The following is a 57,671-nucleotide window of genomic DNA, read 5'->3' as shown; positions in this document are numbered from 1 at the left end:
GAAGAGCTGGTCACCATCGTCGAGAGCATGTGCGCGGCCCACCGCTACGTGCTCGATCCGCTGGCGCTCCAGGCCCTGGGGCTGCGCTTCTCGCGGATGAAGCGGGACGCGACCTTCGGCAACGGCCGTGCCGCGCGGCAGGTGTTCGAGGAGATGGTGGACCGGCAGTCGTTCCGGCTGGCGTCGGTGCCCGAGGCCGGGGAGAGCGACCTGCTGGAGATCCTGCCGGAGGACGTCGGCGAGGAGGAGGCGGCCGAGGTCCGGACGGGCGGCCGGAGCGAGCCGGGCGACTCCGACGTGCTGGCGCGGCTGCGCGGCATGATCGGCCTGGGGGCGGTCAAGCGGGAGGTCGGCGGCATCCTGGACCTGCTCGGCACGGCCCGGCAGCGGCAGGCCGTGGGGCTGCCCACGCCGAAGGTCAGCCACCACCTGGTCTTCTCCGGCCCGCCGGGCACCGGCAAGACGACCGTGGCCCGGTTGTACGCGGACCTGCTGCGGTCCTTCGGGGTCCTGCCGCGCGGCCAGCTCGTGGAGGTGGCCCGCGCCGACCTGGTCGGCCGCTACATCGGCCACACCGCACAGCTCACCACGGAGGCCTTCGAACGCGCCCTGGGCGGGGTGCTGTTCATCGACGAGGCCTACACGCTCACCCCGGAGAACGCGCCGCAGGACTTCGGCCAGGAGGCCGTCGACACCCTGCTGAAGCTGATGGAGGACCACCGCGACGAAGTGGTGGTGATCGCAGCCGGCTACACCGAGGAGATGGCCCGCTTCCTGGCCTCCAACCCCGGGCTGGCCAGCCGGTTCTCCCGGCAGGTGCGGTTCGAGGACTACACCACGGCCGAGCTCCTGGAGATCGTGCAGGAGATGGCCTCCGGCGCGGGCTACCGGTGCGCGCCGCAGACGGTGGAGTCGCTGCGCACCCACCTGGACGCCGTCCCGCGCACACGCTCCTTCGGCAACGCCCGCCTTGCCCGCCAGCTGGTGGAGGCGATGATGACCCGCCAGGCCGGCCGCCTGGGCTCGGTCACCGCCCCCGACCTGGAAGCACTGACCCTACTGCTCCCCCAGGACCTCCCCTACGCCGACGAGCCCGCCCACTGACCCCTCACCACCGCCCCTGACGGGCGCCACCCCGCATCAGCCTCCCGCGGTCCGGCCACGGACGCCGACCGGCCCCCTGAACCCGCTCGACGCCGAGGCCGCAGGTCAGACGTCGATCTTCGACCGGTCGAGCGTCGTGGCCGAGTTGGTGATGAACTCCTTGCGCGGGGCCACCTCGTTGCCCATCAGGAGGTCGAAGGCGCGTTCGGCGGCCTCGATGTCGCTGATGTTGATGCGGCGCAGGGTGCGGTGGCGGGGGTCCATCGTGGTTTCGGCCAGCTGGTTGGCGTCCATCTCGCCGAGGCCCTTGTAGCGCTGGATGCTGTCCTTGTAGCGGACGTTGCGGCGCTGGAGGTCGAGCAGGGTCTGGCGGAGTTCGTTGTCGGAGTAGGTGTAGAGGTACTTGTCCTGGCCCTTCTTGGGCTGGACGAGTTCGATGCGGTGCAGCGGCGGGACGGCGGAGAAGACGCGGCCCTCCTCGACCATGGGGCGCATGTAGCGCTGGAAGAGGGTCAGCAGCAGGCAGCGGATGTGGGCGCCGTCGACGTCGGCGTCGGCGAGGAAGATCACCTTGCCGTAGCGCGCCTGGTCGATGTCGAAGGTGCGGCCGGAGCCGGCTCCTATGACCTGGATGATCGCGCCGCACTCGGCGTTCTTGAGCATGTCGGAGACCGACGACTTCTGCGTGTTGAGGATCTTGCCGCGGATCGGCAGCAGCGCCTGGAACTCGGAGTTGCGCGCGAGCTTGGCCGTGCCGAGGGCCGAGTCGCCCTCGACGATGAACAGTTCGCTGCGGTCGACGTCGTCGCTGCGGCAGTCGGCGAGCTTGGCCGGCAGGGAGGACGTCTCCAGCGCCGTCTTCCTGCGCTGGGCCTCCTTGTGCTGGCGGGCCGCGATACGCGTCCTGGCGGCCGCCACGGCCTTCTCCAGGACGGCACGGGCCTGGGCCTTGGCGTCGCGCTTGGTGGAGGTCAGGAACTCCTTCAGCTCCTTCGCCACGACATTGGCCACGATCCGGTTGGCGGCGGAGGTGCCGAGCACCTCCTTGGTCTGGCCCTCGAACTGCGGCTCGGCGAGCCGGACGGTGACGACCGCCGTGAGGCCCTCCATGGCGTCGTCCTTGACGATGTCGTCCTCGGCGACGCGCAGCAGCTTGGTGGCGCGCAGCACTTCGTTCACCGTCTTGGCCACCGAGCGCTCGAAGCCGGTGACGTGGGTGCCGCCCTTGGGCGTGGCGATGATGTTGACGAAGGACCGGAGCGTGGTGTCGTATCCGGTGCCCCAGCGCAGCGCGATGTCGACGCCCAGTTCCCGGGTGACCTCGGTGGGTGTCATGTGGCCGCGGTCGTCGAGGACCGGGACGGTCTCCTTGAACGTGCCGCTGCCGGTGAGCCGCAGGACGTCGCAGATGGGCTTGTCGGGGGCCAGGAACTCGCAGAACTCGCTGATGCCGCCGTCGAAGTGGAAGATCTCCTCGACCGGCTTCTCCGACTCGATGCCGCGTTCGTCGCGGACCACGATCGTCAGGCCGGGCACCAGGAAGGCCGTCTGCCGGGCGCGCTGGTACAGCGTCTCCAGCGACAGCTTGGCGTCCTTGAGGAAGATCTGCCGGTCCGGCCAGTAGCGGACGCGGGTGCCGGTCCGGGTGCGCGGGATCTTCTTGGTCTTCGCCAGGCCGCTCGCGGGCTCGAACTTCGCGTCCGGCCCGGCGCCGGCGAAGGAGCCGGGGACGCCGCGCCGGAAGCTGATGGCGTGGGTGCTGCCGCTGCGGTCGACCTCGACATCGAGCCGGGCCGAGAGCGCGTTGACGACGGAGGCGCCGACGCCGTGCAGGCCGCCGGAGGCCGCGTAGGAGCCGCCGCCGAACTTTCCGCCCGCGTGCAGCTTGGTCATGACGACCTCGACGCCCGACAGGCCCGTCTTGGGCTCGACGTCGACGGGGATCCCGCGGCCGTTGTCGCGGACCTCGATGGAGCCGTCGGCCGCGAGGACGACCTCGATGCTGTCGCAGTGGCCGCCGAGGGCCTCGTCGACGGAGTTGTCGATGATCTCCCAGACGCAGTGCATCAGACCGCGGCTGTCGGTGGACCCGATGTACATGCCGGGACGCTTGCGTACCGCTTCGAGACCTTCGAGAACGAGCAGGTGCCGCGCTGTGTAGTTGGAGCCGTCGCGATCTGCGCCCGTCAGCAGCGCGGTGGACGGCACGGATGTTTCGGCGGTCACGCGGGCAACTCCTCGATCAGGTGTGGCCTGAATCTCTTCGGCCGTGTCGGTGAGAGGGTACCGAGGTCGGGGAGGGCAACTGCGCCGCGACCCGGGTATCCCGGCCTTCATCGTAGCCCTGCTCGCTCACGCGTTCGATAACCCGCACGAGTGATACACATGTCACGTTCCCAAAGAGGCATGAACCATTTAGGCTCCGGGCACGTCCTCACCAACACCCCGGCAAGCCGGTCGGGGCGAGTGTGGATCAGTACGACAAAAGCCCCATACGCGACATCCGACGCAACTGACTCCTATTCGCCGCCAATCGGTAACACCCAGTCACTCCGAGGCCCGTTTTCGAGGAAAAGCCGTCAGCGGGAACGTTTTCGGGCTGGTTGGATGTTGACCCTGGTACGACAGCTCGTCGAGCTAGAGAAGAGGCGACGTGACTACTGTTCTGACCCCCGCGAGTCCGCTGACTGCGGCAGACCGCTGCGACCGTTGCGGCGCTCAGGCCTACCTGCGTGTCGTTCTCACCAGCGGCGGAGAGCTGCTCTTCTGCGCACACCACGGACGCAAGTTCGAGCCGGAACTCAAGAAGATCGCTGCGGAAATACAGGACGAGACGGGGCGGCTCACCGACACCCCGGCCTCGGCGGGAGATGACGAGCGCTGACACATCGCACCACGCGACGAGCTCGGCCCCGCGGGCGGACGGACCCCTTCAGGGGGTGTCCGCCCGCGGGCTTTCCCCCGTCGGCGGGCCGACCTCACATGTGCTGGGCCACCAGCCCGGACACCGCCGAGACGCGGGTGTAGACACCCGGGTAGTCGGCCTCCGCACAGCCCGTCCCCCACGACACGAGCCCGATCAGCCGGCCCGCCGCCACGAGCGGCCCGCCGCTGTCGCCCTGGCACGCGTCCTTGCCCCCGCCGGACACCCCCGCGCACACCATGGAGTCGCGCAGGTACGTGCCGTCCTCGTCACCGGGGTAGGCCTTCTCGCACACCGAATCGGCCAGTACGTCCACCGTGGCCATCCGTAGCGCCTGCGGATACGTTCCCTGCCCCGTGGTGTCACCCCACCCGTAGACCTCGGCCTGCGTGCCCGGCGCGTACGGCGCGGTGTCCGACGGTTGGGCCATCGGGATCACGGCGCCGCCCGGCAGGGCCTGGGAGAGCGTGATCACCGCGACGTCCCCGGCATTGGTGGAGGCGTCGAAATCGGGATTGACCCATACGTCGGCCAGCGGCATCTCCTGCCCGTCCGACCCGCTCAGATCCGTCCGCCCGGCGATGACCCGAAGGTCCGGCAGCTTGCGCCAGTCCGTGACGCCGAGCGCCTCCTGCCCGAAGCAGTGAGCCGCGGTGACGACCGTGTGCGGCCCCACCGCCACGCCGCCGCAGAACTGCCCCGATCTGGCGGAGCCGAAACGCTCACGGCTGGCGAGCGCCACCACCCACGGCTCGTCGTCGGTCGATGTCGGCACACCGCCGACCACTACTCCGTTGGCGGCGGCCGGAGCCGTCGGCACCGCCAGGGGAAGGGCGAACGCCGGCAGCAGAGCCGCCGCGGCTATGGCCGTACGGCGGCGGCCACGGCGGCCGCGGTGACGCAGGCAGGTGGGAACGGGGAGATGCATACGGCCTCCTGACCCTATGAACCACTCTGAGCACCCAGAGTCATCGATAGGGCCGGAGGCCGCATCCGCAGACCGACGACGCGCGCAGTGCCGCGCGCCCCGGCCGGGCCGTCCGGGAGGACGGCCGCGGGAGGATCAGTCGAGGTAGTCCCGCAGCACCTGGGAGCGCGACGGGTGGCGCAGCTTGGACATCGTCTTCGACTCGATCTGCCGGATCCGCTCGCGCGTGACGCCGTAGACCTTGCCGATCTCGTCCAGCGTCTTCGGCTGGCCGTCGGTCAGGCCGAAGCGCATGGAGACCACGCCCGCCTCCCGCTCGGACAGCGTGTCGAGGACCGAGTGCAGCTGCTCCTGCAGAAGCGTGAAGCTGACCGCGTCGGCGGGGACGACCGCCTCGGAGTCCTCGATGAGGTCACCGAACTCGCTGTCGCCGTCCTCGCCGAGCGGGGTGTGCAGCGAGATGGGCTCGCGGCCGTACTTCTGGACCTCGATGACCTTCTCGGGGGTCATGTCGAGTTCCTTGGCCAGCTCCTCCGGGGTGGGCTCGCGGCCCAGGTCCTGGAGCATCTGGCGCTGCACCCGGGCGAGCTTGTTGATGACCTCGACCATGTGCACCGGGATACGGATGGTGCGGGCCTGGTCGGCCATCGCGCGGGTGATCGCCTGGCGGATCCACCAGGTGGCGTACGTGGAGAACTTGAAGCCCTTGGTGTAGTCGAACTTCTCGACCGCACGGATCAGGCCCAGGTTGCCCTCCTGGATCAGGTCCAGGAAGAGCATGCCGCGGCCGGTGTAGCGCTTGGCCAGCGAGACGACGAGCCGGAGGTTGGCCTCCAGCAGGTGGTTCTTGGCCCAGCGCCCGTCCTCGGCGATGATCTCCAGCTCGCGCTTGAGCTTGGGGGCGAGCTTGTCGGCCGCCGCCAGCTTGTCCTCGGCGAACAGACCCGCCTCGATGCGCTTGGCCAGCTCCACCTCCTGCTCGGCGTTGAGCAGCGGGACCTTGCCGATCTGCTTGAGGTAGTCCTTGACCGGGTCGGCGGTGGCGCCAGCCACCGCGACCTGCTGCGCGGGCGCGTCGTCCTCGTCGTCGTCGGAGAGCACGAAGCTCTCGGACTCCGTCTTCTCCGCCTCCTCGTCGCCCTTGCCGGGCGCGACGTCCTCCAGCGGCTCGTCCACCTCGACGACGTCGTCCTCGCCCGGACCGGCGGCGGACTTCTTGGCTGCCGCCGTCTTCTTCGCGGGCGCCTTCTTGGCCGCCGTCTTCTTCACGGCGGCCTTCTTCGCCGGCGCCTTCCTGGCTGCTGAGTTCTCCGCCTCCACCGATGGCTCCACCGTGGTCTCGGCCTCGGCGACCGGCTCGGGAGCCGGCGCCTTGGGCGCTACGGTCTTCTTGGCAGGGGCCGCCTTGGCGGCGACCGTCTTGGTGGCAGTACGTTTCGCCGGGCTCTTGGCTGCGACGCTCTTGCGGGTGCGCTTGGGCGCCTCGGCGGCACTCACCATCAGCGTCACACCCTCCTCGTCGAGGACCTGGTTGAGGCTGCGCAGAACGTTCTTCCACTGGGTTGCCGGAATCTGGTCCGCTTCGAACGCCCGACGCACGTCGTCGCCTGCGATCTGCCCCTGGGCCTTACCCTGCTCGATGAGCGCCATCAGAGACTCGGACTCGGCGATCTCGGACGGGAGCGTACGGGATGTGCTGGCCGACACGAACAACCTCTCGGAACGATGGGAACGACTCGGTGGAACCGTACGGCGACTCAGCGTCGGATTCGATGCCGAATATTCCTCGTACGGCCGCCACCTCTTAAGTCATCGCACTGCCTCGCCTGGCGTTACGCCCAGCTTACGTGGCCCGAGTCACACCCCAAATTGTGCAGATCAGCGGCAAAGTCGGACATGTGACGCGCACGAACCGCCGCCGGCCCCGGTCACACGGGGCCCGCGGCGGCCGGCCGGGCGGTCAGTGCTCTCGGGGGGCCGGGACGACGTGGTCGGCGGCGGCCGAGGACTGCTCCGTGGAACCGGAGAGCAGCTGGCGCATCGCCGCCTCGGCGGTACCGCCGTCGCCCTCCGCGAGCGCCTCGACGATCCGGTGGTGCAGCCCCACCGAGGCGTCGCCCGGACGCTCACAGCCGGTGACCGGGCCGCCGGAGACCTGGAGGGCCGCCAGGACGATCCCGGACAGGTGCTCCAGCATGCGGTTGCCGGCGACGGTCAGCAGCAGCCCGTGGAACTCCACGTCCGCGCGCGTGAAGGTGAGCGCGTCTCCCTGGGCCGCCGCGTGGGCCATGATCTCGGCCATGTCGGCGAGCCGCTGCTGGACGTCCTCGCGCCCGTGCCCGGCGGCGAGCCGGGCGGCGAGCGGTTCGATCGTCGAGCGCAGGTCGAGCAGCTCGCGGCGCTGCTCCTCACGGTGCGGGCCGAAGGCGCGCCATTCGATGATGTCGGGGTCGAGCAGATTCCAGTCGCTGACGGGGCGGACCCGGGTGCCGACGTTCGGCCGGGCGCTGACCAGGCCCTTGGCCTCCAGCACCCGCAGCGATTCACGGACCACGGTGCGGGAGACCTCGAAGCGCTGGCCGATCTCCTCGGGCACCAGCGGGCGGTCGGCACCGAGGTCGCCGGACACGATCATCTGTCCGAGCTGCTGGACGAGTTGGCCGTGCAGCCCGCGGCCGCGGCTGCCGCCGGTGCGGCGGCCCACCCGGCCCACGTCCGGATCCATGCCCTCCCAGGATGTGATCCCGCCTCCTGGGCGGTCGCCGGCGGGAGAATCGGCATACGAGTAGCGGTCCAGCTCGCCCGAGCCGGCGATGCCGGAGTCAGCGGAACGAGCCGCGGTCATCATGGTGTGCGCAAGGGTACTCACGCATCCTTTGTCGGCGATGCCGCAGCAGGCCTTGAGGGCTTTGCTGAAAAGCACACGAAAGGGTGAGCGCTCATCACCTGATAATTGACGCTTTATCGGGACGAATCAGGCCTCCTCGCGGTCGACGCGCACAGCCGCGGTGGAGCGCACGGGAGTTGACCCGCGCCCGCGCCGGCGCACCCGCAACGCCCCTGCCAGATAGGCGATGACCAGGCACGACAGTGACAACACCAGTGCCACGGCGAGCGGTTGGGCCGCCGAGCGCAACGCCGCGAGTGCCGCCCGGTCGTCGGTACGCGGCGCCCCCGTGGCCACCGACCACAGCGCCGCGGCCGCGTCACGGAACTGCGCTCCCGTCCGCCCGCCGAGTACGTACCGGAGTCCGGGCGCCACCAGCAGCGGTACGGAGAGCACCGCTGAGAGCCCGAGCGCCGTGGTGCGGAACGCGCACGCCGCCAGCACCCCCGTCCACGCGCAGGCCGTGCACAGCGCGGCCCAGCCCGCCGTGGTGGCCGACAGCGCCAGCGGATCGGGCACCGCGGCGGGCCCGAGTGCCAGACGCAGCACGGCGGTGTCCGCGAGCGCCGCCAGCAGGGCGAGCAGCAGCGCGAGGACCCCGCTGACCGCGAGCTTGGCGGCGAGCAGCCGGGGCGCGCGGGGCTCCGGGCCGAAGCCGGGCGTCAGCGCCGGGAAGGCGAACTCCTGCCCGTACGACAGCGCCCCCAGCGCCGCCGCCCCCAGCGCCGCGGCGGGCAGCGGCAGATCCGCGGGCCATCCCGACAGCAGCCGCAGCGCCGGGGTGTGCGCCGCTCCCCCGCGCGCGACGACCAGCGCCCCGAGCACGGACCCGGCGACCGCGACCGCCGCCACCGGCCAGGAGGTGCGCAGCCCGAAGCACCGGCGCAGCTCGTACCGCAACGGCTGCAGCGGACCGTGCGGCGTGCGCAGGGGCGCGGGGCGTGACCGGGGAACGGACCTGCGGCGCACGGGGCGTTCACCCGCGGCCGGGTCCGGGAGCGGTTCCCGGCCGTCCGTCTCGCCGCCGGCCGGGCGGTCGGCGAGCTGGTGCAGCAGGATGCCGTGCCGGTGGGCGGTCTCGCCGACGGCGGCGGACGTCGCGCCGTAGACGGCGATACGGCTGCCGCCCGCGGCGACCACCTCGGCGCCGTCCTCGGCGAGCAGGCCGGCCAGCCGCTGGGCGTAGGGCGAGCGCACGGCGACGTGCGGGCGCAGCCGGGTGCCGGCGAAGCTGTCCGCCGGCTCGTCGGCGGTGATCCGGCCGCCGTCCAGCACGACGATCCGGTCCGCCGTCCTGGCGAGCGCTCCGGGGTCGCGGCCGGTGAGCAGCACCGCCCCGCCCGCGGCGGCGTGGCGGCGCACCAGTGCGTGCACCCAGGCCGCCTCGCGCGGCGGCAAGTCCCGCGCCGGGTCGTCGACGACGAGGGCGTGCGGGTCGGGCAGCAGCGCGACGGCGAAGGCGAGGCGGCGGTCCATGCCGAGCGAGTACGTGCCGAGCTTCCGGTCCGCCATGGCGCCGAGTCCGACGGTTTCCAGCAGGTCGTCGGCGCGGGAGACGGGCAGGCCGTGGGCGGCGCAGAGCATCCGCAGGTGTCCGCGGGCGGTGCGGCGGGGGTGTCCGGGCACGTCTCCGAGGACGGCGCCGACGGCCCGTTCGGGACGGGCCAGGTCGCGCAGCGGGCAGCCGTCGACGAGCGTGGCGCCCTTGCCGGACTGCACACCGAGCAGCAGGCGGACGGCGGTGGTCTTCCCGGACCGGGCCGGGCCGAGCAGGCCGGTGACCTCGCCGGGCCGGATGTCGAAGGTGAGGTCGGCGACGGCGGGCGGGGTGTTGCGCCTTGGTGTGCTGGTCAGTCCGATGGCCTGGATCACCCCAGCACCATAACGCCAGAATTGGTGCAATATGCCCGATATGTGACCGACGTCCGCGGGGGAATTACACCTCGGGCCGGAGCATCGGCGGATTGAGCAGGGTGGCTCCGCCCGCCCGGAACAGCTGTGCGGGGCGGCCGCCCTGACGCGTCGTCGTCCCGCCCGTCGGCACCAGGAAGCCCACCGTCCCGGTCACCTTGCGGTGGAAGTTGCGCGGGTCGAGCGCCACCCCCCACACCGCCTCGTACACCCGGCGCAGCTCTCCGACCGTGAACTCCGCCGGGCAGAAAGCCGTGGCCAGCGAGGAGTACTCGATCTTCGACCTCGCCCGCTCCACCCCGTCGGCCAGGATCCGCGCATGGTCGAAGGCCAGCGGCGGCGCTTCGGCGGCGTGCTCCTGGCCGTCCTCGCCGAGCAGCGTGCCGACCGGCGCCCAGCGGGCACTGCGCGCGTCACCGCCCGCCCGCGGCGCGGGCAGGTCGGGTGCGAGCACCAGATGGGCGACGCTGACCACCCGCATCCGCGGGTCGCGCTGCGGATCGCCGTAGGTGGCGAGTTGCTCCAGGTGCGCGCCGCTCTGTGCCCGAAGGCCCGTCTCCTCGGCCAGTTCCCTGGCCGCGGCCTGGGACAGGTCCTCGTCCTGCCGGACGAAGCCGCCGGGCAGCGCCCACCTCCCCTGGAAGGGAGGCTCGCCGCGGCGCACCGACAGCGCGCACAGGGCATGGTGCCGCACCGTGAGCACGACCAGATCGACGGTCACGGCGAAGGGCGGGAAGGCCGACGGGTCGTAGGGCGACATGGTGGTGATCTTAGTCGTCTGCCTGACGATAATCAGCCGGATCGACACCTTGCGCGATCACGTCGTGAGCCGCGTCGGCCCCGTCACGCACCGAGTCGCAGCCCTGGCGCCGCCTCCTCGACCATCGCCGTCCCCTGCCTGCCGATCCGCACCGCGAAGGGCGCCCCGGCGACCTGCATCCCGCCCACCCTGACCGCACCGGCGGGCGTGCGGGCCAGCGGCCGCAGCGCGACGGAGCCCCCCGGCACATCGGGCCGTACGCCCGCCAGTGCGGCCAGCAGGTGCACCGCGCCGCCCGCCGCGAGCGCCGCGGGCCTGCACGCCATGGGGTGCGGGCACGGCGCCCGGCCGCCCGCGCGCTGCTCCCCGGCGTACATCTCGGGCAGCCGCATCCCGAACGCCGCGGCCGCGTCGAGCACCCCGGTGAGCAGCGCGGCCGCCGCGTCGTCGTACCCGGCGGCCGCCAGCCCGGCCACGGCGACCGCGGTCTCATGCACGCGCACGGCGCCGCCGCGGTGTCCGAACGGGCTGAACCCCGGGGCCCCGGCTGCCAGCGTGCGCAGCCCCCAGCCGCTGTCCAGGCCCGGCGCGGCCAGCACCCGTGCGAGCCGGGCGGTGGCCTCCGCGTCCAGCAGTCCGGGCGCCGCGGACCCGCCTGGGCCCAGCCCCGTGTCCAGCAGGTGCGCCAGCGCCGAGGAAGGCACGTCCAGCACGCCGCCCTCCGCCGTGCACGCCACCGCGATACGGCCGCCCGCGGACTCCGCCGCCCGGAACCGCCGCCGGAACTCCGTCCGCAACCGCGCGGCCCGCTCCCGCCATCTGTCTCCGCCCGGTCTTCCGAAGGCCTCCAGCAGGTCGGCGCCGTGCAGAGCGGCCCGGTGCACGTACGCCTGGACCTCGGCCCGCAGCGGGCCGCCGGGCACGGGATCGGCGACCAGCCCGCCGGCCCCGGCCGCCGACACGCTCCGCTCCAGCCAGGCCAGGCAGCGCTCGGCCGCCGGCAGCAGCGCCTCCACCTCCCGGGACGGCAACCCCCACCGCCAGGCCTCCGCCAGCACGGTGACGAACAGCGGTACGGCCTCCGCCGCACAGGACAGCGGTGGCAGTCCGGGCCCCGCGTCGCGCGGTGGTCCGGCGATGCCCCCGCCCCGCGGGTCCTGGGCCCGCGCGAGCGTGCGCAGCGTGCCGGCTGCGAGCCTGGTGCCGAAGGGGAGCAGCATCCGTGCCGCCCACAGCGCGTCGGGGGGCGTCCCCGCGAGCCGCCAGGGTGCTCCGGCCGCGAGGTGCAGGTCCGCGGGGTGGGCAGGGTCCCGCAGCAGCAGATTCTGCAGGTCGTCGAGGGACGTGCGCAGCAGGGCGCCCGCCCGTGCGTCGTCCGCCTCCAGCCGGGCGGTGGGCCAGAGGGCCGGGGGACGTGCCGGGGGCGGTGTGCGGCCCAGCGCTCCCGGCATCGGGGCGGGTCCGGTCCGCAGCTCGATCGTCCGCGCTTCCCCGGCCGGCAGTTCGAGCCGCCACACCAGCGCGCCCGCCGCAGCGAAGACCTCGTCCGGTGCGGGGCGGGCCGTCGTCAGCACCGCGCGCTCACCGTCCGTCCAGCGCAGCCCCGCTCCGCTGACGGTGCAGGACACCCCGCTCCCCGTTCGTCCCGCCGCCACGGCGGCGAGCGGCGCGAGGTCGGTGCCGAGGAGGATCTCGACCGGCAGCCGTACCGCCCGGGTGCCGGTGTTCGCGACCGTGATCCGCTCCTCTCCCCCGGCCGACCGCACCCGCTCGACCGTGACGGCGGGGTCGGGCCCGTGGCCGGCGCCGCTTCCCGCGACCGCGACGAAGCGGGCCCGGTCGGCGGCCAACATCACGGCCTGCACCGCGACCGGTTCCGCGCCCGCCACCGTCAGCAGGCACCGGGCGAGCAGCCGCCGTCCGTCGCGGTAGAGGCCGGCGACACCGTCGCCCCGCAACTGGCCGTCGCGGTCCGACACGGCCAGGGCCGGGGCGGCCACGCAGACCAGCGTGTCGTGGACGGCCGCCGTCCGGCGCCCGGCCCGGGGCGGTGCCGGGCGCGGCGGTGCGCTCACCGATGCCCGCCGGTCCGCGCGGGGCGCCGCCGCGCGGCGGTTGCCCCGTCCGCTCCCGGATGCTGCTTCGGCTGCTGCGGTGAGTGCTGCACGCCTGGTGAACGGTGCGCCGACCGCCCAGGTCACGGGCCGCATAGCGTTCCTGGACGAAAGGCGCCGCGTATGCTTCGCCGCTCCCGCTCCCGACCGCAGAAACGAGGCAGCATGCCCGTCCTCCGCCAGCCCGGCATCGTCGTCACCGACCATGTCCTTCCCGTACCGCTCGACCATGCCGAGCCGGGCGGCGAGCAGATCGAGGTCTTCGCCCGGGAAGTGGTGGCGGCAGGGAAGAACCCGGAGCGGCTGCCCTGGCTGGTCTTCCTGCAGGGCGGACCGGGCAACCGCAGCCCGCGGCCGCTGGGCCGGGACGGCTGGCTCTCGCGGGCTCTCGACGACTACCGGGTGCTGCTGCTCGACCAGCGCGGGACCGGCCGCTCGACACCCGCCAACCGCCAGACTCTGCCGCTGCGCGGTGACGCGGCGGCCCAGGCAGACTATCTGGCCCATTTCCGGGCCGACTCCATCGTCAGGGACTGCGAGATCCTGCGCCGCCACCTCCTCGGTGACGACGGCCGATGGAGCGTGCTCGGCCAGAGCTTCGGCGGCTTCTGCGCCGTCACCTACCTCTCCTTCGCGCCCGAGGCGCTGCGCGAGGTGCTGATCACCGGTGGGCTGCCCGGCCTGCGGGTGACGGCCGACGACGTCTACCGCGCCGCGTACCCGCGCGTCCGGAGCAAGAACGCCGCCCACTACGCGCGGTATCCCGAGGACGTCGCCAGGGTCCGGGACATCGTCCGCCATCTGTGCGAGCACTCCGTGGCGCTCCCGGACGGCGGGCTGCTCACCCCACACGCCTTCCAGGCGCTCGGGCTGATGCTCGGCTCCGGGAGCGGCTCGCACACGCTGCACTACTTGATCGAGGACGCCTTTGTCACCGGACCTGCCGGACCCGTCCTCTCCGACTCCTTCCTCGCCCAGGCCCAGGGCCATCTCTCCTTCGCGGGCGCCCCTCTCTACGCGCTGCTCCACGAGCCGAGCTACGGGCAGCGCTCGGTCTCCCCGGAGGGAACCCGGTGGGCGGCCGAGCGTGTCAGGTCCGAATTCCCCGAGTTCGACGCCGAGGCAGCGCTGAAGAACGACGCGCCGGTGCTCTTCTCCGGCGAGACGATCCACCCGTGGATGTTCGAGACCGACCCGGCGCTCGCACCACTGCGCGAGACGGCGGAACTGCTGGCGCAGCGCGGCCAGTGGCCAGACCTGTACGACCCGGCGCGGCTCGCGCACAACGACGTGCCGGTCGTCGCGGCCGTCTACCACGACGACATGTACGTCGACACCGTGGACTCGCTGGCGACCGCCCGGTCGATCCGGGGGCTGCGTACCTGGATCACCGACGAATACGAGCACGACGGTCTCCGGGTGAGCGACGGCCGGGTCCTCGACCGGCTGGTCCGGATGGTCCGCGGCGAGCGGTAGCCGCTTCCACGACCCTGCGGCGCCGGGTGCCGCGCAGCGCCCGGCGCACCACTTCGGGGTCGAGTCCCTGGCTGACGGCGTGTTGGAGCAGAAGGGCGAAGGAGCAGTGCGGCTCCAGCTCCAGCGCCGTGCACAGCGCGACCCGGGCCTCCGCCTCGTCCCCCGAGCACCAGGCCACCCACCCGGTCAGGGCGAGCAGGACCGCGGCGTGCTCTGCGTACGGCCCGGGGCAGCGGCGGGCCAGTGCGCGCCAGAGCCTGAGCGCCGCGCCCGCCCGCTGGGGGTCGGCCCATTCCACGACGCGGTCGCGGGCCTCCCGGTCCTGGAGCCCGAGGATCATCTCCGCGGCCTGGCCGTCGGCGAGCAGTGCGTCGTCCCTGGTGTCGGCCGCCGCGTTGTCGGCGATCGGGGGCGCCTCGGCGAAGGCGTCGAGAGCGGCGCGTGCCAGTTCGACCGTGCGGTCGGCGACGGACCGGCCCGCGGCCCTGTCGAGCATGCGCGGCACGAGTTCGGCGCAGGCCTGGTCGAGCGCGGCCTCGTGGGAGGCGGCCCGGTGTTCGCTCGGCCTGAGCCGGGCCTCCAGGTCCCGCAGCGAGGCCGGCATCGGGATACCGGCGTAGGCGGCGGCTGCGGCGATAGCTGACGTGCCGGGCCGGGCGAGGGGCGCCCCTTCGTCCACGGCTCCCGGATCTGCGTCCGGCCCCGGCCGGCAGTAGGACCACCAGCGTCCGGCGGAAAGGCACATCGCCTCGACCACCGGCACGTCCAGCGCCCCGCAGGAGACCCGCAGTTGCTGGGCCACCGGCCGCAGCCGCTCCTTCACCTCCGACGGGCGCTCGCCCTCGCGCGGATCCTGGCAGAGGAAGGCGACGATCGCGGCCGGCCGCCCGGCGCGCCGCAGGCTGCCATCCACCAGGCAGTCGGCCAGGTGCCTGGCGACCTCCGGCCACTCCGCGAAATCCTGCGGTGTGCGGGGCAGGGCGATCCGCACCCGGCCGCCGAAGCGTCCCTCTTCTCCGTGCAGGGCCAGCAGGACGATGGAGTCCGTCGGGTGGTACCCCATGAGGAAGGGCAGCGCGTCGGCCAGCTCCCCCGGCCCGCTCAGGACGACCTTGATGCCGTCGACCGATGATGACTCTCCGTGGCGTACTTCGTTGCTCTGTGTCATGATCCGAGCTTGCCGTACCGCTCACATCCCGCACCAGATCGCCCGAACGGCTGTGGAAAACTCCGGACGCGAGTTGTCCACAGGCGGCCCGGCGGAGTTGGCGCTCTGTCGGTCCAGTCCTGTTGCATGGAGCCATGACGGAAACCACCAGCGGGCTGCACGCCGCCGCCGACAACGTCCTGAGCCGCCTCGTCGGGGCCGAGCCGGGTGCCGCCCGGCTGCGCGAAGACCAGTGGCGCGCGGTCGAGGCCCTCGTCGCGCACGCGCGCAGAACGCTGGTGGTGCAACGCACGGGCTGGGGGAAGTCGGCGGTGTACTTCGTGGCCACCGCGCTGCTGCGCGAGCGGGGCGCGGGCCCCACGGTGATCGTCTCCCCGCTGCTGGCGCTCATGCGCAACCAGGTGGAGGCCGCCGCCCGCGCGGGGATCACCGCCCGCACCATCAACTCGTCCAACGCCGAGGAATGGGACGGGATCGAGGCCGAGGTCGCCGCCGGAGCGGTGGACGTGCTGCTCGTCAGCCCCGAGCGGCTGAACAACCCGGATTTCCGGGACCAGGTGCTGCCCCGGCTCACCGCCACCACCGGGCTGCTCGTGGTGGACGAGGCGCACTGCATCTCCGACTGGGGCCACGACTTCCGCCCCGACTACCGGCGGCTGCGCACGATGCTGGCCGAGCTCAAGCCGGGCGTCCCCGTGCTGGCGACGACCGCCACGGCGAACGCCCGGGTCACCGCCGACGTGGCCGAGCAGCTCGGCACAGGCATGGGCACGGGCACGACGCAGGACACCGACACCGGCACAGGCACAGACACCGACGGCACTCTCGTGCTGCGCGGCCCGCTGGAGCGGGAGAGCCTGTCGCTCGGCGTGCTCACCCTCCCGGACGCCGCCCACCGGCTGGCCTGGCTCGCCGACCACCTCGACACGCTCCCGGGCTCGGGGATCATCTACACGCTGACCGTGGCGGCGACCGAGGAGATCACCGCCTTCCTGCGTCAGCGCGGATTCGCCGTGGCCTCCTACTCGGGCCGCACCGAGAACGCCGAACGGCAGGAGGCGGAGGCGGATCTGCTCGCCAACCGCGTCAAGGCGCTGGTGGCCACGTCGGCCCTCGGCATGGGCTTCGACAAGCCGGACCTCGGCTTCGTGGTGCACGTCGGCTCGCCGTCCTCGCCGATCGCCTACTACCAGCAGGTCGGCCGCGCGGGCCGTGGGGTGGATCACGCGGAGGTCCTGCTCCTGCCCGGCCGCGAGGACGAGTCGATCTGGCGCTACTTCGCCTCCCTCGCCTTCCCGCCCGAGGAGCAGGTGCGCCGCACCCTGGCGGAGCTCGCGGCGGCGGACCGCCCGCTGTCGCTGCCCGCGCTGGAGAGCCGGGTCGACCTGCGCCGTTCCCGGCTGGAGATCATGCTCAAGGTGCTGGACGTCGACGGAGCGGTCCGCCGCGTGCGAGGCGGCTGGACGGCGACGGGCGCGCCCTGGGCGTACGACACGGAGCGGTACGCCTGGGTCGCGCGCCAGCGCGCCGCGGAACAGCAGGCGATGCGGGAGTACGCGGGCACCACGCAGTGCCGGATGGAGTTCCTGCGCCGCCAGCTGGACGACGACCTGGCCGCCCCGTGCGGGCGCTGCGACAACTGCGCGGGGGCGCGCTTCCCCGCCGAGGTCTCCGACAAGTCCCTGGCGCTGGCGCGGCAGGCCCTCGGCCGCCCCGGGACGGAGCTGGAGCCGCGCAAGATGTGGCCGACCGGTCTCGAAGCCGTCGGTGTCCCGTTCAAGGGCCGCATCCCGGCGGGCGAGCAGGCGGCCACGGGCCGGGCGCTGGGAAGGCTGTCGGACATCGGCTGGGGCAACCGGCTACGGCCGCTGTTCACGGAGGGTGCCCCCGACCGCCCCGTCCCCGCCGACGCGGTGGACGCGGTGGTGCAGGTCCTGTCGGACTGGGCGCGCGGCCCCGGCGGCTGGGCGAGTGGTGAAACGGGGGCTCCCGAGCGCCCGGCGGGCGTCGTCACCGTCGCCTCGCGGCGCCACGGCACCCTGGTGGACAGCCTCGGCGCCGCTATTGCCGAGGTCGGGCGGATGCCGCTGCTCGGCCGGGTCGAGTACGCCCCCGACGCCGACCCCGGTTCGGTGCCGCGCAGCAACAGCGCCCAGCGCGTACGGGCACTGCACGCAGCGTTCGTCCTGCCGCCGGAGTTGATTGAAGCCGTGAAGGCGGCGGGGGGTCCGGTGCTGCTCGTCGACGACATGGCGGACACCGGCTGGACACTCGCCGTCACCGCCCGGCTGCTTCGCCGGGCCGGCGCGACCGCGGTGTTTCCGCTGGTCCTGGCGGTTCAGGGCTGACGGATCCCACCGGCTGTACAGGCCACGGGATCTATCAGACGGACGGGCTCATTCCGGTCCGCGACGGCAATTGCCCGTTGCCGCAAGGCAGTACGCGGGGAAGAATTGGACGCGGATCCCCGAACGGCTCTCCGAGCCCCCTGACCGGCGCACGCCCGCGGCCGGTCCACGGGTGTATCCGCGAAGGGAGGACCGTGACCATCGGGTTCGTTCCGGAGACGTCCTCCGCCGCCGCGTCCTTCGTCGCCCGCACGCTGGAGCCCGCCGAGTGGGCCGACATGGACGTTCCCCTGCTGGCCAGCCCCCGTGAGGTCGTGAAGGACCTGTACGCACGGCACCTCCCGGCCCCGCCCACCGCGGTGGTCGCGGCCTACGACCCGGACGGCCGGATCAGGGCCAGCGCCTCCTTCGGCTACCGCACCGGCGTCGTCGACGGCTGGGAGCGCCGCAACGCCCTGCTGTCCCACCTGCGCCGGGTCATCCCGCACGACCTGCGGCTGCGCAACCCGGTGCGCACGGCGGTCCTGATGGTCAGCCGGGACGGAATTCCCGGCTGGACCTCCGAGGACGGTGCCTGGATGTGGGGGCTGCGGGACGCGTGCACCCTGCACGGGCTGCGCTGCGGCTCGTACGTGACGCTCACCCGCGACGGCTGGAACGTCATCGGGGAGAACCGCGCCGGGCGAACGCCCAACGCCGCCTCCTGGCCGCACAGCCACCCCGAACCGCACCGGACGAAACCGGCCGACGCCATGGCGAACGCGCTGCGCCCTGCGTCAGTGCGCTGAGCACCCGGGCAGGCGGACCGCCGGCCCGGGTGCTCAGGCGCTCGCGCCCAGAAGGCTGTTGATACGGGTGGGGTCCCCGCACACGATCAGCAGTACCCCGGCCCGGGACAGCGCGCCGGACAGGGCCTGCGGCAGCGTCTCGTCGCTGCCGCCGTTGAGCGCCACGACCACGACGGGCCGGCCGGCGGCGCGCGGGGCCGAGATGTCGGCGTAGAACACGTCGTCGGCGGCGTCGTGCTGGGCCCAGTAGGAGGCCTCGCCGAAACTCAGCTCGTGGGACGCCCACGGGTGCTGCTCGCCGGTGGTGAGCACCAGGATCTCGCCGGGTGCGCGCCCGGTGTCGAGGAGGAGGTCGACGGTCTCCTCGGCCGCGTCGAGCGCTCCTTGCTCGGGCGCGGGGATGAGCTGGATCTGGGCGGCGCCGGAGGCGGGGCCGCCCGGGTCGGAGACGGCGGGGGTGACGGGCGCAGCCGGCTGGTTCGCAGCCGCGGGGGCCGCGGCGCCGACGGAGCCGTGCTGGGCGCCACCGGCGGAAGCGGAGGCGGCACCGACGGCGGCGGGGACTGCCCTCGGCGGGCCGGGGCGCGGCGCGGCGGGCCGGGGCGGGCGAGGGACAGGACGGGGGGTCGACGCACTCCGGCCGCTGGTCGGAGCAGTGCGGGGACCCGGGACGCTCTCGTGAATCTGAGGCTCCTCGGGGGTGAGAGGCATGAGTTGATGTCTATCAAACGCGCACCGAATGCGCAGCGGGGGGTGGGGGCCGGATCAGAAATCGAAACCGAGTTGTTCCCCTGCGTCTTCCGTGGCGCGGACCTTCTTCAGGTGCTGCCAGCGCGGCAGCGTGTCCAGGTAGGACCACGTGAGCCGGTGCAGCGGCGTCGGTCCCCACTCCTCAAGTGCTGAGCGATGGACCGGCGACGGATAACCGGCGTTGTCGGCGAAGGCGAACGGCGAGTAGTCCGTGCCGAGTTCGGCCATCTGCCGGTCACGGTGCACCTTGGCGATCACCGACGCGGCGGCGACCGCGACGCACGACTGGTCGCCCTTGATCACCGTACGGACCCGCCACGGCCCGCCGTTGCCGAGGTAGTTGTGCTTGCCGTCGAGGATCACGGCCTCGGGCGGCTCGGGAAGCCCGTCCAGGGCGCGCAGCGCGGCCAGCCGCAGGGCGGCGGTCATCCCCAGCTCGTCGATCTCCTCGCAGGAGGCCTGGCCGAGCGCGTACGACGTCACCCAGCCGGTGAGCACGGCGGCCAGCCGGGTGCGGCGCAGGGGGGTGATGAGCTTGGAGTCGGTGAGGCCCTCGGGCGGGCGCCGCAGGCCCGTGACGGCCGCGCACACGGTGACCGGTCCGGCCCAGGCGCCGCGGCCCACCTCGTCGATGCCTGCGACGGTCTTCACGCCGAGCGTGGCGCGCATCGAGCGTTCGACGGTGTGGGTGGGTGGTGGCTGGACCATGGCGGGGACCAGCCTACTCGCCGTCCGCGCGGCGCTTCCACGGGGTGTTCAGGACACCGTGGCCCAGTCGGGCAGGGCTTCGGTCCGCTCGGTCCACAGGGCCGGGGGTTCGCCGCCGGGGGAGGCGGCGACGATGCCGCCGACGATGGCGCACGTGGTGTCCACGTCGCCGCCCGCCTTGGCGGTGGTCCAGAACGCCTGACGGTAGTCGCCGAGATGGCGGGCGGCGGCCCACAGGGCGAAGGGCACGGTGTCGTGGGCGCTGGTCCGCCGTCCGCAGCCGAGCACGGCCGCGACGGTGCCGACGTCCGCGTAGTCCAGCATGTCGCCGGCCCGCCGGACACCGGCCTGGACGGCGCTGCGCGGCACCAGCTCGACGACGGCGCCGAGCAGGTCGGCGGGGTCCGGCGGACCCGCCGGGTCCGCGGCGAGGGCGGCTGCCGCGGCGACGGCCATCGCGCCGGCCACCGCCTCGCGGTGCTGGTGCGTGGTGTAGGCGGAGATCTCGGCCTGGTGGGTGGCCTGGACCGGGTCGCCCGCGTACCAGGCGCCGAGCGGCGGGATCCGCATCGCGGCGCCGTTCCCCCACGACCCCTGGCCGTTGAAGAGGGCGGCGGCCAGCTCGCGCCAGTCGGCGCCCTCCTGGCGGATGAGCCGCAGCATGCGTCCCACGGCCGGGCCGTAGCCGCGGTCGAAGTCGTGGTGCTCGGCGAAGGAGGCCGCGAGGGCGTCCTGGTCGATCCGCCCGTGGGCGAGGAGGACGGCGACGACCGAGCAGGCCATCTCGGTGTCGTCGGTCCACTGCCACGTTCCGGGGGGCAGTTCGCCGTTCTGCAGCGCGGAGTAGTGGGCGGGGACGAAGAACTGCGAGCCGAGGGCGTCGCCCACGGCCAGGCCGCGCAGGCTGCCGAGCGCGCGGGCGGCCCGCGCGGAGAGGGAGGTGTGAGCCGTCATGACGTCGAAAACTCTGACATCGCACCTGTTCCGGGTCAATCTCCTTGTGCCGAAACTCACCCGCCTCACGGATTTCTCCGGCCCCGCACGGCCGCGGCAGGTCCGCGAACCGCGGCAACGCGCTCAGACACCGCGCTCAGATGTCGCCGCCGCCCGGCTGCTCCGGGGTGCACCAGCGCTCGAAGGGCCGGTCCAGGCTGTAGCTGCCGGACGCCCCGAGGACCAGCATCCGCGTCTCGGCGTTGTCCGGGTTGGACAGGGCCTCGAAGTCCTGGACCGTCCAGTGGAACCAGCGCATGCAGAAGAGCCGCATGGTCAGCCCGTGGGTGACGAGCAGGACGTTCGGCGGGAAGTCGTCCTTGTCGAAGGCGCGGTAGAGGGTTTCGAGGAAGGCTCCGACGCGGTCGTGGACGTCCGCGCCGCTCTCCCCCATCGCGAAGCGGTAGAAGAAGTGCCCGTAGGCGTCGCGCGCCTTGCGCTGCCGGTGGATGTCCTCGATGTCCTGCCAGTTGCCCCAGTCCTGCTCGCGCAGCCGCGGTTCCTCCCTCGCCTGGGTGAGCCGCGGGTCCAGCCCCAGCGCGCGGTAGGTGTGCCATGTACGGCGGTAGGGGGACACGAAGGCCTGGACGCGCTCGTCGCCGAACAGCTCCCGCAGCCGCGCCCCGGCCTCGGTGGCCTGGCGCAGGCCCTTCTCGGTCAGCTCCAGGGCGTGGTCCGGCACCCGTTCGTAGATGGTGTCGTCGTAGTTGCCCTGGGACTCACCATGCCGGATGAGCACGATACGGCGAGGACGTCCCATACCGATCACCCTATGGTGCGATCCGGCCTCCGGCGTGCCGGGGCCCGGTGGCGGACGCGCGTGGCGCGGTCAGGCCGCCGTGACGGTCCACTGCGGCACCACGTCGACGACGTCGCCCGCCACGGACAGCACGTCGGCGTCCAGGTCGGCCCGCTGGGACAGCCGGGCCACCGCGCCCTCGCGGTATTTCCCGTGCTCGGTCGCCGAATCCCACGCCGAGAGCGTCAGGAAGTCGCCGTCCGCCCCCTCGGCGAAGACCCCGCGCAGCATCCCGGGAGATCCCGCCATGGCGGGGTTCCAGACCCGCTCCTGCATCTGGACGAAGTGGGCCACGCGGTCCGGGCGCACCTTGCACAGCGCCACCCGGAGCAGGTCGGCGTCGGAAAAGCGCGGCTCGAAACCGACCTTGACGTCCAGCCGGTGGTCGAAGGTCCGCGCCGCGAGCATCTCGTACGTGCCCGCCTGCGCGGACGCCATCTCCTCGTGCGGACCGGCCATGAAGGCGTCGTAGGAGCGCTGCCCGTCCCAGAAGGCGAAGAGATGGGCCACCCCGGGCTGCGAGCGGCTCCAGCCGCCGCCCTGCCCGTGGAATCCCGGGCGGTTCCTGAGTGCCGCCCATCCGCGCTGACCCCGGTCGAAACCGTCCCGGTCGAGGACGCCGCAGCGTATCCACTTCACCAACACCGCGCCATCGTAGTGGCGCGCGGCCCCTGATTCGTCCCGCTCGGCCGTACCCGTCCGGACGCGAGCAGGGGTGGGGAGACGGCTCCGGGCCGTCTCCCCACCCCTGTCACAGGCGAAACCCGCCGGCCGGCGGATCAGCCGATCGTGCGATCCGCCGGATCAGCTGCAGCCGCTCGTCGAGCCGCAGCCCTCGCACAGGTAGCAGCTGCCCGCGCGGCGCATCTTCGTACCGCAGGAGAAGCACAGCGGGGCGTCGGCGTTGAGGCCGAGCTGGATCTCCAGCAGTTCGGTCGAGTTGTGCGCCTCCTTGGGCGCCGGCGCGGCCTCGGCCGGCTTGGCGACGCTGAGCGGCGCACGGGGCTCGATCTGCCGCGGCGCGGACTGGGCCAGGCCCTCGACGTCCACGTCGTCCTCGGCCGCCTCGTACGAGCCGGTGTCCAGGTGCCGCTGCCGCTCGGAGGCGGAGTGGATGCCGAGCGCGGAACGGGTCTCGAAGGGCAGGAAATCCAGCGCGAGGCGGCGGAAGATGTAGTCGACGATCGACTGCGCCATCCGCACGTCCGGGTCGTCCGTGAGGCCGGCCGGCTCGAAGCGCATGTTGGTGAACTTCGAGACGTACGTCTCCAGCGGCACGCCGTACTGCATGCCCACGGACACCGCGATGGAGAAGGCGTCCATCATGCCCGCGAGGGTCGAACCCTGCTTGGACATCTTCAGGAAGACCTCGCCGAGGCCGTCGTCCGGGTAGGAGTTCGCCGTCATGTAGCCCTCGGCGCCGCCCACGGTGAAGGACGTCGTGATGCCCGGACGGCCCTTGGGAAGCCGCTTGCGCACCGGACGGTACTCCACGACCTTCTCGGTCGCCGCGGGCGCGGAGACGGGCGTCTCGGCCTTCGCCTCGTCCTTCTTCTTCGCCGACAGCGGCTGGCCGACCTTGCAGTTGTCGCGGTAGATCGCGAGCGCCTTCAGGCCGAGCTTCCAGCCCTCGTAGTAGACCTCCTCGACCTCCTCGACGGTGGCCGTCTCCGGCAGGTTCACGGTCTTGGAGATCGCGCCGGACAGGAAGGGCTGCGCGGCGGCCATCATCCGCACGTGGCCCATCGCCGAGATCGCCCGCTCGCCCATGGCGCAGTCGAAGACCTCGTAGTGCTCCTGCTTGAGACCGGGCGCGTCCACGACGTTGCCGTGCTCGGAGATGTGGGCGACGATCGCCTCGATCTGCTCGGACTGGTAGCCGAGGCGGCGCAGCGCGGTCGGGACGGTGTTGTTGACGATCTGCATCGAGCCGCCGCCGACGAGCTTCTTGAACTTCACCAGCGCCAGGTCCGGCTCGACGCCGGTGGTGTCGCAGTCCATCATCAGGCCGATGGTGCCGGTCGGCGCGAGCACCGACGCCTGGGCGTTGCGGAAGCCGTTCTTCTCACCGAGGCGCACGACGTCCTGCCAGGCCTCGGTCGCCGCGGCCCACACCGGGGTGTCCAGGTCGTCCACCCGGCGGGCGGCGCCGTTGGCGTCGGAGTGCTGCTTCATGACGCGCTTGTGGGCGTCGGCGTTGCGGGCGTAGCCGTCGTACGGGCCGACGACCGCGGCCAGCTCCGCGGACCGCTTGTAGGACGTTCCGGTCATCAGCGAGGTGATGGCGCCGGCCAGCGCGCGCCCGCCGTCGGAGTCGTACGCGTGGCCGGTCGCCATCAGCAGGGCGCCGAGGTTGGCGTAGCCGATGCCGAGCTGGCGGAAGGCGCGGGTGGTCTCGCCGATCTTCTCGGTCGGGAAGTCGGCGAAGCAGATGGAGATGTCCATCGCCGTGATGACCAGCTCGACGACCTTGGCGAAGCGCTCGACGTCGAAGGACTGGCTGCCCCGGCCGTCGTCCCGCAGGAACTTCAGCAGGTTCAGCGAGGCCAGGTTGCAGCTGGAGTTGTCCAGGTGCATGTACTCGCTGCACGGGTTGGACGCGGTGATGCGCCCGGTCTCCGGCGAGGTGTGCCACTGGTTGATCGTGTCGTCGTACTGGATGCCGGGGTCAGCACACGCCCAGGCGGCCTCCGCGAGCTTGCGGAAGAGCGCCCGCGCGTCGACCTGCTCGATGACCTCGCCGGTCATCCGCGCGCGCAGGCCGAAGGCCGAGCCCGCCTCGTAGGCCTTCATGAACTCGTCGTTCACCCGGACGGAGTTGTTGGCGTTCTGGTACTGGACGGACGTGATGTCGTCGCCGCCCAGGTCCATGTCGAAGCCCGCGTCGCGCAGGGCGCGGATCTTCTCCTCCTCCTTCACCTTGGTCTCGATGAAGGCCTCGACGTCCGGGTGGTCGACGTCCAGTACAACCATCTTGGCGGCGCGGCGGGTGGCACCGCCCGACTTGATGGTGCCGGCCGACGCGTCGGCGCCGCGCATGAAGGAGACCGGGCCCGAGGCGTTCCCGCCGGAGGACAGCAGTTCCTTGGAGGAGCGGATACGGGACAGGTTCAGGCCCGCGCCGGAACCGCCCTTGAAGATCATTCCTTCTTCCTTGTACCAGTCGAGAATCGACTCCATGGAGTCGTCGACGGACAGGATGAAGCAGGCGGAGACCTGCTGGGGCTGGGCGGTGCCCACGTTGAACCAGACCGGCGAGTTGAAGCTGAAGACCTGGTGCAGGAGCGCGTAGCTCAGCTCGTGCTCGAAGATCTCCGCGTCCTCGGGGGAGGCGAAGTAACCGTGCTGCTCACCGGCCTTGCGGTAGGTGAGCACGACACGGTCGATCAGCTGGCGCAGGCTCTTCTCGCGCTGCGGGCTGCCCACCGCGCCACGGAAGTACTTGCTGGTGACGATGTTGACCGCGTTCACCGACCAGAAGCCGGGGAATTCGACACCACGCTGCTCGAAGTTGATCGAACCGTCGCGCCAGTTGGTCATGACGACGTCACGGTGCTCCCACTCCACCTCGTCGTACGGATGCACGCCGGGTGTGGTGTGGATGCGCTCCATGCGCAGCCCCTTGCCTGCTTTGGACCCCTTGGTGCGGGAACCGCGTGCCGGGCCGCTCGTCGTCTCTGTCATGCCGCCTCCCTATACGGGCAAAAACGCCCTGATGTGCCCGGATCTTCCCCGCGGCACGGTGATGTCGATGACCTCGGCGCACACGGCGCTCCGGCGGGTACTGCTGTGTCCTGCGCGCCGCTCAGTCGGCGGCGGAAGCGGGCGCGGGGACGCCGAGGTCCTCGTCGAGTCCGCCAGGAGTGGTGGGTGGCAGCTGCTCGCGCAGCTCCGTGATGGCCCTCTCGAAGTCCTCGAGCGAGTCGAAGGCGCGGTAGACCGAGGCGAACCGCAGATATGCGACGAGGTCGAGGTCCTGGAGCGGACCGAGTATGGCCAGTCCCACGTCGTGGGTCGACAGCTCCGCACTGCCGGTGGCCCTGACCGCCTCCTCGACACGCTGCCCGAGCTGGGCGAGGGCGTCCTCGGTGACGGGGCGACCCTGGCAGGCCTTGCGCACGCCGGCGATGACCTTGCTGCGGCTGAAGGGCTCGGTGACACCACTGCGCTTGATCACCATCAGTGACGCCGTCTCCACCGTGGTGAAGCGTCGGCCGCAGTCCGGACACTGGCGGCGCCGGCGGATCGACGATCCGTCGTCCGTGGTGCGGCTGTCGACGACACGGCTGTCGGAGTGCCGGCAGAAGGGGCAGTGCATCGTTCCTACTCCCTCCCTCGCTCCATGGTGAGCGCGCACGACGACGAGGCTTCCGCAGCGTCGTACGACCCCGTGGAGCAGCCCCAAGCATAGGCGATTCACCGGGCGTTGACCCCTGGGGGCCGTCGACCGGACCACAACCGGTGGTGGTGGAACCCTATCCAACCACTAGATGTTGGTCCGGCGCATCCGACCCCTCCCTTTAGCGCGTGTCGCGCCGCACACGGCGGGGACGGCCGTCGGGCACATACCGGGGCAGCACGGGGAAGGTGGTGACACACTGGAAAGCGGCGCCGCCCGAGCGTCACCGCACTGCGCGCGGACGGCGGACGGACCGGTATCGGCGACGGGGCGAGCGGGCTCCGGCGAAGCAGGCGAGCACTCGCGCACCCCTTCGAGAATCGAACTTCCCTTCGATCAATACACCCGGTACCTTGATCACGTCAGCGGATTTATGCAAATTCACTCGAACGTGTGTTTGGCGCAACCTTTCGAAACCCACTACCGTTGTACTAACTGCCCGCGGCTGGGAAGCGGGCCTCCCGCACTTCACGCGGTGGGAGAACATCTCGAAAGGGGCCGCCGTGACCACCGCCGCAGAGAGCGCCACAGCGACATTGACCGCGCATGACCGCTCCCCGGATCGAATCGGCCCGTTGGACGTGATGAACGAAGAGAACAGCCCGAAGCCCGCGCGATCGCTCCCCGGACGGCCCCCGGGTATTCGCGCCGACAGCTCCGGTCTCACCGAACGCCAGCGCAGGGTCATCGACGTCATCAGGGATTCGGTCCAGCGCCGCGGATACCCGCCGTCCATGCGGGAAATCGGCCAGGCCGTGGGCCTGTCCAGCACCTCCTCGGTCGCCCACCAGCTGATGGCGCTGGAGCGGAAGGGCTTCCTGCGGCGCGACCCGCACCGGCCCAGGGCGTACGAAGTACGCGCCTCCGACGCCGGACACCCGCAGCCCACCGACACCTCGGGCAAGCCGTCGGCCTCCTACGTCCCGCTCGTCGGCCGGATCGCGGCAGGTGGGCCGATCCTCGCCGAGGAGTCGGTGGAGGACGTCTTCCCGCTGCCCCGCCAGCTCGTGGGCGACGGTGAGCTGTTCGTGCTCAAGGTGGTCGGCGACTCCATGATCGAGGCGGCCATCTGCGACGGCGACTGGGTCACCGTGCGCCGCCAGCCCGTCGCCGAGAACGGCGACATCGTGGCGGCCATGCTCGACGGCGAGGCCACGGTCAAGCGCTTCAAGCGGGACAACGGCCACGTCTGGCTGCTGCCGCACAACGCCGCCTACCAGCCCATTCCCGGTGACGAGGCCACCATCCTGGGCAAGGTCGTGGCGGTGCTGCGCCGGGTCTGACGCCACGGGTCCTCCGCGCGCCCCGGAAACCGTACGGCGGTTCCGGGGCCGGACCCGTTCTCCCGCCGGCCCGAAGGCTCAGACCTTGGCGGCCGCGTCGATCGCGGCGAGCGAGCGGCGGACCTGGTTGCGGTCCGTCGTGTACCAGAGGTCCGGCATGGAAGCCCGCAGGAAGCCGCCGTAACGGGCGTTGGCGAGCCGCGGGTCCAGCACGGCGACGACGCCCCGGTCGCCCGAGGCCCTGATCAGCCGCCCGGCGCCCTGCGCCATCAGCAGCGCCGCATGCGTGGCGGCCACCGCCATGAAGCCGTTCCCGCCGTGCTCCTCGACCGACTTCTGCCGCGCGCTCATCAGCGGGTCGTCCGGGCGCGGGAACGGGATCCGGTCCATGACCACCAGTTGGCAGTTGACCCCCGGCACGTCCACGCCCTGCCACAGCGACAGGGTGCCGAACAGGCACGTCTCCGCGTCCTCCGCGAAGGTCCTGATCAGCTCGCCGAGCGTCTCCTCGCCCTGGAGCAGGACGGGGTTCTTCAGCCGGTCCCGCATCGCCTCCGCGGCGGCCTGGGCGCCGCGCATCGAGGAGAACAGCCCGAGCGTACGGCCGCCGGCGGCCTCGATCAGCTCGGCCAGCTCGTCCAGCATGTCGGCCCGGCCGGCGTCCCGGCCCGGGGCGGACAGGTGCTTGGCCACATAGAGGATGCCCTGCTTGCGGTAGTCGAAGGGCGACCCGACGTCGATGCCCTTCCAGGGCGCCTGTTCCTCGACCGCGGTGCCCTCCTTGGCCAGGCCGAGGGACGCCGCGACGCCGTTGAAGTCGCCGCCCAGCTTGAGGGTGGCCGAGGTGAGGACGACCGAGCGCTCGGTGAAGAGCTTCTCGCGCAGCAGGCCGGACACATTGAGCGGGGCGACGCGCAGCGAGGCGCCGTAGCGGTCGTGCCGGTCGCACCAGACCACGTCGTACTCGGAGGCGGTCACGAGCCGCTCGCTCACCTCGTGCACGTTCTCCACGGCGGCGAGGGCCTGCTTGCGCACCGCGTCCTCGTCCTGGACTGACTTGTCGCGCGTCTCCCCCAGCGAGGTGATCACCAGGCGGCAGGCGTCGCGCAGCGCCGCCAGGACGTACAGCAGATCCTCCGGGATCGGCTCCAGGCGGCCCGGCAGAGCCAGCTCCATGACCCGCTCGAAGCCCTCGGAGGCGCTCATCAGCGCGTCCGCCGCCTTCTCGTTGACCAGCCGGGCGGCGCGCTTCACCGCGCGGTTGACACTGCCGGGGGTGAGCTCGCCGGTGGCGACGCCGGTGACACGGGAGACGAGTTCGTGCGCCTCGTCGATGATCAGCACCTCGTGGCTCGGCAGCACCGGGGTGCCCTCGATGGCGTCGATCGCCAGCAGCGCGTGGTTGGTCACCACCACGTCCGCCAGCTTGGCGCGCTCGCGGGCGGCCTCGGCGAAGCATTCCGCGCCGTAAGCGCACTTGGTCGCGCCGAGGCATTCGCGCGAGCTGACCGACACCTGGCCCCACGCACGGTCCGAGACGCCGGGGGTCAGGCCGTCACGGTCGCCGGTCTCCGTCTCGTCGGCCCAGTCCCGCATACGGAGCAGGTCCTGGCCGAGCTTGCTGGTCGGCGCGGCGGCCTCGAAGGGGTCGAAGAGGCCCTCTTCGTCGTCCTGCGGCACACCTTCGTGCAGGCGGTGCAGGCACAGGTAGTTCGACCGGCCCTTGAGCATCGCGAACTGCGGCTCGCGGCGCAGCAGCGGACGCAGCGCGGTGACCGTCCGCGGGAGGTCGCGCTCGACGAGCTGGCGCTGGAGCGCGAGGGTGGCCGTGGCCACCACCACCCGGTCGCCGTGGGCGAGCGCGGGCACCAGATACCCGAGGGACTTGCCGGTCCCGGTGCCGGCCTGGACGAGCAGATGCGACTTGTCGTCCACGGCGGCGGCGACGGCCTCGGCCATGGTGACCTGACCGGCCCGCTCCACCCCGCCGACGGCGGTGACGGCGGCGTGCAGCAGGTCGGTGAGCGCGGGTGGTGGCGTGTCAGTCATAGGAGGGCCAGCCTAAGGGCAGCCACCGACAACGCCGTCCGGAAGCGCTCAGCCGGTCACCCGCGGGACCGCTCCCGTCCCGCGGTGCTAATTTCTGGTCACATGCCGTTCGAGCGTCGCCTGACTCTGGACACCTCAGCCGCGGAGTACGTGATCGACGTCGCCAACGTCGTGCGCGAACCGGCCCTCGGCGGGGAGCGTGCCGCGGACCTGGGCAGGCTCGCGGGGCTCCTCGACGCGCTGGCCGGCTTCGCCCGCGACCCGGCCGTCCAGGTCTACGCCATCACCGACCGGTCGCTGCTCACGGACGGCCGCCTCACCACGGCCGAACGGCAGGACCTGAACCGGTGGTACGCGGACGGCATGCTGGAGGTGCTGCCCCGCGCGGACGACCGCATCCTGGAGCTGGCCGACGCCCTCGGCCTGCGCGTGGTCAGCGCCGACAACTTCCTGGACTTCCACCGCGCCTATCCCTGGATACCCGGCGACCGCGACCGCTTCCTGCGCCCGGTGCTCCTCCCCGACGGGCGGATCGGGGTGCGCCCGCGCGTCATGCCCGTGCCCGAGGAGTGGCAGGTCTCGCGCAAGGAGGAGGAAGGGCTGCTGCTCCGGGCAGGGGTCGTGCGCCGCTGGGAGCACTCGGCGGCGCACCGCGCGGTGCTGAGCCGCGAGTGGCGGTGCCCGGAGCCCGGCTGCCCGCTGTTCGGGTCCGCCGACCGGCCCGGCACCGCGCTGCCGCGCCGCCGCAAGGACCGGGTGCTGTGCCCGACCCACGGCCTGCCGCTCACCGACACCGGTCCGCGCCGCCCCCGCGCCCAGGTGAAGGTCGTGATGGACGGGACGGTTCGCGGCCGTTTCATGGTGACCGAGGGCGACCCGGTGACGGTGGGCCGGGCGCCCGCGGGCGGCGGGGTGGCGCTGGGTGCCTGGATCGACGATGCCGCGGTCGACTCGGTGAGCCGCAGCCACGTCGTGCTCACCTACGACGGCAGGACGCTGAGCGTGCTCGACGAACGCAGCGCCAACGGGACCCGGGTACGGCGCCGGCTGCCCGGCAACGACACGCAGGAGCCGCTGCCGCACGGTGTCGTGCGCGCCCTGCGCAGAGGCGAGTCGGTGGTGCTGCACGAACGGCTGGAACTCCTGCCGAGCGGGCGGCAGTTCGTCTTCGAGGAGGACCCGACGGACGGTACGGTCGGACCGCGGGACGGCGCCGCGCTCGCGGAACCCACCATGATGCGGCTGCCGTTGCACGACATCGACGGAACGGGGTGCGCGTGACGGGCGAGGTGGCTGTCGGCACGGTCCTCAACGGCCGCTACCGGCTGGAGGAACTGCTGGGCGGCGGCGGTTTCGGCCAGGTCTTCGCGGCCGTCGACCAGAGCCTGGGGCGCAGGGTCGCGGTGAAGGTGCTGATGCTGCGCACCGAGTGGGCGGAGATCGAGCGCAGCGAACGGCAGGGGCGCTTCCGCCGGGAGGCCGTCGCCGCGGCCGCGCTGAGCCATCCCAACGTGGCGACGATCCACGACGCGGGCGAACACCAGGGACGGCCTTTTCTCGTCATGGAGTTGCTCGCCGGCACGGATTTCCGGCGGGTGCTGCTGGACCGCGGCGGGCTGCCGGTGCCGGATGTCATCGCCTATGGTGCGCAGATCTGCTCGGGGCTGCAGCATGCGCACGAACGCGGTCTGGTGCACCGCGACATCAAACCCGAGAATCTGATGCTGCTGCCCGACGGTGTCGTCAAAATCTGTGACTTCGGTCTGGTCACCCACCGGGACTCCGACGCGACGCGCTATACCGAGCCGCAGGCGCTGCTGGGATCGCCGCCGTATTTCGCCCCCGAGCAGGCGCAGGGCGGAGAGGTCACCGCCCGGTCGGACCTGTATTCGCTGGGCTGCGTGCTGTATGCCATGCTCGCCGAGGGCCCGCCCTTCACCGCGGGGAATTACATCGGCTACGCATATCTCCACGTGCACGAGGAACCCGAGCCGATCGTCCGCCGCAGGCCCGAGGTCCCCGCGGAACTGGCCCGCCTGGTGCACCAGTTGCTGGCCAAGAAACCTGCCGACCGGCCGTCGGGCGCGGCCGAGGTCGCCGAGCGGCTGCGTGCCATGATGCGGCCCGCGGCGCTGCGGCGGACGCCCACCGCCCTCGACCGCGGGGCCCGCCACCTGGTCTGGACGCTGATCGAGGAGGGCGAGGCGCTGCTGTCCGCCGGACGCTTCCACGAGGCCGACGAGCGGTACTGGCAGGCCCGCCAGCAGGTCGTGCGCCAGGGCGCGGACAATGAACCGGCGTCCTTTGCCGCGCTTTTCGGCCGGGCCCGCGCCCTGGAGGGCCTGAACGGCGTGCAGGCCGCGCGCCGGCAGTTCGAGGAGGTGGCGGAGAGCGCCGCGGCAGCCCTGGGCGCCGACCATCCGCTGGCCCGCTGCACCGCCGCCTACGCGTCGGTCAGGGCGGCGCGCTGACCGGTCAGGGCAGCACGTTGACGTGCACGTCCGCGGCGAGCCGGAAGGTGTCACCGGGCCGCAGCGGAGTGGCCTCGTTGGGCGTGAGGCGGTAACCGCGCACAAAGGTGCCGTTGGTGGAGTCCTCGTCGGTGATCCAGGCCGAGCCGTCCGTCTCGACGCCCACCCGGGCGTGGACTCGGGAGAGGTTGTCGCGCCGGGCGAGGAAGGTGACGGCCGGGCACAGCTGCGGGTCGCGGCCGAGCCGGATCGAGTAGCCGGCCGCCACCTCGACGATCTCCCCGTCGGGGAAGTGCAGGCGCATGACGTGCAGGGCGACGTCGCGACGGGTACCGGCCGGGCGGGGCGGAGTCCCGGGGACGACGCTGATGACGCGGGTGTGCTCGGTGTCCTCGGCGTCGAGGTCGGCGGCGCCGGGCCCCGGCACCATGTCCCGGGGCCCGGCGGGGCCGCGCCCCGCGGGGCGCGGCAGCCGCTCCGTGACAGCGGTCGGGGAGGACGGCGCGGCCGCGGCATGCGCGGACGCCATCAGCGCGAAGGGCACGAAGCAGCCCTGGCACACCAGTTGCCCGGCGAACGAACCAGGCGTGCCGCATTCGGGGCAGGATCCGACGCCCGTTTCCTCGCGCATCCGCCCCTCACCCCTCCGCGGTACGACCGTGCGGCGATCGTATCTTCCGCGCGCGGGGTGCCGCCGCCCGTCGTCAGAGCGCGTACAGCGGATTGGGCACCGTGCCGTGCACGGCGGCGTGCGGGCGCTGGGCCCGGTCCCGGTAACCGTCGAGGTGCAGCCGGTTGCGGTTGAGACACAGCCGGTCGATGCGCGGGGTGAGCAGGTCGAAGGCGGCGAAGCGCTCCTTGAGTTCGGGGAAGCGGTCGTGGTGGCGGACGATCTCGTCGCGTACCAGCTGCCAGAACTCGGGCTCGGGCACTCCGAGCTGCTCCTCGCACAGCGGTGCCAGGTAGCGCAGCACCCCGACGAAGAGCCCGGAGTGGATGAACTGGGTCAGGAAGGCGGGCTTCTCCGTCAGCAGCACCGACCTGACCTCGCCGGGCATGGCGGTGTGCTCGGGGAGCGTCTCCGCGCTGACGTTGACGTCGTCGACGAAGTCCTTGACCGCGAGCCGCACCGGGATGTCGTGCTCGTCGAAGACCACGATGGCGTTCTCCCCGTGCGGCGAGAAGACCGTGCCGTAGCGGTAGAGGAAGTGCAGCAGCGGTGGCAGCAGGGCGCCGAACAGATGCCGCAGCCAGACGGCGGGGGCCAGCCCGGAGCGCTCGACCAGCTCCGCGGTGAAGGACCGGCCGTCCGGGTCGGTGTACAGCAGCGCGGCCAGTGTACGGGCGTGCTCCCCGGCCTCCAGGTACGCGGTGAGCGGCTCACGCCAGATGCAGCCCAGCAGTTCGCGGTACTGGTACGGCACGGTGGGCAGCCGGTCGAACTGCGGGTGCGCCACCGACACGGAGGCGACCTCGCCGAGCAGGATGACCCGCGTCTCGTCCCGCAGAAACGAATCGCCCGACCGCAGCCCCTCCACCCACGCGGTGACGGCGGGCGCGGCGAGGGTCCGCTCGGTGGGCAGCCCGCGCCACACCAGGGTGTTGAGCACCGACAGCGGCAGCTTGACCGTACGCCGCTGCGGACGGCTGGCGTTGAGGAAGGTCCGGACGGACTGCTGCGGCACCCGCAGGTCGTTGTCGGTGCCCAGGTGCATGATGGATCCGTCGGCGATCGCGGGCGCGAAGAGCGGCAGGACGACGTTCTCCCACTGCCAGGGGTGCACGGGCAGCAGGAGGTGGTCGGCCGGGTTGCGGTTGCGGTCGGCGATGGCGTGGTGGAAGGCGTCGAGGGTGGGCGGCGGGAGCTCGTCCGCGTAGAGCAGATCGGGGGTGGCCAGGGTGTCGACACCGCGGTACCGGGCGAGGCTGTGGTGGACGGCGATCCACGGCAGCCGGTGCTGTCTGCGGCTCTCGGGGGCCCAGCGCGCCGCGTCGGCGTCGGAGAATCCGATACGCCCCTTGTTGGCGACGAGCCAGGGGTGCCCGGTCTGGTGCCCTTCCAGCTCGGCGTAGTCGAGGTCGGCCAGCTCCGCGGCGGAGAGCGCTTCGGCGTCGATCCGCTGGTCGGCGCGCAGGGTCGTGAGGATCTCGCGCATCAGGTGCCCCGTGGTGTCTCCGCTGAGCCCGAGCACACTCTCGTGGGCGTGGCTGAGGAAGTGCAGCGGGTCGCCGCTCGGGCCGATGCTTCCCGGGTCCACCTGCCAGCTGCCGTACGCGCCCCGGCGGGCCTGGAAGCGGTAGGTCAGCGTGTCGCTGAGCGGCAGCCGGTAGGCGGCCGGCCCCGCGGCGGGGTCGGGCTCGGGTGCGATCACCTCCTCGTAGGCGAATTCGGCGAGCATCTTCGCCAGCAGTCGCCGGGCCGCTCGCTGCCAGGCTGCGGCGTCGGAGGGCGGGGAGGTGGTGATCACGATGGACTCCTGCGGGGCCGGTTGCCGACGGGACGAGACGGGACGGATCGAGGGGTGAATCGAGGGGTGAGGGGGCTGGCGGAGGTCAGAGCACGCGCCGCAGCGCACGGTCGCGGACCATGAGGGCGGCCCGCTTGCCGGGCAGGGAGAGCTCCGCCGACAGCCGGAAACCGGCGCTGAGGAGGGCGGCGACGGACGCGGTGTTGCGGATGTCCGGTTCCGCGACGACGCGGGTGCAGCCGGGGCGGTGCTGCAGGATCAGGTCGGCGACCGCCTTGATCAGGGTGCCGCCCAGACCGCGCCCGCGATCGGCACCGCCGCCGATGAGCAGATGGACGCCGGTGTCCTGCGGCCGGGCCGGGTAGTGCCGTGCCAGCGGGTCCAGATCGGCGCGGTAGATCTCCCAGTAGCTCATCGCCCGGCCGTCGAGCAGGCCGAGGCACGGGACACTGCGCCCGTCGCCGAAGGTCTGCGCCGCGATGTGCCGCCGGGTCAGCGCCGCTTCTCCCGCCAGCTCCCAGAACGCGGCGACCGCCGGGTCGTTCATCCATCCGCTGACCAGGGCCAGGTCACGGTCGGCGTGGGCGGGCACGAGTCGGAAGGACCCCGCGGGGGTGTCGGCCGCGGCCCATTCCGCGACGCGGCCGACGAGGGCGCAGCCGCGGGCCGCGGGCGGACCGGCGGCATGGGCGGCGACGCCGGCGGACGTGCTCGGACCGCCCTTCCCGGGGACGCCGGGCAGGGCGAGGAAGTCCGGTGGCAGCCTCAGGTCCAGGGTGTCCTCGGTATCGGAGTCCGCTGGTGGCACGGTGGCTCCTCCTCTCCTCGGCAGCCCGGCCGCCGCGCGCTCAGGCGGCCAGCGGGTTGGGCACGGTGACGTACACCGACTGCGTGTCGACCGGCCCGACGAGTTCGTCCATGCCGTGCAGCCGGGTCAGCAGGTTTGCCTTGCAGCGCAGTTCCCGGCTGCTCAGCAGCCGCTCGGGAAGACCGCTGCGGCCGGCGCCGTCGTGCTCAGCGGCCACTGCGGTGAGGAAGCGGCGGAAGGCGGCGAGGAGCACGCGCTCGTCGGCCAGCTGCTGCGCCCCGAGGGCGCCGACCAGCCCGAAGACGTTGTTGATGCCGACGTAGTAGGCGAGGCGCTCGTCGGCGACCTCGTCGGCCACGAAGGTGTCGCTCTCCGCCCCGATGCCGGGCAGCCGCGCCTCCAGGTCCGCGCGGTGCGAGCGGCGGAAGTAGTAGCCCTGGTTGTCGCGGTAGCGCCCTCCGCAGGGCCAGCCGTCGGCGTCCAGCAGCACCAGGGTGTTCTGCTGGTGGGCCTCCAGGGCGATGCCCGCCTCCCCGTCCAGCCACAGCAGCGGACGCACCACCGCGTCGAGGTAGCGCAGGAACCACTCGGTGGCGACCGCGTGCACGGGCCGCCCGGTGCGCGCGGCCAGGCGGTCGACGGTGCGGGCCAGCCGGGACCGCAGCACGAGGGCGGAGCCGTCGGCGGGCCAGGGGCGCGGCGAGGCCAGGCCCGCGAGGCAGTGCGCCCGGTCGCCGGGGCCGAAGGGGTTGTGCCGCAGGACGACGTCGAGTCCCGGCACGGGTGCGCCGTCCGGGGAGTCGACGGCGAGCCAGGCGGGGTCGCGGACGATGTCGAAGCCGGGGTGGACGGCGTGCCACCGGGCGGCGAGGCCGCTGCGCAGCAGCCGGTGCACCTCGGTGCCCCGGAGGAGTTCCTTGCGCAGGTTCTCCCGCCGCGAGTTGGTGATGCGTACCCCGAGCGACAGCTTGAGCATCGCGGGCGCGTCGGGGCGGTAGACGGTGCGGACCGAGGAGGTGGGGTGCCACGATTCCCCGTGCGGGCCGAGATCGCGGAGCAGCCCGGCGTCGAAGAGGGCCTGCACGCCCGGCCGGTGGCGGATGTCGCGGGCCTGCCACGGATGCAGCGGCAGCAGGGCAGCGCCGCCGGAGGCGGGCGGCTGCGGTCCGGCGAGGGAGCCGATCAGGTCGACGGCACCGATGGGCCGTCCGCCCTCGGTCCAGGCGGAGTCGGTGGCGAGCACGGAGGCGTCGACGGCGAGCCAGTGCAGGCGGAAGGAGCCGCGTGTCTCCGGGGAGTAGGCGGCGCATTCGGCGTCGCCGAGCCCTTCGCGGCTCTTGGGCGCCGGGTGCATGGAGTGCCCGAAGACCAGGGCCTGCTCGGAGTCGAGGAAGGGCAGCTCGGGGTCGTCGGACGCGGCGGACCGGCCCGGCGCGCGCCGTTCGGTGACGAACGCGGCGGTGCGGCGGACCGAGTCGGCCACCCGCGCGACCAGGTCGGCGGTTTCCGCGGGCTCGCCGCCGCCTTCCCGGGCGAGCAGCGCGGCCAGGCCGACGGCGGTCAGCGCGGGGCCCCCGGCGGCCGGGCGGACGGGGCCGAAGCGGTGGTGGCCGGCCGGCGACCAGTGGCGGACTGCCGCACGGGCCTCGGTGCCGCTGGCCGGCAGCGGGATCCGCAGTTCGGCGCCCGCGGGGGCGGGCAGCCGGCGTTCGCGCACCCAGCAGCGCAGCAGGTTGTCGGTGCCCGCGGCGTCGGCGACGGCGTAGGCGTCGGGGTGGTGCAGCGGGTCGGGTCCGGTCTGCGCCGCGGGCGCGGCGGTGTCCGGGAGCGGCGAGCGCGGGAACGGCACGGTGGTCGGCTCGGCCGCGTGGGCCGTGCCGGATTCTGCGGGGGCGGTCATACGGGGGCTCCACTGGTGACGGCCGCGGGGCTGCGGAGGGTGCGGGGGGCCTGCGTCATGCGGCCGCGCCAGGTACGGCGGCGCGGGCGGCTTCGAGGGCTCCGGCGAGGCGGTCGAGTACGGCCTCGGCCTGCTCGTCGGTGATGGTCAGCGGGGGCAGCAGCCGGATGACGCTGCCGTGCCTGCCGCCCAGCTCGACGATCAGGCCGCGTCGCAGGGCCTCCTGCTGGACGGCGGCCGCCAGGTGCGGCGCGGCGGGCAGGGCGCCGTGGTCGTCGGGCTCCGCGGCGGTGTCGACGAGCTCCACGCCGATCATCAGGCCGCGTCCGCGTACGTCGCCGATGCACGGGTGGTGGGCGGCCAGCTCGCGCAGCGAGCGGAGCATCCGGGTGCCGAGGGAGTCGGCGCGGGCGTGCAGGGCGTTGCGCCGCACGAAGCGCAGCGTCGCGGTGCCCGCGGCCATGGCCAGCTGGTTGCCGCGGAAGGTCCCGGCGTGGGCGCCGGGCAGCCAGCCGTCCATCTCCTCGCGGTAGACGATGACGGCGAGCGGCAAGCTGCCGCCGATGGCCTTGGACAGCACCATCACGTCCGGCACGATGCCGCTGCGTTCCACGGCCCAGAAGGTGCCGGTCCGGCCGACGCCGGTCTGCACCTCGTCCACGATCAGCGGGATGCCGCGCTCCGCGGTGATCTGCCGCATCCGCCGCAGCCAGCCGTCGGGCGCGGGGACGACACCGCCCTCGCCCTGCACCGCCTCCAGCAGCATCGCGGCGGGCGCCTGCACGCCCCCCTTCGGGTCGTCCAGCAGGTGGGCCGTCCAGCGCGCGGCGAGTTCGGCGCCGCGGTCACCGCCGACACCGAACGGGCAGCGGTAGTCGTACGGGTACGGCAGCCGGGTGACCTGCGTGTCGGGCCCGCGCACGGCCGCGCGTACCGCGGTGTCGCCGGTCGCGGCCAGGGCCGCCGACGTCATGCCGTGGTAGGCGCCGGAGAAGGCCAGCAGCCCGTCGTGGCCGGTGGCGATCCGGGCGAGCTTGATGGCCGCCTCGACCGCGTCCGTCCCGGCCGGGCCGCAGAACTGGATGCGCCCGTGCTCCGCGAGCTCCCGCGGCAGGGTGTCGAACAGGGCGGTGGTGAAGTCGTCCTTCACCGGGGTCGCCAGGTCGAGGACGTGCAGCGGCGCGCCCGAGTCGAGGACGCCCCTGATGGCTTCGAGCACCACGGGGTGGTTGTGGCCCAGCGCGAGCGTGCCCGCCCCCGACAGGCAGTCCAGGTAGCGGCGGCCGTCCGCGCCCTCCACCGTCATCCCGCGGGCGCGGACCGGGACGACGGGCAGGGCGCGCGCGTACGTCCGGGCCGCTGACTCGCGCTGCGCCTGTCTGCGCAGGATCCCCTCGGCGGCGGTGAAGTCGTCGGCCGGCGCCGTGAGCTGTCCCGGCACGCTGGAAATGGCCGCCACGCGCTGTCTCCTCCGAGTCGCCTGCTGTTCGGTCGTCCCCCTTCCGTACTAACGACGCGGTGACGGACCGATCACGGCCCGCACTCAGATCTTTCCCGGCGGGAACCGTCCGGCGCGGGGTGACCGTCCCTCACACCGGTGGCCTGCCCGAGGCGCCACCCGTGCCGGACGTGCGACGATCCTCCGGCACGCCGACTCCGCAGGGGGCTCACGTTCATGTCATCGATAGGCCGGCCGTTCCTGGCAGTCGCAGCAGCCGTGGTGCTCGTCGCCACGGCGGCCGCGTGCGATTCGTCGGACGACGGGGGCGACGGCAAGCCCACCCCCACCCGGACGGTGACTGCCAAGCAGAAACTCGACCTTTCCCTCCCCACCGGGCTTCCCACCAGCGTCTCCGACCTGAAGAAGTGGGAGGAGGCGTACAAGCGCGGCGCCTGGAAGAACTGGGACAAGGCCCAATGGCTGCGCAAGGCGGCCGACTTCGTCAATCCGGTGATCGACGGACTGTGGAACGACGACCGGATGAAGGGCGCCGACCCCGGTGACAAGAACGTCCCGGCCGACGTCCCCGCCGACCAGGGGCAGACGGACCGGACGCCGACCCCGGTGATCGCCAAGTCCGTGGCCACGCCCTACCACCGCAATGCCCCCGACGTCGGGAAGCTGTTCTTCGACAGCCCCAAGGGGTCGATGGTCTGCTCGGCGACCGTGATCCAGGACCCGGCGCACCCCGGCAAGTCCAACCTGGTATGGACGGCGGGCCACTGCGTGCACGCGGGGGCGGACGGCGGCTGGTACCGCAACATCGCCTTCGTGCCCGCCTACAACGACCAGGGGCAGAGCGCGGCGGCGCTGAAGGGGGCCAAACGGGACGTGCTCGCGCCCTACGGGGTTTTCTGGGCCGACGGCGCGGCCACCTCGCAGCAGTGGATCGACACCGGCGCCGAGGAGGGCGGCAGTGGGTCGCCGTACGACTTCGCGGTGCTGCACGTGACTCCGGAGAAGGGCGGCAAGTCCCTCGAGGAGACGGTCGGCTCGGCGGTGCCGGTGTGGTTCGACGCCCCGGCGACGGCCCAGGTCGGCACGCTGGACGCATGGGGCTACCCCGCGGCCCCGCCGTACGACGGCCAGCGGATGTACAACTGCGCGGACAAGCCGGGACGTCTGTCGCTGGACTCCGCGCAGCCGACCGAATACCGCATCGGCTGCACCATGACGGCCGGTTCGTCGGGCGGCGGCTGGTTCGCCACGAAGCCCGACGGGACGACGGCGCTGGTCAGCAACACCTCGATCGGCCCGGTGACGGCGACCTGGCTGGCGGGGCCGCGGCTGGGCGCGGACGCCAAGAAGGTCTACGACTCGGTGGTCGCCAAATTCAGCTGAGACGGCGGACGTCAGACAGGTAACGGGTAAGGGGCGCGTCACCATGGTGACGCGCCCCTTACCCGTTGCCCTGCGCGGAGGCACCCGGCCGGGCGGCGGGCGCCGCCCGGGTCAGTGCTGGACGGCGAGGGCGAACGGAGCGAGCTCCGCGGCCAGTTCCTCGTGGACCCGCACCTTGATCAGCGTTCCGTCCCCGGTGTGCTCCTCGGAGAGGACCTCACCACCGGCGTGGACACGCGAGACCAGGCCGCCGTGGGTGTACGGCACCAGGGCCTCCACCTCGACGTCAGGGCGCGGCAGTTCGTCGTCGATCATCTCCAGCAGCTCGGCGATGCCCCGGCCCGTACGGGCCGAGACCGCGATGGCGTGCTTCTCGTTGCGCAGCAGACGCTGGAGCACCAGCGGGTCGGCTGCGTCCGCCTTGTTGACCACGACGATCTCCGGCACGTCCAGCGCGCCCACGTCGCGGAACACCTCGCGGACCGCCGCCAGCTGCTCCTCGGGCGCCGGATGCGACCCGTCGACCACGTGCAGGATCAGGTCGGCGTCGGCGACCTCCTCCATCGTGGAGCGGAAAGCCTCCACCAGGTGGTGGGGCAGATGCCGGACGAACCCGACGGTGTCGGCGAGGGTGTAGAGCCGCCCGCCGGGCGTCTCCGCACGGCGTACGGTCGGGTCGAGGGTGGCGAACAGCGCGTTCTCCACCAGCACGCCCGCACCGGTGAGCCGGTTGAGCAGCGACGACTTGCCCGCGTTGGTGTAGCCGGCGATCGCCACCGACGGCACCTTGTGACGCCGGCGTTCCTGGCGCTTGAGGTCGCGGCTGGTCTTCATGTCCGCAATCTCCCGGCGCATCTTCGCCATCTTCTCGCGGATGCGCCGCCGGTCGGTCTCGATCTTGGTCTCACCGGGACCACGGGTGGCCATGCCGCCGCCGGACGAGCCGGAACCGCCACCACCCATCTGCCGCGACAGCGACTGGCCCCAGCCGCGCAGCCTCGGCAGCATGTACTGCATCTGCGCGAGCGAGACCTGCGCCTTGCCCTCTCGGGACTTGGCGTGCTGGGCGAAGATGTCCAGGATCAGCGCCGTCCGGTCGACGACCTTGACCTTGACCACGTCTTCGAGGTGGATGAGCTGGCCGGGGCTGAGCTCACCGTCGCACACGACGGTGTCCGCGCCGCTTTCGAGCACGATGTCCCGCAGCTCGTTGGCCTTGCCGGAGCCGATGTACGTGGCCGGGTCCGGCTTGTCGCGGCGCTGGACGACACCGTCCAGGACGAGGGCGCCCGCGGTCTCGGCGAGCGCCGCCAGCTCCGCGAGGGAGTTCTCGGCGTCGTGCACCGTTCCGGAGGTCCACACCCCGACGAGCACCACGCGCTCCAGGCGGAGCTGCCGGTACTCGACCTCGGTGACGTCCTCCAGCTCGGTGGAGAGCCCGACGACCCGGCGCAGCGAGGCGCGGTCGTCACGGTCGAGCTGATCGCCGTCCCGCTCTCCGTCGATCCGCGCGCTCCAGGCGACGTCCTCCTCCATCAGGGCGTCGGCCCGACGGCTTTCGGCGAGGCGCTGGCGATCGTTCGTGGAGGAAGAAAAAGAGGAGGTCATCTGATCCTTTGGTAGCGCGGTTGTGGGTCGGGCACGCGTACGTGCCGTCATTACGATGGTCGCACGCCCGGCCCTCGCGGTCACGCGGGTTTCCCGGCACGGGCACTGCGGCACGATCACTCGCACGAGTGACACGGATCGAGGATTAGATCCCCGGCACACACGGGCATTCACTCAGAGTAATCGAATGAGGCCGTCGGCGATCGGCGGCCGCTCCGGGTGAAGGGGTGGGCGCGGTGAGCGACGGGGGACGCGCGTGGGGGTGCGGCGAGGCTGCCGGTGGCGGGATCCGGTCCCGGTCAGCCGCGCCGGGTGGTGACGGCGGGGCGGGACCGGTAGACGTCGTAGACGCCCGGCACCGCCCGCATGGCGCGCATCAGCCCGGCCAGGGCCCCGGGATCGGGCAGTTCCACGGTGTAGGTGTGCCGCACCCTGAGTTCCTGCGGAGGCTCCACCGCGGCCGAGACGATACCGACCCCCTCGGCGGCGATGGCCTCGGTCAGGTCCGCCAGCAGCCTGGGCCGGCTCAGCGCCTCCGCCAGCACGGTGGCCCGGTAGCCGCCGGCCGGAGTGCCGTCGCGCCACCCGACCGGTACGGGCCTGCGGCCGGCCGCGGCCATCCGCGCGGTGGAGGGGCATTCGGCACGGTGGACGGTCACGGTGCCGCCCCGGATGACGAAGCCCGTCACCGCGTCGGGCGGGACGGGCGTACAGCAGCGGGCCAGCCGGACCGTGGCACCGGGCAGATCGGCGACCGCCACCGGCAGCTCGGGCCGCGGGCCGGACACCTCCTTGGCCGGGCGCAGGGCGGGCAGCGCCGCGGGCTGCTCGTCGTCGGCGGGGGCCGGATGCAGGGCCAGCCAGCGGGTGATCGCGATACGGGCCGCGGGCGTGGCGGCGTGGTCGAGCCAGTCGGCACCGGGGCGCGAGGTCGCCGCGTCGTCCAGCAGCAGTTGCAGGCTGTCACCGTCCTGCAGTCGCGTGCTCAGCGGCGCCAGCCGGCCGTTGACCCGTACGCCGATACATCGGTGCCCGTCCTCGCCGTGCACGGCGTAGGCGGCGTCGACGCAGCTGGCGCCGGCGGGCAGCCGGACCGTGCCCGAGGCGTCGGTGCCGTCGGCGGTGAAGACCGTGATCTCCCGGTCCTGCGCCAGGTCGTCGCGCAGCGCCGTCCAGAAGATGTCCGAGTCGGGGGCGTCGCGCTGCCACTCCAGCAGCCGGGCGAGCCATCCGGGCCGCGACAGGTCCACCTTGCCCCACGCCTCGGCGGCGGGCGCCGGCGCCTCCCCGGAGCGCGATGCGGCGGCGGCCGCGGCCCGGGTGTCGGTGCCGCCGGAGGGACGCGGCTGCTCCGTGGGGGCGGGGGTGTGGCCGAGAGCGATCACCCCGGTCTCGGCGACCCGGTGCATCTGCCGGGTGCGGACCAGGACCTCGGCGATCCGCCCCTGGGCGTCGGCCACCGCGGTGTGCAGGGACTGGTAGAGGTTGAACTTGGGAGCGGCGATGAAGTCCTTGAACTCGGCGATGACCGGAGTGAAGCAGGTGTGCAGCTCGCCGAGCACCGCGTAGCAGTCGGCGGGTTCCCCGACCAGCACGAGCAGCCGTCCAAAGTCACCGCTGTCCAGCTCCGTCCCGCCGCGTTTGAGCAGCAGCCGGTGCACCGAGACGGCGTGCCGCGGCCTGATGGCCACCTCCGCCGCGATGTCCGCCTCGCGCAGCACCTTGCGCAGGTCCTCGGCGATCACGGCCAGCAGGTCCGGCCGCTCGGCGTTGGCGGCCATCATGGCCCGGGTACGGGCGTATTCCGCGGGGTGCAGGATCGCGAAGACCCGGTCCTCCAGCTCCGTCTTGAGCGCCTGGACGCCGAGCCGCTCGGCGAGCGGGATGAGGACGTCCCGCGTGACGCGGGCGATCCTGGCCTGCTTGTCGGGGCGCATCACCCCGAGGGTGCGGACGTTGTGCAGCCGGTCGGCCAGCTTGATGGCCATCACCCGCACGTCGCTGCCGGTCGCGACGAGCATCTTGCGGAAGGTCTCCGACTCGGCCGCGGCCCCGTAGTCGACCTTCTCCAGCTTGGTGACGCCGTCGACGAGATGCGTGACCTCGGCGCCGAACTCGGCGTGCACCTGATCCAGCGTCACCTCGGTGTCCTCGACCGTGTCGTGCAGCAGCGACGCCGTCAACGTGGTGGTCTCGGCGCCGAGTTCGGCCAGGATGAGGGTGACGGCGAGCGGGTGGGTGATGTACGGCTCACCGCTCTTGCGCATCTGCCCGCGGTGCGAGGACTCGGCGAGCACATACGCGCGGCGCAGCGTCTCGATCGCCTCGGAGCCGGCCTGCGGGTGCCGGGCGCGGTGGACCTTGATGAGGTGCTCGATGGCGCCGGGCAGCCGGTCCCGGGGACCCGGGCCGAGCAGGGCGGCCCGTCCCAGCCTGCGCAGATCGATGCGCCGCAGGCCGCGTCGCGGGATCTCGGCGGCCTGCCCGGCATCCACCGCGTTGTCTGCGCTCATCGACACCTCCGGCAGCATGGACCGGCTGCGGAAGCCTCGCACGACCCGCGGGGCCGCGCCGGTGATTGATGCTACCGAGCCCACCACGTGCGGCTGCCGCGCTCTCGCCGAGAGTGATCCCCGTCACCCGTTCGAGGGATGGTGTACGGGGATTCCCGGCGGAATGTGCCCCGCGGTGCAAGCGGCCCGTGCGATCAGGCCGAGGGGGTTCCCGCCACCAGGGCGGCTTCGGCGACGCCCTCGGCGACGACGACCGCGGGACCGGTCATCTCGATCCGCCCGTCGGTGTTCTCGGTGATCACCAGCCGCCCGCCGGGGACGTCCACGGTGTACGTGACCGGGCGGCCGGTCCGCGCCGGGTCGAGGCCGTCACGGCGGGCCGCGGCGACCATCACGGCGCAGGCGCCCGTACCGCAGGAGCGGGTCTCGCCCGAGCCGCGCTCGTGGACGCGCATGGCCACGTGGCGGGGGCCGCGGTCGACGACGAACTCCACGTTGGTGCCGGTGGGATAGGCCTCGGCGGGCGCGACGCCGGGTGCCCGGTAGAGGTCGCCCGCCTCGTCGAGGTCGGCCACGAAGACGACCGCGTGCGGGTTGCCCATGTTGACGTTGAGCGCCGGCCAGGTACGGCTGCCGACCGTGACCGTGACGTCCCCTCCGGGAAAGGCGGCACGGCCCATGCCCACGGTGACGTCACCGGGCACGCCGTCGCCGCCGTCCTTGGCGATGTGGACCTGCCGCAGCCCGGCGCGGGTGGCGACGGTCAGGTCACCGGCCTCGGCGAGGCCCGCACGCTGCAGGTACCGCGCGAAGACCCGCACGCCGTTGCCGCACATCTCGGCGACGCTGCCGTCGCTGTTGCGGTAGTCCATGAACCACTCGGCGCGGTCGGCGAGGTCCGCCGCCTCGGGGTGGGCGGCCGAGCGCACCACCCGGAGCAGGCCGTCGCCGCCGATCCCGGCACGCCGGTCGCACAGCCGTGCCACCTGGGCCGCGGACAGGTCGAGCAGGCCGTCCGGGTCGGGGACGATCACGAAGTCGTTCTCGGTCCCGTGGCCCTTGAGGAAGCTCAGGGGGGCGGTGCCGTGCCGTGCGTCTGTCACATCTTCGATCGTACGCGGCCGGTCCCGGAAGGGCGGTCGCGGCCGGTCGCGGCCGGTCAGCGCAGCCGGGCGACGCGCCAGACGGCGAGCAGGGCCAGCAGGACGACCGCCACGGCGTAACCGGCGACGTAGCGCCAGTCCACCCGGGTGCCCGAGCCGCGCACCGGCAGTCCGGGCAAGGTGTAGCCGACCCGGAGGGCGGCCGTCAGGCCCCAGCCCGCCGAGCACCCGCACAGCAGCAGGCCGAGCATCGCGACGACGGGTCCGGCGTCGCCGGACTCGAAGGCGAGCGGGAAGGCGAACATCAGCGAACCGGCCACGGCGAGCGCGACGATCGGCGCGAGCTGCCAGATCCGCAGCCGCCGCTGCGGGCGCAGTTCGCGGAAGGACTGGCCGCCGTCGAGCGACAGCGCCGGGTCGATGACCGCCATCGGGTCGAGGAGGTCCATGGGGTCGCCCAGCGGCTCCAACGGCGCGGGCTCGTCCAGCCGTTCGACCGGTTCCGGCCCACCGGACGGGACACCGTTGGTGCCCTGTGACACATGTGACTCGTAGGAGTCCGCTGTCGAGTCGCGCCCCTGGGGGGTGTCGCGTGGGCCGAGTGCCATCGCCACGCGCCCTCCCGAGTCTCCGACACCGTAGCTGGATGCTTGATGATGGCACGCCCGGAGGGCTCCTCCCGGACGCCGGGGCGTCCCGATGCCATCACGTGATCAGGCTGTGACCGCTTCCCCGAGCAACGTCAGCGCGCGGTCGGCGAGTTCCGCCCCCTGAGCCGTGAGCCAGTGCACACGGTGGTCCCGGCGGAACCACGAGTCCTGCCGCCGCGCGAAACGTTTCGTGGCTCGTGCGGTCTCGGCGCGCGCCTCGTCCTCGGTGCACTCCCCCGCGAACGCGGCCAGCACCTGCTGGTAGCCGAGCGCGCGCGAGGCGGTACGGCCCTCGCGCAGCCCGGCGGCCTCCAGGGCGCGGACCTCCGCCACCAGGCCCTCGTCCCACATCCGGTCCACCCTCCGCACGATGCGCTCGTCGAGCACGGGACGGGGCACGTCCACGCCGATCTGCACGGTGTCGTAGACCGCCTCCTGCGACTCGGTGCCGGGCAGGCTCGCGGTGAAGGGGCGGCCGGTGATCTCGACGACTTCGAGGGCGCGCACGATGCGGCGTCCGTTGCTGGGCAGGATGAGCCGGGCGGCCTCCGGATCGGCGGCGGCGAGGCGGGCGTGCAGCGGGCCGGGGCCGTCCTCCGCCAGCTCGGCCTCCAGCCGGGCCCGTACCGCCGCGTCGGTGCCGGGGAACTCCAGCGGATCGATCACGGCGCGCACGTACAGCCCCGAACCGCCCACCAGCACCGGGACGCGGCCCGCCGCGTGCAGGCGGTCGATCTCGGCGCGGGCGAGCCGCTGGTAGTCCGCGACGTTGGCGGCCTGTGTCACGTCCCAGATGTCCAGCAGGTGGTGGGGTACGCCCTGCCGGTCGGCGGTGGTCAGCTTCGCCGTTCCGATGTCCATGCCGCGGTAGAGCTGCATGGAGTCGGCGTTGATCACCTCGCCGCCCCATTCCCTGGCGAGCGTGACGCCGAGGTCGGACTTTCCGGCCGCGGTGGGACCGACGACGGTGATCACACGGTTCTTCACCCGGCGATTCTCCCAAACAACCGGCGTGCCCGGTCGCGGTCCGGAGGTCCGCCCGGCGGCGCCCGCCCCGGGGCGCGGGTATGGTCAGAGGACGGGGAGGGCGTTTTGCGCCGCTCGGCCCGCTTTGCGCCATCGGTGACGCGAAGCGGCGGAGCCACCGCCCTCATCGCTCAGCGTCCAGGGAAGGTGCCTGATGAGCTTCATGGACACGTTGAAGGACAAGCTCGGCATGGCCAGGGGCAAGGCCGGGGATCTCGCCCGGCAGCACGGCGAGAAGGTCGAGTCGGGGATCGACAAGGCCGCGCAGATGGCCGACTCGAAGACCGGCGGGAAGTACTCGGACAAGATCAGCTCCGGGGCCGACAAGGCCAAGAGCGCCACCCAGAACCTCGGCGGCAAGGGCGGCGAGGGCGGCCAGTCCGGTCAGGCGGGTCCGTCCGGTCAGGGAGACCAGCCCGGCAAGTCCTGAGAGCCCGCACGCCCTGAGGGTTCTGCCTCCGTCCTGACGGCCCGGCCGGTCCTGGCAAGGATCCGCCACTCCCCCGGGCGCTCGTCACGCCCGGCCGGGTGCCGCCCCGGACCGGACAGCCGCGGAATTCCACCTTCCGCGGCTCGTCCACGCCCACCGGTGATGCCGTCGGTCCGGCGCGGGCTCAGGTCCAGCAGGCGACGAAGTACCCGACGCCGTAGGGCGCGGCCTCGTGGAGCAGCCGGCCGTCCAGGCCCGCATCCGCTGCGGCCCCGGCCAGCACCTGCCAGGGTGCGCGGCCCGCGACCCGCAGCTCGGCGGCGAGCGCCGCGTCGAGCCCCGCCAGGGTGCCGGTGTCCGCGGCGTCCAGTGCGGCCGACACCGCGGCGTCGAAGCCCGCGGCCCGCTCGTCCAGATAGCCCGGTGCCTTGACCGTCCGGCATGCGCTGCCGTCGCCCATGACCAGCAGCGCGACCCGCTCCGCGGACGCGGCGAGCGCCCGGCCCTCATCGGCGCAGCGTCCCGCGTCCAGCGCTTCCCCGACGGCCAGCCCGGTCGTCTCCTCCGCGTTCCAGCCGCGCAGCAGCCAGGCGGCCACCGCGAGCGACGGCGGCAGGGTCGCCGCACCGGAGGTGGCGCCGCCCGGCTCGTCCGCGGCCGCGGAGGGCTGCCCGAGCCGTACGTCGAGCGCGACACCGAAGGGCCGGAAGTCCCCGTGTACGCCGGACGCAAGGGTGCGGCTTCCCGTTCCCTCCTCGGGCCCGACGACCACCAGCCGGTCGGGCAGTGCGGCGGCCAGCAGTCCGACGGCGTCCGCGCAGGCGTCCCGCAGCGCGTCCAGCTCGGGTGCGGCCCCGGCCGCCACCTCGGGGACCAGCAGCGGCGGACAGGGGCAGACGGCGGCGGCGACCAGCATGATCGACACTTTACCGCCGGGCACCGACAGCGGGCCCGGACCGCGTCAGCAGACGGAGCAGCCGCCCGCGGCAGCGGCGGGCACGGCCGCCGGGGCACCGACCACGGGCATACCGAGCATGACACCGGCCGGGGCCTGCGCGGCAGCCGCGGTGCGGCGTTCCCAGGCGTCCCCGGCGCGCGTGCGGCGCACGGCCTGCGCGGGGCGCTCGGCGAGCAGGTGGTGCGGCGCGGCGTAGGTGATCTCGACGGTGACCATGTCCCCGGGCCTGACCTGCTGTCCCTCGGGGCGCTCGAAGTGCACGAGGCGGTTGTCGGGCGCGCGTCCGGACAGCCGCCGGGTGGCCTCGTCCTTGCGGCCCTCGCCCTCGGCGACGAGCACTTCCAGGGTGCGGCCGACCTGCTTCTTGTTCTCCTCCCAGGAGATCTCCTCCTGGAGCGCCACCAGGCGCTCGTAGCGCTCCTGGACGACGGCCTTGGGGATCTGCCCGTCCATGTCGGCCGCGGGGGTGCCGGGGCGCTTGCTGTACTGGAAGGTGAAAGCCTGGGCGAAGCGTGCCTCGCGGACGACGTGCAGGGTCTGCTCGAAGTCCTCCTCGGTCTCGCCCGGGAAGCCCACGATGATGTCGGTGGTGATGGCGGCGTCCGGCATGGCGGCGCGCACCTTCTCGATGATGCCCAGGTAGCGGTCCTGCCGGTAGGAGCGGCGCATCGCCCGCAGCACCTGGTCGGAGCCCGACTGGAGCGGCATGTGCAGCTGGTGCATCACGTTCGGCGTCCCGGCCATGGCCGCGATGACGTCGTCGGTGAAGTCCCGCGGGTGCGGTGAGGTGAAGCGGATCCGCTCCAGGCCCTCGACCGCTCCGGTGGCCCGCAGCAGTTTGCCGAAGGCCTCGCGGTCGCCGATGTCGGAGCCGTACGCGTTGACGTTCTGGCCGAGCAGCGTGACCTCGATCACGCCCTCGGCGACGAGCGCCTCTACCTCGGCGAGGACGTCACCGGGGCGCCGGTCCTTCTCCTTGCCGCGCAGCGCGGGCACGATGCAGAAGGTGCAGGTGTTGTTGCAGCCCACGGAGATGGCCACCCACGCGGCATAGGCCGACTCGCGGCGCGAGGGCAGCGTCGAGGGGAAGGTCTCCAGCGACTCGGCGATCTCCACCTGCGCCTCGTCCGCGATCCGGGCGCGCTCCAGCAGCACCGGCAGCTGTCCGATGTTGTGGGTGCCGAAGACGACGTCGACCCAGGGGGCGCGCTTCACGATCGTGTCGCGGTCCTTCTGCGCCAGGCAGCCGCCGACGGCGATCTGCATGCCGGGCCGGGCGGCCTTCTTCGGCACGAGCTGGCCCAGATTGCCGTAGAGCCGGTTGTCGGCGTTCTCCCGCACCGCACAGGTGTTGAAGACGACGACGTCCGCCCCGTCCGAGCCCTCGGGCGCCCGGACGTACCCGGCGTCCTCCAGCAGGCCGGACAGCCGCTCGGAGTCGTGGACGTTCATCTGGCACCCGTAGGTGCGGACCTCGTAAGTACGCGCGCTCATAACAATGACCCAGAGTACGTGCTTTCCCCGCCGCCTCGCCTCCGGCTTGTGGACAACTCCCGGCCACCGGGCGGCCGCCCTTCCCCGCACCGCCGCCGCCTGGCAGGATCGCGGGCCATGGACCGTCGTGTGCTTCGCCTGCTCCGGCCGCAGGGCCGCCGGGCCAGGCTGTGGCGGTACGTCCAGGGTTCGCTGGGCGCGGCCCTGGCGCTGGCGCTGCTGGCGTGGTGGCTGGTGCCGTCGGACGGCCCGTCGTACCCGCACCGGCCGGTGTCCTTCGCGACGGGTGTCGCCAACGGCGTCTACGAGAAGTACGGGATGCTGCTGCAGGGCGACCTGCGGACGGCGCTGCCCGGGGTTCAGGTCACGCTGGAGCACACCGAGGGCTCGGTCGACAACATCAAGCGCGTCGCGTCCGGCCGTTCGGACTTCACGATCGCCGCCGCCGACGCGGTGGCCAGCTACAACGGGCCCGGCAAGTCGCGGCTGCGCGCCGTCGCCCGGCTCTACGACGACTACATGCAGCTGATCGTCCCGCGCGACTCCCCGGTCCGGTCGATCCGGGACCTGCGCGGCATGACGGTCGGCATCGGCCAGGCCGACTCCGGCGTCAGCCTCATCACCCACCGGCTCTTCCAGGCCGCGGGCATGAACGTAGACAAGGACATCACCGCCGTGCCGGTCGGCATCGACGAGGCGCCCGCCATGCTGCTCGGCGGCAGGCTCGACGCGTTCTTCTGGTCCGGAGGGCTGCCGACGGCCGCCGTCACGGCCATGGCCACGCCGGTGGCGCGGATCAGGCTGGTCCAGCTCGGTGACATGGTGGCGTCGCTGCACGCGCTGGGGCCGGAGATGGCGTACTACCGCCAGGCGGCGATGCCTGCCGACGCGTATCCCTCGGCGCAGGACAGCAAGGCCGTACCCACCGTCGCCGTGCCCAATCTGCTGATCACCACCGACCGCGCGGACGCCGGGCTGGTCGAGAGGCTGACCCGGGCGGTGATCGACAGCCGGGACGCGATCGGCACCGTGGTGCACGCGGCCCAACTGGTGGACCTGCGCACCGCCGTCTTCACCGACCCGCTGCCCCTCCATCAGGGCGCCATACGCTACTACCGCTCGGTGAAGCCCTGAGGCGCCGCGTCAGGACTCCGGAGCCGTCCGCGGCACGGTGAGCGTGACCCGGAGCCCGGTCGGCTCATGGTGCCCGTACGCGATGGCGCCGCCGCCCTGGCGCAGCAGTGACCGTGCGATCGACAGGCCGAGCCCGGAGCCCTGCACGTTCTGATGCCGCGGGCTGCGCCAGAAGCGGTCGCCGACCCTCGCCAGTTCCTCGTCGGCCAGGCCCGGTCCGCCGTCGGCGACCACCACGGCGGCCGCGTCCTCGCCCGCCTCGACCACGACGCCGACCTCGCCTCCCGCCGGCGTGAACTTGATCGCGTTGTCCAGCACGGCGTCCAGCGCGCTGGACAGGGCCACGGCGTCCGCCCAGCCGGTCACCGCCGGGCCGTCCGGCGGCGGCCCGGTGAAGTCCAGCCCGACCTGCGCCCGGTCGGCCACCGGGCGCCAAGCGGCCGTACGCGTACGGACCAGGGCCGCCACGTCGATCACCTGCGGGTGGCCTCCCGAGCTCTCGGCGACGGCCAGTCCCAGCAGGTCGTCCAGCACCTGGGCCAGCCGGTGCCCCTCCTCCTTGACCGCGTCGGCCTCGGTGTGGCCCTCGGGCAGTTCCAGGCCCAGCAGCTCGATCCGCAGCAGCAGCGCGGAGAGCGGGTTGCGCAGCTGGTGCGAGGCGTCGGCGACGAAGGCTCGCTGCTGGTCGAGCACCGCCTCGACGTTGTCGGCCATCTCGTTGAACGAACGGACCAGCCGGCGCAGTTCGGGCGGCCCGCCGGTCGCCCGGACCCGGGACTTCATCCGGCCGGTGGCGATGTCATGGGTGACGCGGTCCAGTTTCGCGACCGGCAGCAGCACCCAGGCGGTCAGCCGCACCGCGCAGAGCACGGCGATGACCATGGCCGCGAGTTCCCCCGCGGCGAGCAGCATCCAGCCGTGCAGGATGCGCGAGCGCAGGGCGCCGGTCGGGGAATCGGTCACGACCACCGCCACGACGTCGCCGTCCCGCACGATCGGTGACGCGATGGCCAGCCGCCGGTGCTGCCACGGCCAGACCTGCGCCGGGTCGTGGGCACGGCGGCCCAGCAGCGCCGACTCGTAGGCGTCGTAGAGCTCGCCCTCGGCGGGCAGTCGCCACTTCGCGGGCGCCTCGGCCATGGCGGTGCTGTCGCGGTAGAAGACCCCGGCGCTGATCCCGTACAGCTGCTGGTAGCGGACGAGTTCCGTGCGCAGCGTGTGCAGCCTCTCGCCGTCCACGCTGTCGACCATCGACTGCTCCTCGTTCCGCGCGGTCACGAACTGGGCCAGCGCCGCGAAGCGCGTGGTGTCGTCGATCCGGTCGACGACGACACGCTGCTGCTGGGCGGCCGCCTGGCTGACGGCGAGTGGGATGCCGAGGGCCAGCAGAACGCCTGCCATCAGCACGATGAGCAGCGGGAGCAGTCGGGTGCGCACGGTGGGAGATCCGCTTCGCGGGGCGGCTCAGCCGGCGGGCGGGACGACGAGCCGGTAGCCCACGCCGCGCACCGTCTCGATCATGGACGGGACACGGAGCTTGGACCGCAGGGACGCCACATGGACCTCCAGGGTGCGCCCTGTGCCCTCCCACGCGGTCCGCCACACCTCGCTGATGATCTGCTCCCGGCGGAAGACCACCCCGGGGTGCCCGGCGAGCAGCGCCAGCAGGTCGAACTCCTTGCGGGTCAGCACCACGGCCGCGCCCTCGACGGTGACGCTGCGGGTGGCCGGCTCGATGGCCATGGGGCCCAGTTGCAGCCGGGTGCGCGCCGCGGGGGGTGCGGCGGCCTGCGCGGCGCCGCCCGCGCCGTGGGCCGGCGGCGGTGAGCCGGCGCCCTCCGGGCGCAGCGGCGGGCGGCGGCTGACGGCATGGATGCGGGCGAGCAGTTCGCCGGTGTCGTACGGCTTGACGACGTAGTCGTCGGCGCCCAGGTTGAGGCCGTGGATGCGGGAGCGGACGTCCGCGCGGGCGGTGACCATGATCACCGGTGTGGCCGTCCTGCGCCGGATCCTGCTGCACACCTCGAAGCCGTCCTGGTCGGGAAGGCCGAGGTCGAGCAGGACGCAGTCGAACGCCGGTCCGCCGTCCGGCAGCAGGGCCTGGAGCGCCTCCTCGCCGTTGCGCGCGTGCCTGACGTCGAAACCGTGCTTGCCGAGGAGCGCCGAGACGGCCGCGGCAACCCGGTCGTCGTCCTCCACCAGCAGCAGCCGCATCTGTGCCACTCCTCTTTCTGTCGCCCGCCGGTCCGGCGGGGCCCCGGCGTGCCGGGGCGGGCGACGCCCGGCGGCAGGGTACGCGCCGGCTCGCTTCCGCTTCTGCTTTGTCACGGCATCCACCCCGATCCGGCGGGGGTGAGTCAAGGGGGTACCGGCTCGTGGTGCGGACCGTTACCGACCCGGTACGCGTCCCGCGCGCCACCCGATGTGCGCCGGTGCGCCCGCTGTGCCGCGCTCGCACCGCGCCGACGTGCGACTGTCGCTTGACGTGGGCAGGCGCAGTGAGTTGCATACGCTTTGTGACCGCACTCCTTCCCGGGACCGCTGAGTGGATCCGGTGATCGTCGCGGGGGCAGGCCCGGTCGGCCTGACCCTCGCCCTCGCGCTGGCCCGCCGCGACGTCCCCGTCATCCTGCTGGACGAGGCGGAGGTGATCGCCGACGCCGACGGGCTGCGGCGTTCGCGCACCGCCGTGCTCGGCCCGGCCGCGGCCGCCCTGGTCGAACGGCTGGGATACCCGGGCGTCCGGACCGAGGGCGCGGCCTGGAAGGGCTGGCGCACGGTCCGCCGGCGCGCGGAGGTGGCGCGGCTCGACTTCGGGGCGGACGACGCGCCCGTGCACATCGCCCAGCACCGGTTGGAGAACGGGCTGCGGCAGGCGCTGCTGGGTTGCGGCTCGGTCCGGATCGTGGCCGGCTGCCGGGTGGACGCGGTGGAGCAGGACGCGCGCGGTGTCACGGTGCACACCCGTGGCTCGCACGAGACGTGGTGGCGCGGCAGTTTCCTGGTGGGGTGCGACGGACCGCGGTCGACGGTCCGCAAACTGCTCGGGGTGCGCTTCCCCGGCCGCACGGCGGTGGACCGGCACGCCGTGGCGGTCGTACGCGCCGAGCTGCCCGAACCCGGTGTGGCGCTGCTGCACCGTGATCCGCCGGGCGCGCCGGCCGGGCAGGAGGTGACGGCGCGGCCGCTGCCCGGGGGGCTGTGGCGGCTGGACTGGCTGCTGCCGGTGCAGGCCCGCGCGCTGACGCCGGACGCGCTGGTGGAACGGCTGCGCGGCACGCTCGCGGCGTGGTGCGGCAGCGTGGTGCCCTACGAGGTCGTCGGCTCGGCGGACTACGCGGTGCACCAGCGGCTGGCCCGGCGGTGGCGGGTGCGCCGGGTGTTCCTGGCGGGCGATGCCGCCCACGTCATGGGGGCGCTGGGTGCGCAGAGCGTCGAGGAGGGTCTGCGGGACGCGGAGAACCTGTCCTGGAAGCTCGCCCTGGCGTGGCACGACGGTGCGTCCAAGGTGCTGCTGGACAGTTACGAGGCCGAGCGCCGCGGGGCGGTGGGGAGCCGGCTGCGGGCCACCGACCAGGCGCTTCCGCTGCTGCGGGCGAGCGGGGCGTGGCAGACGGTCCGGCAGTCGCTGCTGTCGGGTTCCGCCCGCGGCCATGCGGAGATGCTGACCGACAGCCACCTGGGGCGGGGCGCTTCCGCCGTCTCCCGGGTCTACGCGCGCTCGCCGCTCGCGCTGCCCGCGGCGCGGTCGGGCAGTGGCAGGGCCGGCGCGTCGCCGCTGGTGGCCGGATGCGACACACCGCCGGGCGGCCGGGTCGACGACGTGCCCGTCACGGCGCTCGACGGCACGGTGGGACGTCTGCGGGACCGGCTGGGCCAGGGCCTCGTGGTCCTGCTGGTCGCGCCCGGCACCGGCGTGTGGGAGAGCAGGCACTGGCTGACGGCCGGGCTGATGCCGCGGCTGGCGTCGGCGGTCGCGGCGCTTCCCACCCCGGCCGAACTGCTGGTCACTGAGTCCTATCCGGGGGCGACGGCGCACACCGTGCTGCTCATCCGGCCGGACGGGCACCTGGTCACAGCGATGGTCGGATGCCGCCCCGCCGAGCTGTACTCGTACGCCGACCTGGCGCGCGGCGGCCCCCCGACGGCGGCCGACGGCGACACCGGCGAGGGTCCGGACGGCACGGACGACGGGGCGCCCGGCGCCGCGGGTGGCATGCCGCGGGACGGCTCGGCGGGCGCCCGGGTCAGCGGGCGCACCCCGTAGAAGCCCTGCGGCTCACTCCCACGGCTCCGGACCGCCGGAACCGTGCCAGGAGCCGGAGTCGTCGTGGGCGCTGTCGGCTTCTGCGGCGAGGGCGTCGCGCACCACCTTCAGCGCCAGGCCCTCGCCGTATCCCTTGCGCGCCAGCATGCCGGCCAGCCGCCGGATCCGCCGGTCGCGGTCCAGGCCGCGGGTGCCGGGCAGCCGGCGCTGGACGAGGGCCTGGGCCGTCTCCTCCTCCTGCTCGGGATCGAGCAGGCCGACGGCCTCGGTGACCAGCTCGGCCTCCACTCCGCGGTGGCGCAGCTCCTGGGCGAGGGCCCGGCGGGCGAGGCCGCGCCCGCGGTGCCGGGACTCCACCCAGGCGTTGGCGAACGCCTGGTCGTCGATCAGCCCGACGTCCTGGAAGCGCTCCAGGACGCTCTCGGCCACTTCCTCGGGGATCTCCCGCTTGCGCAGGGCGTCGGCGAGTTGCTTGCGCGTACGGGGGCTCCCGGTGAGCAGGCGCAGGCACAGCGCCCTTGCCTGCTCCTCGGGACTGAGCGGCGGCTCTTGCGAGGCCCTCGACTCGGAAGAGCCGCCGCGCTCCTGGGACCTGCCCGCCACGGCGTCAGGCCTTGGCTGCGGTGGCCTTGGTCGCCTTCTTCGGTGCAGGCACCTCGGCCTTGGCCGCCGCCTCGGCACCGGCCGGCTCCGCTCCCGGCTGGGCTTCCGGCGTGTCGGTCTTCCGCACGCCGACGCCCAGCTTCTCCTTGATCCGCTTCTCGATCTCGTCGGCCAGGTCCGGATTGTCCTTGAGGAAATTCCGGACGTTCTCCTTGCCCTGGCCGAGCTGGTCGCCCTCGTACGTGTACCAGGCGCCGGACTTGCGGACGAAGCCGTGATCGACGCCCATGTCGATCAGACCGCCCTCGCGGCTGATGCCCTGGCCGTAGAGGATGTCGAACTCGGCCTGCTTGAAGGGCGGCGCCACCTTGTTCTTGACGATCTTGCAGCGGGTGCGGTTGCCGACCGCCTCCGTGCCGTCCTTGAGCGTCTCGATCCGGCGGATGTCGATCCGGACGGAGGCGTAGAACTTCAGTGCGCGGCCACCGGTGGTGGTCTCCGGCGAGCCGAACATCACACCGATCTTCTCGCGCAGCTGGTTGATGAAGATGGCGGTGGTCTTGGACTGGTTGAGCGCGCTGGTGATCTTGCGGAGCGCCTGGCTCATGAGCCGGGCCTGGAGACCCACGTGCGAGTCGCCCATCTCGCCCTCGATCTCGGCCCGCGGCACGAGGGCTGCCACGGAGTCGATCACGATGAGGTCGATCGCGCCCGAGCGGACCAGCATGTCCACGATCTCCAGCGCCTGCTCGCCGGTGTCCGGCTGGGACAGCAGCAGGTTGTCCGTGTCGACGCCGAGGGCCTTGGCGTACTCGGGGTCGAGGGCGTGCTCGGCGTCGACGAACGCCACAGTGCCACCGGCCCGCTGGGCGTTGGCCACCGCGTGCAGCGTCAAGGTCGTCTTGCCGGAGGACTCGGGGCCGTAGATCTCCACGACCCGGCCGCGCGGCAGACCGCCGACGCCGAGGGCCACGTCCAGGGCGGTCGACCCGGTGGAGATGACCTCGATGGGCTCATTCGGCCGGTCGCCCAGGCGCATGACCGCGCCCTTGCCGAACTGCCGTTCAATCTGTGCGAGCGCGGCGTCGAGCGCCTTGTCGCGGTCGTTTCCTGCCATGGGTTCCACCCGGGATGTCTGGTTCGATCGCTTCACGTCCACGACGCTAGCGCCTGCCACTGACAACGCGCCGGGAACGTCGCTCCGACCTGTGGATAACTTGGGCGGCTCCGGCCCGTCACCCGGGCCGGAATCCGTGCCGCCGGCGCGGAGAATCGGTCCCCGCTCATCCATCAGAATGGATGTTCGATTTTCGTGTCAAGCGACCCGCCGGGGGACGTCCGGGCCGTCACAGCCGCGGATCGGTCACTTCGTAGCGTCGCACATAGGCCGAGAAGAAACCTTGCAGCGTGGCGGTCGCGGGGATGGCGATGAGCGCGCCCACCGCTCCGAGCAGGGCCGTTCCCGCGACGACGGAGCCGAAGGCGACCGCCGGGTGGATGTCCACGGTCCGCGCGGTGATGCGCGGCTGGAGCAGGTAGTTCTCGAACTGCTGGTAGATCACGACGAAGCAGAGCACCCACAGGGCGTCCCACGGATCCTCGGCGAACGCGATCAGGACCGGCAGCGCACCCGCGAGATAGGTGCCGACGGTCGGGATGAACTGCGAGACGAGGCCGACCCACACCCCGAGCGCGGGCGCGTAGGGCACGCCGAGGACCTGCAGCAGGATGTAGTGCGCGACACCGGAGATCACCGCCATCAGCGCGCGGGAGTACAGGTAGCCGCCGGTCTTGGCGACGGCGATGTCCCATGCGCGCAGCACCTCGGCCTGCCGGGCGGGCGGCAGCACGGAGCACAGCGCCCTGCGCAGCCGCGGGCCGTCGGCGGCGAAGTAGAAGGTGAACAGCAGCACGGTGAAGAGCTGGAACACCGTGCCGACGACGGTGGCCGACAGGCCCCACACGCTGCTCGCCCCGTTGGCGAGGTAGGTGCGCACCCAGTCGGAGT

Annotated in this window: 44 protein-coding genes and 1 pseudogene (1 of these 45 running past the window's edge); 12 read left to right on the top strand and 33 right to left on the bottom strand. The window is 72.8% G+C overall.

Going from position 1 to position 57,671, the window contains the following annotated elements:
* Positions 1 to 1,104 carry the end of a right-handed parallel beta-helix repeat-containing protein gene (locus ACWERV_RS19570; RefSeq protein ID WP_452934526.1) on the top strand. Its footprint begins 2,232 nt before the window's first position, so the window shows 1,104 of its 3,336 coding nt (coding positions 2,233-3,336); its start codon lies beyond the left edge, outside the window; the stop codon is at positions 1,102 to 1,104.
* Between the two features lie 105 nt (positions 1,105 to 1,209).
* Here the strand turns inward: ACWERV_RS19570 and ACWERV_RS19565 are convergent, their stop codons facing one another.
* Positions 1,210 to 3,330 (bottom strand): DNA gyrase/topoisomerase IV subunit B, encoded by a 2,121-nt coding sequence (locus tag ACWERV_RS19565; RefSeq protein ID WP_398177817.1) that lies wholly within the window; start codon positions 3,328 to 3,330, stop codon positions 1,210 to 1,212.
* Positions 3,331 to 3,757: 427 nt separating this feature from the next.
* Between ACWERV_RS19565 and ACWERV_RS19560 the strand changes: the two genes are divergently transcribed.
* The gene (locus tag ACWERV_RS19560; protein ID WP_452934523.1) at positions 3,758 to 3,988 is read left to right on the top strand and encodes a DUF7455 domain-containing protein; all 231 of its coding nucleotides are present in this window, start codon (positions 3,758 to 3,760) and stop codon (positions 3,986 to 3,988) included.
* 94 nt (positions 3,989 to 4,082) lie between these two features.
* Here the strand turns inward: ACWERV_RS19560 and ACWERV_RS19555 are convergent, their stop codons facing one another.
* From ACWERV_RS19555 to ACWERV_RS19530, 6 genes are all read right to left on the bottom strand, one after another.
* On the bottom strand, positions 4,083 to 4,955 hold the full coding sequence (locus ACWERV_RS19555) for a S1 family serine peptidase (RefSeq protein ID WP_452934520.1): 873 nt from the start codon (positions 4,953 to 4,955) through the stop codon (positions 4,083 to 4,085).
* A gap of 135 nt (positions 4,956 to 5,090) precedes the next feature.
* Positions 5,091 to 6,662: an RNA polymerase sigma factor gene (locus tag ACWERV_RS19550; RefSeq protein WP_398177809.1), complete on the bottom strand. Its 1,572-nt coding sequence runs from the start codon at positions 6,660 to 6,662 to the stop codon at positions 5,091 to 5,093.
* Positions 6,663 to 6,915: 253 nt separating this feature from the next.
* Positions 6,916 to 7,824: a FadR/GntR family transcriptional regulator gene (locus ACWERV_RS19545; RefSeq protein WP_398177807.1), complete on the bottom strand. Its 909-nt coding sequence runs from the start codon at positions 7,822 to 7,824 to the stop codon at positions 6,916 to 6,918.
* A gap of 105 nt (positions 7,825 to 7,929) precedes the next feature.
* Positions 7,930 to 9,714, bottom strand: a complete 1,785-nt coding sequence (locus ACWERV_RS19540) for an ATP-binding cassette domain-containing protein (protein ID WP_452934517.1) — start codon at positions 9,712 to 9,714, stop codon at positions 7,930 to 7,932.
* A 64-nt stretch (positions 9,715 to 9,778) separates the two neighbouring features.
* Positions 9,779 to 10,513, bottom strand: coding sequence for an NUDIX hydrolase (locus tag ACWERV_RS19535; protein WP_398177801.1), 735 nt, complete (start codon positions 10,511 to 10,513; stop codon positions 9,779 to 9,781).
* Between the two features lie 83 nt (positions 10,514 to 10,596).
* On the bottom strand, positions 10,597 to 12,513 hold the full coding sequence (locus tag ACWERV_RS19530; protein WP_452934514.1) for an amylo-alpha-1,6-glucosidase: 1,917 nt from the start codon (positions 12,511 to 12,513) through the stop codon (positions 10,597 to 10,599).
* A 279-nt stretch (positions 12,514 to 12,792) separates the two neighbouring features.
* Here ACWERV_RS19530 and ACWERV_RS19525 point away from each other — a divergent pair, with 279 nt between their 5' ends.
* Positions 12,793 to 14,103 carry an alpha/beta fold hydrolase gene (locus ACWERV_RS19525; protein WP_452934511.1) on the top strand — a complete coding sequence of 437 codons (1,311 nt, stop codon included), beginning with the start codon at positions 12,793 to 12,795 and terminating at the stop codon, positions 14,101 to 14,103.
* On the opposite strand, the gene ACWERV_RS19520 is transcribed toward ACWERV_RS19525, so the two are convergent.
* Positions 14,015 to 15,271 (bottom strand): DUF4192 domain-containing protein, encoded by a 1,257-nt coding sequence (locus ACWERV_RS19520; protein ID WP_452934508.1) that lies wholly within the window; start codon positions 15,269 to 15,271, stop codon positions 14,015 to 14,017. The two genes, ACWERV_RS19525 and ACWERV_RS19520, sit on opposite strands and share 89 nt — an antisense overlap.
* A gap of 134 nt (positions 15,272 to 15,405) precedes the next feature.
* On the opposite strand from ACWERV_RS19520, the gene ACWERV_RS19515 reads away from it, so the two are divergent.
* Positions 15,406 to 17,619: a DEAD/DEAH box helicase gene (locus ACWERV_RS19515; RefSeq protein WP_452934505.1), complete on the top strand. Its 2,214-nt coding sequence runs from the start codon at positions 15,406 to 15,408 to the stop codon at positions 17,617 to 17,619.
* 194 nt (positions 17,620 to 17,813) lie between these two features.
* Positions 17,814 to 18,407, top strand: coding sequence for a hypothetical protein (locus ACWERV_RS19510; protein ID WP_452934503.1), 594 nt, complete (start codon positions 17,814 to 17,816; stop codon positions 18,405 to 18,407).
* A 33-nt stretch (positions 18,408 to 18,440) separates the two neighbouring features.
* On the opposite strand, the gene ACWERV_RS19505 is transcribed toward ACWERV_RS19510, so the two are convergent.
* From ACWERV_RS19505 to nrdR, 7 genes are all read right to left on the bottom strand, one after another.
* Entirely contained in the window at positions 18,441 to 19,118 is a 678-nt protein-coding gene (locus ACWERV_RS19505; protein ID WP_452934500.1) for a hypothetical protein, read from the bottom strand.
* Positions 19,119 to 19,172: 54 nt separating this feature from the next.
* Positions 19,173 to 19,865, bottom strand: a complete 693-nt coding sequence (locus tag ACWERV_RS19500) for a ribonuclease HII (protein WP_452934497.1) — start codon at positions 19,863 to 19,865, stop codon at positions 19,173 to 19,175.
* A 48-nt stretch (positions 19,866 to 19,913) separates the two neighbouring features.
* Positions 19,914 to 20,819, bottom strand: a complete 906-nt coding sequence (locus tag ACWERV_RS19495) for an ADP-ribosylglycohydrolase family protein (protein ID WP_452934494.1) — start codon at positions 20,817 to 20,819, stop codon at positions 19,914 to 19,916.
* Between the two features lie 136 nt (positions 20,820 to 20,955).
* Positions 20,956 to 21,618 carry a histidine phosphatase family protein gene (locus ACWERV_RS19490; RefSeq protein WP_398177775.1) on the bottom strand — a complete coding sequence of 221 codons (663 nt, stop codon included), beginning with the start codon at positions 21,616 to 21,618 and terminating at the stop codon, positions 20,956 to 20,958.
* Positions 21,619 to 21,687: 69 nt separating this feature from the next.
* Entirely contained in the window at positions 21,688 to 22,302 is a 615-nt protein-coding gene (locus ACWERV_RS19485) for a YdbC family protein (protein ID WP_452934491.1), read from the bottom strand.
* Positions 22,303 to 22,461: 159 nt separating this feature from the next.
* Positions 22,462 to 25,341: a vitamin B12-dependent ribonucleotide reductase gene (locus tag ACWERV_RS19480; protein ID WP_452934488.1), complete on the bottom strand. Its 2,880-nt coding sequence runs from the start codon at positions 25,339 to 25,341 to the stop codon at positions 22,462 to 22,464.
* Between the two features lie 121 nt (positions 25,342 to 25,462).
* A complete protein-coding gene (nrdR, locus tag ACWERV_RS19475) occupies positions 25,463 to 25,975 on the bottom strand; it encodes a transcriptional regulator NrdR (protein WP_398177767.1) in 513 nt (170 codons plus the stop codon).
* Positions 25,976 to 26,559: 584 nt separating this feature from the next.
* Here nrdR and lexA point away from each other — a divergent pair.
* A complete protein-coding gene (lexA, locus tag ACWERV_RS19470) occupies positions 26,560 to 27,339 on the top strand; it encodes a transcriptional repressor LexA (RefSeq protein WP_031513036.1) in 780 nt (259 codons plus the stop codon).
* Between the two features lie 78 nt (positions 27,340 to 27,417).
* Here lexA and ACWERV_RS19465 read toward each other — a convergent pair whose 3' ends face one another.
* A complete protein-coding gene (locus ACWERV_RS19465; RefSeq protein ID WP_398177764.1) occupies positions 27,418 to 29,388 on the bottom strand; it encodes an ATP-dependent DNA helicase in 1,971 nt (656 codons plus the stop codon).
* A 102-nt stretch (positions 29,389 to 29,490) separates the two neighbouring features.
* Between ACWERV_RS19465 and ACWERV_RS19460 the strand changes: the two genes are divergently transcribed.
* Together ACWERV_RS19460 and ACWERV_RS19455 are read left to right on the top strand one after the other, a co-directional pair.
* Positions 29,491 to 30,669 (top strand): FHA domain-containing protein, encoded by a 1,179-nt coding sequence (locus tag ACWERV_RS19460; protein ID WP_452934482.1) that lies wholly within the window; start codon positions 29,491 to 29,493, stop codon positions 30,667 to 30,669.
* Positions 30,666 to 31,859: a serine/threonine-protein kinase gene (locus ACWERV_RS19455; protein ID WP_398177758.1), complete on the top strand. Its 1,194-nt coding sequence runs from the start codon at positions 30,666 to 30,668 to the stop codon at positions 31,857 to 31,859. Before ACWERV_RS19460 ends, ACWERV_RS19455 begins: the two co-directional genes overlap by 4 nt.
* Positions 31,860 to 31,863: 4 nt before the next feature.
* On the opposite strand, the gene ACWERV_RS19450 is transcribed toward ACWERV_RS19455, so the two are convergent.
* The 5 genes from ACWERV_RS19450 to ACWERV_RS19430 form a co-directional block, all read right to left on the bottom strand.
* Positions 31,864 to 32,490, bottom strand: a complete 627-nt coding sequence (locus tag ACWERV_RS19450; protein WP_452934479.1) for an FHA domain-containing protein — start codon at positions 32,488 to 32,490, stop codon at positions 31,864 to 31,866.
* A gap of 73 nt (positions 32,491 to 32,563) precedes the next feature.
* Positions 32,564 to 34,327: an IucA/IucC family protein gene (locus ACWERV_RS19445; protein WP_452934476.1), complete on the bottom strand. Its 1,764-nt coding sequence runs from the start codon at positions 34,325 to 34,327 to the stop codon at positions 32,564 to 32,566.
* Between the two features lie 85 nt (positions 34,328 to 34,412).
* Positions 34,413 to 35,135, bottom strand: a complete 723-nt coding sequence (locus ACWERV_RS19440; protein WP_452934474.1) for a GNAT family N-acetyltransferase — start codon at positions 35,133 to 35,135, stop codon at positions 34,413 to 34,415.
* A 40-nt stretch (positions 35,136 to 35,175) separates the two neighbouring features.
* The gene (locus ACWERV_RS19435) at positions 35,176 to 37,035 is read right to left on the bottom strand and encodes an IucA/IucC family protein (RefSeq protein ID WP_452934471.1); all 1,860 of its coding nucleotides are present in this window, start codon (positions 37,033 to 37,035) and stop codon (positions 35,176 to 35,178) included.
* Between the two features lie 55 nt (positions 37,036 to 37,090).
* On the bottom strand, positions 37,091 to 38,485 hold the full coding sequence (locus ACWERV_RS19430; protein ID WP_398179254.1) for a diaminobutyrate--2-oxoglutarate transaminase: 1,395 nt from the start codon (positions 38,483 to 38,485) through the stop codon (positions 37,091 to 37,093).
* Positions 38,486 to 38,710: 225 nt separating this feature from the next.
* On the opposite strand from ACWERV_RS19430, the gene ACWERV_RS19425 reads away from it, so the two are divergent.
* Positions 38,711 to 39,877, top strand: coding sequence for a trypsin-like serine peptidase (locus ACWERV_RS19425; RefSeq protein WP_452934468.1), 1,167 nt, complete (start codon positions 38,711 to 38,713; stop codon positions 39,875 to 39,877).
* 111 nt (positions 39,878 to 39,988) lie between these two features.
* On the opposite strand, the gene hflX is transcribed toward ACWERV_RS19425, so the two are convergent.
* The 5 genes from hflX to miaA all read right to left on the bottom strand — a co-directional run bounded on the left by hflX (position 39,989) and on the right by miaA (position 46,738).
* Positions 39,989 to 41,485: a GTPase HflX gene (gene hflX / locus ACWERV_RS19420; protein WP_452934466.1), complete on the bottom strand. Its 1,497-nt coding sequence runs from the start codon at positions 41,483 to 41,485 to the stop codon at positions 39,989 to 39,991.
* Positions 41,486 to 41,784: 299 nt separating this feature from the next.
* Entirely contained in the window at positions 41,785 to 43,998 is a 2,214-nt protein-coding gene (locus tag ACWERV_RS19415) for a RelA/SpoT family protein (RefSeq protein WP_452934463.1), read from the bottom strand.
* A 194-nt stretch (positions 43,999 to 44,192) separates the two neighbouring features.
* Positions 44,193 to 45,110 (bottom strand): diaminopimelate epimerase, encoded by a 918-nt coding sequence (gene dapF / locus ACWERV_RS19410; protein WP_452934560.1) that lies wholly within the window; start codon positions 45,108 to 45,110, stop codon positions 44,193 to 44,195.
* Between the two features lie 47 nt (positions 45,111 to 45,157).
* Entirely contained in the window at positions 45,158 to 45,709 is a 552-nt protein-coding gene (locus ACWERV_RS19405; RefSeq protein WP_452934460.1) for a hypothetical protein, read from the bottom strand.
* 105 nt (positions 45,710 to 45,814) lie between these two features.
* A complete protein-coding gene (gene miaA / locus ACWERV_RS19400; RefSeq protein ID WP_452934457.1) occupies positions 45,815 to 46,738 on the bottom strand; it encodes a tRNA (adenosine(37)-N6)-dimethylallyltransferase MiaA in 924 nt (307 codons plus the stop codon).
* Positions 46,739 to 46,931: 193 nt separating this feature from the next.
* Between miaA and ACWERV_RS19395 the strand changes: the two genes are divergently transcribed.
* Positions 46,932 to 47,207 carry an antitoxin gene (locus tag ACWERV_RS19395; RefSeq protein WP_452934455.1) on the top strand — a complete coding sequence of 92 codons (276 nt, stop codon included), beginning with the start codon at positions 46,932 to 46,934 and terminating at the stop codon, positions 47,205 to 47,207.
* A gap of 184 nt (positions 47,208 to 47,391) precedes the next feature.
* Here ACWERV_RS19395 and ACWERV_RS19390 read toward each other — a convergent pair whose 3' ends face one another.
* Together ACWERV_RS19390 and miaB are read right to left on the bottom strand one after the other, a co-directional pair.
* Positions 47,392 to 48,123, bottom strand: a complete 732-nt coding sequence (locus tag ACWERV_RS19390; protein ID WP_452934452.1) for a hypothetical protein — start codon at positions 48,121 to 48,123, stop codon at positions 47,392 to 47,394.
* Positions 48,124 to 48,168: 45 nt separating this feature from the next.
* Positions 48,169 to 49,659 carry a tRNA (N6-isopentenyl adenosine(37)-C2)-methylthiotransferase MiaB gene (gene miaB, locus ACWERV_RS19385; protein ID WP_452934449.1) on the bottom strand — a complete coding sequence of 497 codons (1,491 nt, stop codon included), beginning with the start codon at positions 49,657 to 49,659 and terminating at the stop codon, positions 48,169 to 48,171.
* Positions 49,660 to 49,776: 117 nt separating this feature from the next.
* Here miaB and ACWERV_RS19380 point away from each other — a divergent pair, with 117 nt between their 5' ends.
* The gene (locus tag ACWERV_RS19380; protein ID WP_452934446.1) at positions 49,777 to 50,793 is read left to right on the top strand and encodes a TAXI family TRAP transporter solute-binding subunit; all 1,017 of its coding nucleotides are present in this window, start codon (positions 49,777 to 49,779) and stop codon (positions 50,791 to 50,793) included.
* A 9-nt stretch (positions 50,794 to 50,802) separates the two neighbouring features.
* On the opposite strand, the gene ACWERV_RS19375 is transcribed toward ACWERV_RS19380, so the two are convergent.
* Positions 50,803 to 52,230, bottom strand: a complete 1,428-nt coding sequence (locus ACWERV_RS19375; protein ID WP_452934443.1) for an ATP-binding protein — start codon at positions 52,228 to 52,230, stop codon at positions 50,803 to 50,805.
* 27 nt (positions 52,231 to 52,257) lie between these two features.
* Complete coding sequence (locus ACWERV_RS19370; protein WP_452934441.1) at positions 52,258 to 53,007, bottom strand: response regulator transcription factor; 750 nt, start codon at positions 53,005 to 53,007, stop codon at positions 52,258 to 52,260.
* 331 nt (positions 53,008 to 53,338) lie between these two features.
* Between ACWERV_RS19370 and ACWERV_RS19365 the strand changes: the two genes are divergently transcribed.
* The gene (locus ACWERV_RS19365) at positions 53,339 to 55,060 is read left to right on the top strand and encodes an FAD-dependent monooxygenase (protein WP_452934438.1); all 1,722 of its coding nucleotides are present in this window, start codon (positions 53,339 to 53,341) and stop codon (positions 55,058 to 55,060) included.
* Positions 55,061 to 55,072: 12 nt separating this feature from the next.
* Here ACWERV_RS19365 and recX read toward each other — a convergent pair.
* The 3 genes and pseudogenes from recX to ACWERV_RS19350 form a co-directional block, all read right to left on the bottom strand.
* Positions 55,073 to 55,765 (bottom strand): annotated as a pseudogene (gene recX / locus ACWERV_RS19360) (recombination regulator RecX); the annotation flags it as partial.
* Positions 55,668 to 56,780: a recombinase RecA gene (recA, locus tag ACWERV_RS19355; protein ID WP_452934436.1), complete on the bottom strand. Its 1,113-nt coding sequence runs from the start codon at positions 56,778 to 56,780 to the stop codon at positions 55,668 to 55,670. The gene recA and the pseudogene recX, both read right to left, overlap by 98 nt.
* Positions 56,781 to 57,009: 229 nt before the next feature.
* Positions 57,010 to 57,671: AI-2E family transporter (locus tag ACWERV_RS19350; protein ID WP_452934433.1), on the bottom strand; the 662-nt coding region annotated here is incomplete at its 5' end.

Source organism: Streptomyces sp. NPDC004031 (assembly GCF_053604375.1).
Note: the sequence above shows the minus strand (reverse complement) of the source record. Positions and strands in the feature narration are given on the sequence as shown.

Excerpts from the sequence above, each read along its gene's own strand:
- ACWERV_RS19555 (WP_452934520.1), bottom strand. The coding sequence starts at position 4,955 with ATGCATCTCCCCGTTCCCACCTGCCTGCGTCACCGCGGCCGCCGTGGC.
- ACWERV_RS19535 (WP_398177801.1), bottom strand. The coding sequence starts at position 10,513 with ATGTCGCCCTACGACCCGTCGGCCTTCCCGCCCTTCGCCGTGACCGTC.
- ACWERV_RS19525 (WP_452934511.1), top strand. The coding sequence starts at position 12,793 with ATGCCCGTCCTCCGCCAGCCCGGCATCGTCGTCACCGACCATGTCCTT.
- ACWERV_RS19520 (WP_452934508.1), bottom strand. The coding sequence starts at position 15,271 with ATGACACAGAGCAACGAAGTACGCCACGGAGAGTCATCATCGGTCGAC.
- ACWERV_RS19515 (WP_452934505.1), top strand. The coding sequence starts at position 15,406 with ATGACGGAAACCACCAGCGGGCTGCACGCCGCCGCCGACAACGTCCTG.
- ACWERV_RS19505 (WP_452934500.1), bottom strand. The coding sequence starts at position 19,118 with ATGCCTCTCACCCCCGAGGAGCCTCAGATTCACGAGAGCGTCCCGGGT.
- ACWERV_RS19500 (WP_452934497.1), bottom strand. The coding sequence starts at position 19,865 with ATGGTCCAGCCACCACCCACCCACACCGTCGAACGCTCGATGCGCGCC.
- ACWERV_RS19495 (WP_452934494.1), bottom strand. The coding sequence starts at position 20,819 with ATGACGGCTCACACCTCCCTCTCCGCGCGGGCCGCCCGCGCGCTCGGC.
- ACWERV_RS19490 (WP_398177775.1), bottom strand. The coding sequence starts at position 21,618 with ATGGGACGTCCTCGCCGTATCGTGCTCATCCGGCATGGTGAGTCCCAG.
- ACWERV_RS19480 (WP_452934488.1), bottom strand. The coding sequence starts at position 25,341 with ATGACAGAGACGACGAGCGGCCCGGCACGCGGTTCCCGCACCAAGGGG.
- nrdR (WP_398177767.1), bottom strand. The coding sequence starts at position 25,975 with ATGCACTGCCCCTTCTGCCGGCACTCCGACAGCCGTGTCGTCGACAGC.
- ACWERV_RS19465 (WP_398177764.1), bottom strand. The coding sequence starts at position 29,388 with ATGACTGACACGCCACCACCCGCGCTCACCGACCTGCTGCACGCCGCC.
- ACWERV_RS19460 (WP_452934482.1), top strand. The coding sequence starts at position 29,491 with ATGCCGTTCGAGCGTCGCCTGACTCTGGACACCTCAGCCGCGGAGTAC.
- ACWERV_RS19450 (WP_452934479.1), bottom strand. The coding sequence starts at position 32,490 with ATGCGCGAGGAAACGGGCGTCGGATCCTGCCCCGAATGCGGCACGCCT.
- ACWERV_RS19435 (WP_452934471.1), bottom strand. The coding sequence starts at position 37,035 with ATGACCGCCCCCGCAGAATCCGGCACGGCCCACGCGGCCGAGCCGACC.
- ACWERV_RS19425 (WP_452934468.1), top strand. The coding sequence starts at position 38,711 with ATGTCATCGATAGGCCGGCCGTTCCTGGCAGTCGCAGCAGCCGTGGTG.
- hflX (WP_452934466.1), bottom strand. The coding sequence starts at position 41,485 with ATGACCTCCTCTTTTTCTTCCTCCACGAACGATCGCCAGCGCCTCGCC.
- ACWERV_RS19415 (WP_452934463.1), bottom strand. The coding sequence starts at position 43,998 with ATGAGCGCAGACAACGCGGTGGATGCCGGGCAGGCCGCCGAGATCCCG.
- ACWERV_RS19405 (WP_452934460.1), bottom strand. The coding sequence starts at position 45,709 with ATGGCACTCGGCCCACGCGACACCCCCCAGGGGCGCGACTCGACAGCG.
- ACWERV_RS19395 (WP_452934455.1), top strand. The coding sequence starts at position 46,932 with ATGAGCTTCATGGACACGTTGAAGGACAAGCTCGGCATGGCCAGGGGC.
- ACWERV_RS19390 (WP_452934452.1), bottom strand. The coding sequence starts at position 48,123 with ATGCTGGTCGCCGCCGCCGTCTGCCCCTGTCCGCCGCTGCTGGTCCCC.
- miaB (WP_452934449.1), bottom strand. The coding sequence starts at position 49,659 with ATGAGCGCGCGTACTTACGAGGTCCGCACCTACGGGTGCCAGATGAAC.
- ACWERV_RS19380 (WP_452934446.1), top strand. The coding sequence starts at position 49,777 with ATGGACCGTCGTGTGCTTCGCCTGCTCCGGCCGCAGGGCCGCCGGGCC.
- ACWERV_RS19370 (WP_452934441.1), bottom strand. The coding sequence starts at position 53,007 with ATGCGGCTGCTGCTGGTGGAGGACGACGACCGGGTTGCCGCGGCCGTC.
- recA (WP_452934436.1), bottom strand. The coding sequence starts at position 56,780 with ATGGCAGGAAACGACCGCGACAAGGCGCTCGACGCCGCGCTCGCACAG.